The sequence below is a fragment of the Streptomyces sp. NPDC046977 genome, from assembly GCF_040644455.1.
Classification (GTDB): Bacteria; Actinomycetota; Actinomycetes; order Streptomycetales; family Streptomycetaceae; genus Actinacidiphila.
On sequence record NZ_JBEYWO010000011.1, the window covers coordinates 168830 to 224104 of the forward strand.

Here is a 55275-nt window from a genome sequence, read left to right on the forward strand (position 1 = left end):
CGGGGGCCTGGTGGGCGCGCACCAGGGCGTAGCAGAACGAGTGGAAGGTGGTCGCCACCGGAGCCGCCGCCCCGCCCATCCGGGCGGCCATGCGGTCGCGCAGTTCGCCGGCCGCCTTGCGGCTGAAGGTGAGCACGAGGACGCGCTCGGGGTCGGTGCCGCGCCGCACCCGTTCGGCGACGGACTCCACCAGGGTGGTCGTCTTGCCGGTGCCCGGTCCGGCGAGGACGAGCAGCGGTCCGCCGGAGTGCTCAACCACCGCACGCTGCGAGGCGTCCAGTTCAGGGGACGTCACCGGTTGCGGCGGGGTCCGTAGCAGTCGGTAGCCGCCCGACGGCCCGACCGTCCCCCCGGAGCGCCGCGCGGCGGCGTCCGTCTGCCGAGTGGAGGAGGAGGTCACGTGGTTCGCCGGTTCCGTGTGCGTTCATGTGCTGTTGATGTACCGGGCCGGGGACGGCCGGGTGCCGACGCTACGCCACCGGCCGGCGGCGCCGTGACGCGTCCCGCCCTTCCGGTACCGATGCGGGAGCCGCGGCGCGCCGCCCGCCGTACTCCTTACGGACGGCCGATGGCATCTTCGGCGCCCGGATGGCGGAAGCTGGAGGGTGTGAGCGCGCGCTGTTCAGTCCGTACCACCGGGGCCGTCCGGGGCCGCCGTCCCGTCCCAGCGGGCCCGGCGCATGTCGAGGCGGGGTATGTGCCCCTTCGCGGCGTGCGGGGCCGGGCGCAGCGGCGTGCCCTCCTGGCGGTAGTGGGCCAGGGCGTCGAGCTCGTGGCCCGGCAGCAGGCCGCCGTCCGAGCGCACCACGCGCCACCACGGAACGGCACCCCCGTACAGCGCCATCACGCGGCCGACCTGCCGGGGGCCGCCCTCCCCCAGCCACTCGGCGACATCGCCGTAGGTCATGACCTTCCCGCGCGGAATCCGCTCGGTCACGTCCAGGACACGCTCCGCGTAGGCGGGCAGCTCCGGGGCGCCGTCGGCCGTCTCCTCCTCGCTCATACGTCACATCGTGCCCGAGGGCACCGACAGTCGGGGCGGACGGGAGCGCGTGCGGGGGCGGCGACGGCGGCGAATTGCCCCCTCCTGCGCCCATGCGCGGGCGGCTCGTGCCACCATCATCCGGGCGGTGACTGGTGATACGAGATCAAAAAGAGACAGACGGCAAGCACGACGTGAGCGGGAACGAAGCCGCTGGCGCGGTCGGCGCTGCCTCTGACGCGCGCCTGACCAGCGAGAACGCCGCCCCTGTGGCATCCGCGACCGCCGACGCGGTCGCCGTCGTCCCGGGCGCGGCGGCCGCCGAGGGCACCGCGGCCGGGCCGGCCGCCGTCGCCAGCGCGGCCGGCACCCCCCAGGGCCAGGACGACGGCGACCGGCCCGAGGAAAAGCCCTCGACCCGCCCCGCTGAGCCCGTTGAGCCCGCGGAGCCCGCCCGCGGCGGGCCGGACGGGGCGCCGGCCGCCGGGAACGTCCCCGGGACTGCCGGCGGGAACGAGGCGAAGGTCACACCCCCCACCAGTGACGGCGACGCCTCCCCGGACGCGGACGCGGACTCGGACGCGGGCGCCGACGACCCCCGCCACGCCGAGGACTGCCCGCACACCGACCCGGTGGCCCGCGACGAGCCGCTGCTGCCCGCGCGCGTGCACCGGCCCGTCGACCTCATGAGCTTCCTGTTCGGCGTCCTCGGCATCGCGCTGGTGCTGGGCATCGCCGGCTTCGCCCACGCGACGACCTCCGGCGTGGAGCAGGACATCGCCCAGGGCGCCACGCACGCGCCCGAGCCGCTGATCACCATCGCCGGGCTGCTGGCGACGGTGGCGGTGCTCATCGTGCCCGTGGCGTTCGCCGTGGAACGGCTGATCAAGCGGGACGGGCTGCGCATCGCCGACGGTGTGCTCGCGGCCGTCCTCGCGCACGGCGTCTCCCTCGCCACCGACCTGTGGGTCTCGGACGCGGCGCCGGCCGCGATCCGGGACGCGCTGACCCGGGACGCGCCGGGCGGCGGTCTGACCGACCCGGTCCACGGCTATCTCGCGCCGGTCATCGCCTACATGACCGCGGTCGGCATGGCGCGCCGCCCACGCTGGCGGGTGGCGCTGTGGTCGGTGCTGTTCCTGGACTCCTTCGCCGTACTGATGGGCGGCTACACCACGCCGTTCTCGATCGTCGTCACCGTGCTGATCGGCTGGACGGTGGCCTACGGCACGCTCTACGGCGTCGGCTCGCCCAATGTGCGTCCGACGGGCCAGAACCTGCTGGCGGGCCTGCGCCGGGTCGGTTTCGCGCCGCAGACGGCGGTGCGGGCGGAGGACGAGTTCCCGGACTCCCCGGAGTCGGAGCGCGGCCGCCGCTACCTGGTGACGCTGGAGGACGGCCCGCTGCTGGACGTCACCGTGGTGGACCGCGAGCAGCAGGCGCACGGCTTCTTCTACCGCATGTGGCGCCGGCTCCAGCTGCGCGGCATCACCCAGCGCCGCAGCCTCCAGTCGCTGCGCCAGGCGCTGGAGCAGGAGGCGCTGCTCGCCTACGCCGCCATCTCCGCCGGGGCGAACGCCCCCCGGCTGATCGCCACGTCGGAGCTCGGCCCGGACGCGGTGATGCTGGTCTACGAGCACATGGGCGGCCGCTCGCTGGACGCCCTGCCCGACGCGGAGATCACCGACGGGCTGCTGCGCGGCGCGTGGGAGCAGGTGCGGTCGCTCCAGTCGCGGCGTATCGCGCACCGCAGGCTGGTCGGCGAGTCCTTGCAGATGGATCGTTCCGGCAAGGTCTTCCTGACCGATCTGCGCGGCGGGGAGATCGCGGCCGGCGACCTCGTGCTCCGCATGGACGTGGCGCAGTTGCTGACCACCTTGGCGCTGCGCGTCGGCCCGGAGCGCTCGGTGGCCTCCGCCGTGGCCGTCCTGGGCCCCGACGCGGTCGCCGACTCGCTGCCCCTGCTGCAGCCCATCGCGCTGAGCCGCACCACCCGTGCGACGCTCAAGCAGCTCGCCCGGGAGCGGGCGCAGCGCGAGCGCGATGCGGTGCTCGCCGCCTCCAGGGCGCGGCGGATGGCCACCGGGGAAGCGGGAGCCGAATCCGACCAGGCCGATCAGGCCGGTCGGGCCAAGGAGACCGCCAAGGAGACCAAGGCGGCGCGGCGGGCCGAGAAGAAGGCCCTGGAGGACGCGCTGGAAGAGGCCCGCGAGGAAGACCTGCTCACGCGTATCCGGCACCAGGTGCTGCTGATCCGTCCGCAGGCCCCGGTGGAGCCGGTGCGGCTGGAGCGGGTGCGGCCGCGCACCCTGGTGAGCATCATCGCCGGCGCCTTCGCCGCGTACTTCCTGCTCTCCCAGATCAGCAGCATCGACCCGGCGACCCTGCTGGCCGAGGCGAACTGGGGCTGGATCATCGTCGCGGTGCTCGCGTCCGCGGCGAGCTATGTCGCGGCGGCGATGGCGCTGTCCGGCTTCGTGCCGGAGAAACTGTCGTTCCTGCGGACGACGCTGGCCCAGATCGCGGGATCGTTCGTGAAGCTGGTCGCGCCCGCCGCCATCGGCGGTGTGGCGCTCAACACCCGCTACCTGCAGAAGTCCGGGGTGCGGCCGGGGCTGGCGGTGGCCAGTGTCGGCGCCTCGCAGCTGATCGGCCTCGGCTCGCACATCATGCTGCTGGCGGTCTTCGGCTACATCACCGGCACCGAGAAGACCCCGTCCCTGTCACCGTCCCGGACGGTGATGGCCGGCGTGCTGACCGTCGGGGTGCTCTTCCTGATCGTCACCGCGGTCCCGTCGCTGCGGCGCTTCGCGTCCACACGGATCAGGGCGCTGTTCGCCGGTGTGGTGCCGCGCATGCTGGACGTCCTCCAGCAGCCGCTGAAGCTCACCACGGGCATCGGCGGCACGCTGCTGCTGACGCTCTTCTTCGTGCTGTGCCTGGACGCCAGCGTCCGGACCTTCCACGGCGAGGTGAACTTCGCGGCGGTCGCCGTGATCTTCCTGGCCGGCAACGCACTGGGCTCGGCCGCGCCGACCCCCGGCGGCCTCGGGGCGGTCGAGGGCGCGCTGATCGCGGGCCTGACGACCATCGGGCGGCTGGACTCCGCGACGGCGACCTCGGCGGTCCTGCTGTTCCGCGTGCTGACCTTCTGGCTGCCGGTGCTGCCCGGCTGGCTGGCGTTCACGCAGCTCACCCGACGGCAGGCGTTGTGAACCCGGCCCACTGACAGAAAGTGTCAGTGGGCCGCCCCTACGGTGCCGCCATGGAGATCTCGCACATCGTCGAACTGCGCCAGTACACGCTGCACCCGGGCGGACTCGGCACCCTTCTCCCGCTCTTCGAGCGGGAGTTCGTCACCGGCCAGGAGGCCGCGGGCATCCGCGTCGGCGGGCGCTTCCGCGACCTGGACGCCCCGGACCGCTTCGTGTGGATGCGCGCCTTCCCGGACATGGCGGCCAGGACCCGGGCCCTCCAGGCCTTCTACGGCGGCCCGGTCTGGCGGGCGCACCGCACCGAGGCCAACGCCACCATGGTCGACTCGGACGACGTCCTGCTGCTGCGCGGCCCCGGCTACCGCGTACCGGACGACGCGGGGCTGGTCGTCGCGACGATCTGCCACCCGGCCGATCCGGCCGGGTTCACGGCCCCGCCGTCCGCCCTCGCGGTGCACCGCACCGAGCACGCCGAGAACGGCTTCCCCGCGCTGCCCGTGCGCACCGGCGAGGACGTCGTCGTGTGGTTCTCCGCCCACGCCGACGCAGACGCCCACCGGGCGGCCCCGCCCGCGCCGCTGCCGGCCGGCGCCCTGCTGCGGCCGCCGACGGAGCTGCGGCTGGTCCCGGTGCGCGGCCCCCTGGGCTGACCGGGCCCCACCGCCCGGCGCGTTAGCCGAGGATGTCCGCCAGGTCGTAGCCCACCGGTTCCTCCAGTTGTGCGTACGTGCAGTCGGCCGGGTCGCGGTCCGGGCGCCAGCGGCGGAACTGGGCGGTGTGCCGGAAGCGGTCGCCCTGCATGTGGTCGTAGGCGACCTCCAGGACGCGTTCGGGGCGCAGCGGGACCCAGGAGAGGTTCTTGCCCGCGCTCCAGCGGCTCTGGGCGCCGGGCATCCGGCCGCCCGGCTCGGCCTCCGCCCACTCGGCCCACGGATGCCCCTCGACGCCCGTCATGCGCAGCGGCTCCAGTTCCACCGCCAGTTCCTCGCGGCGGCGCATCGGGAAGGACGCGCTGACACCGACGTGCTGGAGCCGCCCGGCGGCGTCGTACAGGCCGAGCAGCAGGGAGCCGACGACGGGGCCGGACTTGTGCCAGCGGAAGCCCGCCAGGACGCAGTCCGCGGTGCGCTCGTGCTTGACCTTGATCATGACGCGTTCGTCCGGACGGTAGCCGACGTCCGGGGGCTTGGCGACGACACCGTCCAGCCCGGCGCCCTCGAACTGCTCGAACCACTGCCGGGCCAGGTCGATGTCGGTCGTGGAGGGCGCCACGTGCACCGGCGGCCGCACCGGGCCGAGCGCGTCCACAAGCGCCTGGCGGCGCCAGCTCTGCGGGTCCGTCATCAGCGAGCGGTCGCCGAGCGCCAGCAGGTCGAAGGCGACGAGGGAGGCCGGGGTGCGCTCGGCGAGCTGCCGCACCCGGGAGTCCGCGGGGTGGATGCGCTCCAGCAGCGCGTCGAAGTCCAGCCGGCCGTCCCGGGCGATGACGATCTCCCCGTCGACGACGCAGCGCGCCGGCAGCGCGGCCCGCACCGCCTCGACGACCTCGGGGAAGTAGCGGGTCAGGGGTTTGCCGGTGCGGCTGCCGATCTCGACCTCGGCGCCGTCGCGGAAGACGATGGCACGGAAGCCGTCCCACTTGCCCTCGTAGAGCATGCCGGGCGGGATCGCGGGCGCCGATTTGGCGAGCATCGGCTTCACGGGCGGCATCACCGGGAGGTCCATGCCGCGATTGTCCGCCCGACAGGCGGTGCACGCCCGTCGGGCCTACGGTGTGCGCATGGGAGAGGCGGTGGCGGCATGGGCGAGGCTGTCGAGCTGACCGTCGGCGAACGGACGGTCCGGCTCTCGAACCCGGGCAAGGTGTACTTCCCCGAATCCGGGTTCACCAAATTGGACGTGGCCCGCTACTACCTCACCGTCGGCGACGGCATCCTGCGCGCGCTGCGCGACCGGCCGACGACCATGGAGCGCTACCCGGACGGCATCGGCGGCGAGTCGTTCTTCCAGAAGCGCGCGCCCAAGAACACGCCCGACTGGATCCCCACGGGCCGCATCCGCTTCCCCTCCGGCCGGTACGCGGACGAGATCTGCCCCACCGAGGCCGCCGCCGTCCTGTGGGCCGCCAACCTCGGCTGCCTCACCTTCCACCCGTGGCCGGTCCGCCGCGGCGATCTCGACCACCCCGACGAGCTGCGCATCGACCTCGACCCGCAGCCCGGCACGGACTTCGCCGACGCGGTCCGGGTCGCCCGCGAGCTGCGCGGGCTGCTGGAGGAGCTGGGGCTGCGCGGCTGGCCCAAGACCTCCGGCGGGCGCGGGGTGCACGTCTTCGTGCCGATCGCGCCGGAGTGGACGTTCACCGGGGTGCGGCGGGCGGCGATCGCCATCGCGCGGGAGATGGAACGCCGGATGCCCGAGCAGGTGACGAGCGCGTGGTGGAAGGAGGAGCGCGGCGAGAAGATCTTCGTCGACTACAACCAGACCGCGCGCGACCGCACCATCGCCTCCGCGTACTCCGTCCGGCCCCGGCCCGGCGCCCCGGTCTCCGCGCCGCTGCGCTGGGACGAGCTGCCCGACGCCCACCCCCGCGACTTCGACCTGGCCAGCATGCCGGTGCGGTACGCCGAGGAGGGCGACGTCCACGCGGACATGGAGGGGCAGGCCTTCCGCCTGGACGCGGTGCTGGAACTGGCCGATCGCGACGAGAGCGACCGCGGGCTCGGGGACATGCCGTACCCGCCGGACCACCCGAAGATGCCGGGCGAGCCGCTGCGCGTGCAGCCGAGCCGGGCCCGCAGCAAGCCCGGTGACGCCACGTCCGACACATCCGGGACCTGACGGCCCTCTTCCCGTCACGGGAACTCTGACGCATCATCAGTCAGCTGCCTGCGCACAACCCGCACAACCCACCGGCGCGCGAACCGGCCGGGCCGGCCGTCGTGCGTCCGACCGGGGAGGGAGTCACCGATCATGCCGCGCGTTGCGCCCGGGACGGCCGGGTCGGCTACGGCATCTTTGAGCTCGGCAGCATCGGCCGCCACACCCCCAGCGGTTCCACCGGCAAGGAGGCCCTGTGACCACGGTGCGCACGACCACCCGTGACCCCGAACTGCTGTGCCGCCAACTCGATCACTGGCTGAACGCCAAGCACCCCGGCGCCCGCTGCCGGAACGTGCGCGTGCCCGCCGCCGTCGGCCCGTCGGGCGAGACCGTCCTGTTCGACCTCGCCGTCCCGCACCCCGCCGGCACCGCTCGGCAGCGGGTCCGGCCCTGCGTGCTGCGGCTGGCGGCGGACCCCGAGGCGTCCGCGGCCCTGCCGTCGTACGACATGGCCGCCCAGTACCGCACCCTCCAGACCGTCGCGGCACGCACCCGCGTCCCCGTCCCCGAGCTGCTCTGGCTGGAGCCCGACCCGGAGCCCCTGGGCGCGCCGTTCTTCGTCATGGAGCGGGTCGACGGGCGCGTCCCGCCGGACGTCATGCCCTACACCTACGGCTCCAACTGGCTCTTCGACGCCACGGAGGAGGAACGGGCACGGCTGGAACGCGCCACGGTGGACGTGCTCGCGCAGATCCACTCGGTGCCGGCGGAGGGCGGGCTGCGGGAGCACGTCGAGGCGCAACGCGCCTTCTACGCCCGGGTCGTCGAGGGACGGGCCCCCTCCCCCGTGATCGAGCGGGCCTTCGCCCGGCTGGCGGACATCTGGCCCGCCGACCCCGGGCCGTCCGTGCTGAGCTGGGGCGACGCCCACATCGGCAACATCGTCTACGACGCCGACTTCGCGCCCGCGGCCGTACTGGACTGGCAGATGAGCGGCGCCGGGCCCCGCGAACTGGACCTGGCCTGGCTGGTGCACCGGCACCGCTGCTTCCAGGAACTCGCGACCGCCTCCGGCTTCCCCGGTCTGCCCGGCTTCCTGGACGGCGGCCGGATCGCGGGGATCTACGCGGAACTGACCGGGCACACCCCCCGCGACCCGGAGTTCCACACGCTGTACGCGGCCGTGCGGCACGCCGTGCTGATGCTGGACGAGGGCTACCGGCAGGTGGCCGCCGGGGAACGCGAGCTGCCGGCCGACCCGGACGAGCTCGTCCTGCACCGCGGATCGCTGGAGGCGCTGACCGCGGGCCGCTGACGCGGGCGCGGGATCGGGATCGGGCCGCGACGGTGTGGGCCGTCGCGGCCCGAGCGGATAGGGTGACGCGTCCATGAACAGGGTTGGGGAGAAGACCTGGTGAAGCGGCATCCGACGTCCGTGCCCGCCGCAGTGGGCGCGACCGTGCTCCTGACACTGGCTCTGCTGACGGGGTGCAGCGGCCGACCCGTCGACCGGGCGGCCACGCCGAGTGCCTCCCCGTCGGCGCCGGGGACGGCGATCACCGCTGAGCGCGTGAAGTCGGCACTGGAGGCCCGCCTCGGCGCGAACGAGGCCCGGTTCGGCTCCGGCACGGGATCGCCCTGCTCGACCTCCTCGGCCCGGATGTTCGCCGCCGACTGCGGCCTCGCGGCGCGGGCCGCGGGAGCCGACGCGTCGTTCGCCCTGGAGCAGATCGAGGGGCAGCGCGGTTTCGCCACGCTGCGCACGGTGGCGCAGAAGCTCCGTACCGCCGTCGCCTCGTACGAACGGCTCGGCTGCGCCGGCGACCCGGCCCCGGCCGCCACCCGTCATGCCTGCCTCGCCCCCGCGGCCGTCATCGCCCAGGGCTTCCCCGACCTCCGCGACGGCGCCAACCTGGGCCTGCGCGGGGCGTAGGGCCGAGGCTCCGCGGTCCCGCGGTGAACCGGTCAGCGTCCCGCCAGGTCGGACGGCATCCGGCTACGCGATCTTCCCCACGGACGCTCTTGTAGTCTCTGCGAAGGTCGCACGGGACTCATGGGGATGGTGGGGGCTTTGACGGGGTGGGGGCGCGGCACAAGGGTGTTGTGCGGGCTCGGATTCGGGCTGGCCGCCCTCGCGATGGCGGCCGGCTGCTCGTCGCACGGCGACAGCCCGAGCGCTGAGCCCAACGGTATCGAGGGGCAGTCGGTGGACCGCATCCTCACCCGCGTGGACAGCGCGCTGGACGCGACGTCGGTGCACTTCGTGCAGGCGCTGGGCGGTCGCCGGATCAGCGACGTCCAGGCGCTGCACGGCGGCGACAACTGCACGGGCCTGCTCACCGACGAGGACGGCTTCGCCTGGCACTTCACCACTCTCGGCGCACAGACCTGGATCACCCCCCAGCGGCGCAGCGCGAAGCTGGCCGACCGCACGGGCACCCCGGTGGAGCCGGGGCGATACCTGCCGGTGGAGCTGGACTCGCCCGGATACGCCGGAAAACTGGCCCGGTACACCAGCGGAGCATGCCATCCGCGCTTCTTCGCCATGAAGCAGCAGCACTTCACCCTGATCAAGGGTGCCGAGACCCGCGTGAACGGGCGGCCGGTCCTGGCACTGAAAGCCACGCAGGGCAGTGCGAGGAGCACCGTGTATCTCGCCACCACCGGTGAGCCGGTGCCGCTGCGGACCGAAAGCCACGTCGGGAAGGACGACTTCACCACGACGTGGGAGGACTACGGCGTCAGACCCCGGATCACCAAGCCTGCGACGGCGAAGATCCTTCCCCCCTTGTCCTGAGCCCGCCCGGCACTCCTCATCGACCCTCCCGCCGGATCCGCCTAGCATCGCGGCAGTCTCTGGGGAGGAAACATGGGTTACTCGGGCGATTTCGTTCTGGCGCGCAGCGATTCCTCGTTGCGGGACCTGCCGGTATTCGATGACCCGGAGTGGTGCATCGAGGAGCAGGCCGATTACTTCCACGAGTGCCGGCCGCGCCCCGGTGGCTGGCAGACACTGCAGGTGAACGACTGTCTGCCGGAGAACGACGACGACCGGTGGCTGCACCGGCTGGTCGCGGCGACCGGCTCGCCGGTCATGATCGCAAGCGTCATGGACAGCGATGTCTGCTACGTCCGCGGTCTCACCCCGTCCGGGGTGGCCTGGGCGACCTTCCTTGATCCGGTCATGGCTGCCGACTACGAGGTGACGGTGCCGCCGCATTCGGAGGATGAGGCACCACGGGGGGAGACCGACCAGGGCAGGAGGGTCCGCTTGTTGCTCGCGAACGTGCCCAAGGCAGCCGAGCAGATAGCCCTTTGGGCGGCCGAGGGCGGGTTCACCGCGGATCGGGAAGCACTGCGTGCGGTCTTGGCCAAGAGGGCGGACCCGTTCGTGGAAGACGTTTTCTTCGAGCTGGTCGATGCCTGCGGACTGCCGCTCGCCGCGCCCGTCGGGGAGGATCCCCCAGCCACAGACCTCCCCGTGCACCCGGGCCACCGCCCCGAGCAGCACTGCCCACGCGGCGCGAGACTGGAAGCCGCGGTGTTGAGCCTTCCCCGTGACGGCGTCATCGTGTTGGGGTGTGCCGTGGAGGCGGACTGCTTCGCCCAGGTCTGGCTTCGGCCCGACGGCACCTACGAACTCGAATACCGTGATCGCAGTCCTGCCGAGCACTACCAGACACGGACAGTCTCAGCGGACAAGGTCGTCGCGGCTCTGGCGGGCTGGGAGGCGGGCGGGATCGCCTGGCGGGATGCCTTCCAGTGGAACTCGATCGGCTCCTGGTTCAGCGACTCCTAGCCACGCGCGGGTTCACCGGGAGTGCGGCATTCACTGCTGCGGACCTCGTATGGAGACCGCACCGAGGCTGCGCCGATGCCATGGGCCAATGATCCAGCGGCTGCCGTCGAGGCGGCGGCCGCGGCCGCTACGATCTTGCCCAGACGATTGGGGAGGAAAATCTTCGTGGCTATGGGACTCGCAGGGCTGCCCGACAGAGAGTGGATGATCAAGGACGCGAAGGGCCGGAAGTACAACTACGACTCGGAAGAAGAAGCGTTCGAGGAACTCCCCGAGTACGGTGAGGGCGCCACGGTGTGGACCCGCGAGGTCTATCGAGCGTTGTTCGTGACCAAGTCGATCGACGGCTGGAAGCAAGTCCCCAACTCCCGCGTATAGCCTGCCCCTTGCCTCCCCGAGCGATCAGGACGAGCTGATGTCGCTGATGACGGCGGACTTCTGCAGGCGGAACGAGACCGCGATCGAACTTGTGAAGCGTGTGTCGCCACGTTGAGCGCAACGGCGGGGCCGTCTCCGGGCCGTGGAAGGTAAACCTGCGCTGACCAGCGTTGACCACCAGTGAGGGCGTCAACGCTGGTCAGCCGGCTATTCGGGTCGTGAGCCCCACTTCAGCGAAGTGGGGCTTAATAGACGGGCTTCTCCGGCTCGATCGTGTTGACCCAGCCGATGACGCCGCCGCCGACGTGGACCGCGTCGGCGAAGCCCGCGGACTTCAGGACGGCGAGGACCTCGGCGGAGCGGACGCCGGTCTTGCAGTGCAGGACGATCTTCTTGTCCTGGGGCAGGTCCTGGAGGGCGTTGCCCATCAGGAACTCGTTCTTGGGGATCAGACGGGCGCCCGGGATGGAGACGATCTCGTACTCGTTCGGCTCGCGGACGTCGATGATGTCGATGTTCTCGCCGTCGTCGATCCACTCCTTGAGCTGCTTGGGAGTGATCGTGGACCCCATGGCCGCCGCCTGTGCCTCCTCGGAGACGACGCCGCAGAAGGCCTCGTAGTCGATGAGTTCGGTGACGGTGGGGTTCTCGCCGCAGACCGCGCAGTCGGGGTCCTTGCGGACCTTGACCTGGCGGTACTGCATCTCCAGGGCGTCGTAGATCATCAGCCGGCCGACCAGGGGCTCGCCGGTGCCGGTGAGGACCTTGATGGCCTCGGTGACCTGGATGGAGCCGATGGACGCGCACAGCACGCCCAGCACGCCGCCCTCGGCGCAGGAGGGGACCATGCCCGGCGGCGGGGGCTCCGGGTAGAGGCAGCGGTAGCAGGGGCCGTGCTCGGACCAGAAGACCGAGGCCTGGCCGTCGAAGCGGTAGATGGAGCCCCAGACGTACGGCTTGTTCAGCAGCACGCAGGCGTCGTTGACCAGGTAGCGGGTCGCGAAGTTGTCCGTGCCGTCGACGATCAGGTCGTACTGGCTGAAGATCTCCATCACGTTGTCGGCCTCGAGCCGCTCCTCGTGAAGGATCACGTCGACGTACGGGTTGATGCCCTTGACGCTGTCGCGGGCGGACTCCGCCTTGGAGCGGCCGATGTCGGCCTGGCTGTGGATGATCTGGCGCTGCAGGTTGGACTCGTCGACCTCGTCGAACTCCACGATGCCGAGCGTGCCGACACCGGCGGCGGCGAGGTACATCAGGGCCGGCGAGCCGAGCCCGCCGGCGCCGACGCAGAGCACCTTGGCGTTCTTCAGCCGCTTCTGCCCGTCCATCCCGACGTCGGGGATGATCAGGTGGCGGGAGTACCTGCGGACCTCGTCGACGGTGAGCTCGGCGGCCGGCTCGACCAGGGGTGGCAGCGACACGGGGACTCCGTTTGTCGATCGATCACTACGGGTGGTTCTACCCGTAACACTGCCACGCCCGTCTTCATTCCAAGACCGCCGTCCCGAGGACCGAGACGCGATCCGGTCACATACTGGGCGGCGGCTGGCTCTGCAGCAGCCGCGACGCCTCGGCCCAGTACGCGGGCAGCCCCTCCCAGGCCGCGTGGTCGGTGCGGTCGGTGAAGTAGACGGTGGCGGCGCCCTGCCAGCGGGCGATCCGCATGGCGTTCTCCAGGTGCGGGGCGGGGACGCCGTGCACGAGGTGGCAGAAGCGCTCGGGCGGGTGGGCCGCGGTCCACTCCGGTGCCTCAGACCAGCGGTACTGGGTCCAGGGCCCGGCGAACGTGACGAGCTGGTCGGCGATCTCGGCGTAGCCCTCGTAGGGGTGGCTGCCGTGGCCGAGGACCACATGGCCGCGGCTGCCGCCCTCGACCGCGAGCAGGGCGCGCAGCGTGGTGATCAGCCGCCGGCAGTCCTGGAGCTCGGCGGAGGTCGTCGGGGCCCGGTCGACGTAGAAGCCCTCGACCCGGTACCAGTCCAGGAAGCGGTGCGCGTCGGCGACGAGCTGCCCGAAGGGGCGGGCCCCGTGCCGTGCGTCCAGGTAGCCGAGGACGGGTACGGCCGCGTCCCGCAGCCGCACGGCCGCGTCGGTGTACAGGGGGTCCACGCGGCTGCCGGGCCCCCGGGAGACGTTGACGACCACCCAGTGCAGCGGTGCCTCGGGGCGGGCCAGTTCGGCCCACTCCGTGGGCGCGACCAGCGGGTGCGCGTACGCGGGCACGCCGAAGCCGAGCCCGTCGCAGCGGCCGATCGGCCGGCGAGTTCCGGCCGAGGTCAGACCCGGCATGCCGCCTCCATCCAGACGTCGGCGAGTGATTCCTCGAGGGCGATCCTGGGCCGCCAGCCCAGGCGGTCGCGCGCGGTGCGGACGTCGGCCTGCTGCCAGGCCCCGCAGCCGTCGGGGTAGTGCGGCGGGCCGCCGCCGGCGATCTGCGGCTCCTCGACCTCGTGCAGCGCGCCGGTGTAGCCCGCCGCGGCCGCCAGGCCCGCGGCGACGTCGCGCAGCGGGACCGCGCGGCCGGTGCCGATGTTGACCATGCCCTGCGCGGCGGACAGCGAGGCGGCGTGCACGGCACGGGCCACGTCGCGGACGTCCACGAAGTCGCGCTGCACGCCCAGCCCGGTGAGCTTGAGCTCCCCGTCGCCGGTCTGCATCGCCCGGCGCAGCGCCTCCGCGAGGCGGCCGATGGGCGACGCGGCGGGGGTGCCCGGGCCCACGGGGGTGAACACCCGCAGGACGACGGCGTCCAGACCGGACCCCAGCACCAGTTCGGACGCGGCGAGTTTGCTGACCCCGTACGGGCCGCCCGGCCGGGGCACCGCGTCCTCGGCGGTGGAGCTGCCGGCGGGCGAGGGCCCGTACTCGGCGGCGCACCCGACCTGCACCAGCCGCGCCGAGGTGGCGCTGCGGCGCATGGCCTCGCAGACCGTGGCCACCGCGATCGTGTTGTGCCGGGTCAGTTCGCGGGCGCCGCCCCGGATCGCGCCCGCGCAGTTGACGACGACGCCGGGGTGCACCGCGTCCATGAAGCGGGCGAGCGCCCCCGGGCTCCCCGACGACAGGTCGAAGCGCACGTCCGCGTCGTCGCTGCGGCCCAGCGCGGTGAGCTGCACGGCGGGGTCGGCGAGCAGCCGTTCCGCCACATGACGGCCGACGAATCCGTCGGCCCCGAGCAGGAGGACTCTCATCGCGCGTGCCTCCGCCGGGCGTGCGCTGGGATCGGGGGTCGGTGGTTCATCGTCAGTTGCTCCTTGACTGCTTCTTCGTGCCTCGCGGGGCGGGGCGGGTCATCGCGGGTGCCGCCGCGAAGGTGTGGGCCGAGGCCCGGGACAGCGCGGACAGCGCGTAGGCCGCCAGCGCCGGGGCCGCCGCGGCGCACGCGACGGCGGCGACCGCGGCGGGGGCCAGGGACAGCCGGCCGAGCGGGACCGCGGCCAGGCCCACGGCCTCGGCGGCGCAGGCCAGGCCGGTGGCGACCGCGCCGGCGTCGGGGTAGCCGTGGATCGCCAGCAGGCGGCCGGTGAACAGCAGCAGGGCCAGCGCCGCGGGCCCGGCGAGGGCGGCGGGGGTGAAGGGGGCGCCGACGACGGCGCGGGCGGCGCACAGCAGGGCCGTGACCGCGGTCAGGTGGAGTGCCAGGGTGCCGAGGAGCAGCGGGCGCACCGCGGCCCCGAACTCCTCCAGGCTGCGGCTGCGCAGCAGATGGCCCCGGGCGCGTACGGCGAAGCGGTGCGCGCACCAGGCGGCGGGGGCGAGCGACAGCGCCAGCGCGGTCGTGACGGCCCCCGCGGCCGGCTGCCGGACGCCCTCGGCGAAGGCGGCGAACCCCAGCAGCCAGCAGGCCCACAGGGTGCCGCCGGCGCCGTTGCCGTAGGGGGTGCGCAGCGGCCCGGTGCGCAGCGCGGCGAAGAGCGCGGCCAGCAGCAGCGGGCCCGCGACGGCGACGACCGCGAGCGAGTGCAGGGCGTGCAGCGCCCAGGTGGTCGCCGCGCACACCAGGCCGGGGGCGAGGGTCAGCAGCACCGGGGGCCGTACGGGTGGCTCGGCGGCCGGTTCCGGCTGATCGGCCCGGGGCACCCGGGCGTACAGCTCCTCGGCGAGGGTGAAGACGTCACGATGGCGGAACGAGCCCGCGACCCGGTCGGTGACGCCCTGCGCCTCCAGTCCGGCGACGATCTCCAGCGGGTCCACCGCTTCGGCGCACAGTCGGTGGTGACGGTGCATCAGTCCGCGGACGGGGTCGGCGGGTCCGTGCTTGCGCGGCGGGGTGCCGCCCTTGCGGGCGGCCGGATCGGCGGGGGCCGGGGGCGGCGGCTCGCCCCAGGACGCGCCGGCCGCCGGGGCGGCGGGCCGGTCGTGCCACTGCTCCTGCGGCGCGCGGCTCATGCCTGGTCCTGCCTCTCGGTGCCGGCGAACGCGGGCTCGCGCCGGCGCGCCCAGGTGGGGGTGGCCGTCCAGCGGCCGGGGACGTGCGCCTCGGCGGGCCGGCCGAAGGGCACGGGCGCGCCGTCCTCGTCCCGCAGGGGCCCGTCGCGGCCGGGGGCGTGGGCGACGAGGTCGAGGTAGATCTCCCGGAAGGCGGCGATGTTCTGCTCGACGGTGAAGAGTTCCAGGGCGCGTTCGCGGGCCGCCGCGCCGAGCCGCCGGCGTCGTTCGGGGTCGCGCAGCAGGGTGACGCACGCCTCGGCGAGTGCCCGGGGGTTGCGGGGCGGGACGACCAGGCCGGTGCCGCCGATGACCTCGCGGACGGCGCCGACGTCGGTGGAGACGGTGGCCCGGCCGCAGAACATGGCCTCGACGAGGGAGAGCGGGAAGCCCTCCACGATGCTGGAGAGCACCACCACGTCGCCGGCCGCGTAGGCGTCCGCGAGCCCGGGGGTGCCCGGCGCGCCGAGTTCCTCGAAGGTCACGGGGCTCTCGCCGACGGTCACCGCGTTCGCGGCCTCGTCGGGGAAGAGCTGGGCGGCCAGGGCGCGGCAGTGGTGCAGGTAGCCGGGATCGGCGTCGGCGGCCCGGATGATGCGCAGCCGGGCGCCGGGTTCGGCGCGGCGGACCTCGCCGAAGGCGTGCAGCAGGGCGATCAGGTCCTTGCCGGGCTCGATCCGGCCCACCCACACCAGCGCGGGATCGCCGCCGCCGGTGTCCACGGGGCCGGGAACGGCGCCCTGGTAGCCGGGGTGGACGGTGCGGACGCGCTCGCGGTCGGCGCCGCAGTGCTCCTGCCAGCGCCGGGCGTGGGCGTTGCCGGGGGTGACGAGGGCGGCCTTGCGGTAGGCCTCGCCGGCCAGGCGGCGGTGGAAGGCGGCGAGCAGGGCCCGTACGGGGGCGGGGAGTCCGGCGGCGCGGTGGGCGAGCAGTGTCTCGCGCAGGCGGACGCCGTACTCGGTGATCAGCAGGGGCGTTCCGAAGAACCGTTTGGCCACGAGGGCGGGCAGCAGCGCGGTGCCGCCGGTCACGGCGTGGGCGAGGTCGGCGGCGGCCAGGGCGTCGCCGAACTCGTCGTACCAGGGGGCACTCAGCGGGCGCAACGCGCGCTCCAGCTGGTCGGCGACGGCCATCAGGTCGCCCACGCCCGCGTCGGCCACCAGGGGGCGTGCACCGGGCGCGCGGCAGGCGTCCTCCAGGACGCGCAGGGCGAGTTCGGAGCGGAGCAGCGCGGGGACGCCGCCGTCCTCACGGGCGAGGTCGGCCAGTCCGTAGAGGGCGGAGGCGAAACGGTCCGCCACGCCGTTGGCGCCGACGTCGCCGGCGAGCGTCCCGGCCAGGTCCCGGTAGTGCTCAAGCACCAGGGAGCGGCGCCTGCGCGCCTTCGTCCCGGCGGTCTCGGGCCGGGGGGCGGGGCCCCACAGCGGCAGGGTGCGCACGGCGGTCACCTGCGGCGGCAGCTCCAGCAGCCCGGAGGCGTCGGCGCGTTCGCTGCGGCCGAGCGTGTACACCGCGAACTCGTGGGCGTCGAGCCCGCGCACGAGGCGGTCGACCCAGGCACTCCCCTCGCCCCGCGCATACGGATAACCACCCTCGGTGAGTAATGCGATCCGCACGTCTGCCCCCTCTCGGCACCGGTCTTCTCGGGCGCGATGACCGTATGCCGGTGATGTGCCGGCACGACGGACGGTTGTCCGCCGTGCCACCGAAAGGGGTGAAGAGGCGTAACTTTCGCAAGCGTTACGCGTTTTTACCGAGTAGGCGTTCGCCGACGAAGCGGAGTGCGTCGGGCGCGACCCGGCGCCAGTAGCCGTCGTCGTGTGCGCCGTGGTCGAAGGCGGCCACCGCCGGGTGCACGGCGTCCGCGAACTCCCGTGCGGCGTCGTGGAACGGGTCCTCGCGGCCGCACCACACTCCGACGCGGTCGCCCTTGACCTTCAACTGCCCGGTGTGGCGCAGTGGTTCGTCCGCCTGCCAGTCGATCTGCCCGCGGAACACCCCGACCGTCCGGGCGTCGGTCCAGGTGCGGAACAGCGCCGGGCTCAGCACCGCCACGGCGTCGACGGCGCGGGAGCGGGCGTAGCGCAGCGCGCCGAAGCCGCCCATGGATATGCCGAGCACGGCGCGCGGGGCCCGGCCGCCGAGCCATCCGGGCAGTTCCCGCAGCAGCATGCGCTGCGGGTCCACGCCGCCCGATCCCTGCCAGTACGAGGCCTGGCCCCCGTCGACGGCGACCAGGCGGCAGGGCGGGACGCCGTCCTGCACCGCCTGCGTCAGGAAGCGGGCCATCCCCAGCTCCACCAGGCCGTACGCCGACGAGCCCCGGCCGTGCAGCAGCAGGCAGACCGGCAGCCGGTCCGCCTGGCCGGCGGGGATGCCGTGCGGGTCGACGGTCACCAGCTCCGGACGGCTGCGGGTGGCCCGCGAGGTCACCCGGCGCCGGGTGACCCGCCCTTCCGGCACGTCGGGGACGACGCCGTCCGGGCCGGTCCAGCCCAATTGCCTGCGGAACGCGGCGCTTTCGGGCAGCGCGTCCTCGGCCACCCCCACCATGCCCCCGCCGAGCGCGGCCGCTGTCGCGACCGCGCCCCCCAACATGAACGCCCGCCGCCGCACCTGTGCGCTCCCCTCGCCCCCCGGCCCGCGCACGTCGCGCGGGCCGCGCCCATCCTGCCCCAGGGGCGCGCGGATCACGCCACGCGGGCGCGCTCCGTGCGACGCGCCGCCGCGGCGGCGGGGTCCAGCACCGGTACGGCCGCCAGCAGGCCCCGGGTGTACGGGTGCCCGGGGGCGTCGTAGACCTGGTCGGCGGGTCCGTGCTCCACGATGCGTCCGGCGTGCATGACGGCGACGCGGTCGCTGACCTGGCGCACGACGGCGAGGTCGTGGGCGATGAAGACCAGCGCGATACCCAGCTCGCGCTGCAACTCCCCGAGCAGGGCGACGACCTGGGCCTGCGTGGTGACGTCCAGCGCCGAGACGGGCTCGTCGCAGACGATCAGCCGGGGCTCGGGCGCCAGGGCCCGCGCGATGCCGACCCGCTGCCGCTGCCCGCCGCTGAACTCGTGCGGGTAGCGGTGGTACCAGGCGGGGTCGAGCCCGACCCGTTCCAGCAGTTCGCGCACCCGGGCCACCACGCCCGCGTCGTCGAGGACGCCGGCCGTGCGCAGCGGGTCGGCGATGGACTCGCCGATGCTGCGCCGCGGGTTGAGCGAGGAGACCGGGTCCTGGAAGACCATCTGCAGCCCGGTCCTGCCGCCCTCGCGCCGGATCTCGCCGCCGGTGGGCTCCAGCAGGCCGACGAGCATGCGGCCGAGGGTGGTCTTGCCGCTGCCGGACTCGCCGACGACGCCGAGGGTTTCGCCCGCGCGCACCGTGAGCGAGACGTCGTCGACGGCCGCGAAGCGGGCGCCGCGCCGGCCGAACTCCCGGCGCAGGCCGGTGGCCTCCAGCAGGATCTGCCCACCGCCCGCGTCCGGCGCGGGCGTGCGGGCGTTCTCCACCCGCGGCACCGCCGCCACCAGGTCGCGGGTGTACGCCTGTTCCGGCGCGCCCAGCACCTCGCCGACCGGGCCGCGTTCCACGGCGCGTCCGTCCTTCATGACCAGCACCTGGTCGACGCTGCCCGCGACGACCCCCAGGTCGTGCGTGACGAGCAGCAGGCCCATGCCGGTCTCGCGGCGCAGTTCGTGCAGGAGGTCGAGGATCTGCGCCTGGACGGTGACGTCGAGGGCGGTCGTGGGCTCGTCGGCGATCAGCAGCCGGGGCTCGCATGCCAGTGCCATGGCGATGAGCGCGCGCTGCCGCATGCCGCCGCTGAACTCGTGCGGGCGCGAGCGCGCGCGGCGCGGCGCGTCCGGGATGCCCACCCGGTCCAGCACCTCGACCGCCCGCTGCCGGCCCGCGCGGCGGGAGGCCTTGGGATGGTGGACGCGGTACACCTCGGCGATCTGGTCGCCGATGGCGAAGTAGGGGTCCAGCGAGGACAGCGGGTCCTGGAAGACCATCGCGGCCAGTCCGCCGCGCAGCCGCCGCAACTCGCGTTCCTCCGCGGTCTGCACGTCGACCCCGGCGACCCGCACGGAGCCGCCGATCTCCGCGCCGCTGTCCCGGTGCAGTCCGAGCAGGGCGTAGGCGGTGGCGCTCTTGCCGCTGCCGGACTCGCCGACGACGCCGAGCGCGCCGCCCGCCTCCAGGGTGAAGGAGAGCCCGTCCACGGCGCGGACCGGGCCGGCCCCGGTCGGGAAGTCGATCGTGAGGTCGGCGACCTCGATCAGCGGTGACGTCATGCCAGCACCACCCGTCGGTCGGCCACCGCGTACAGCACGTCCGCGAGGGCGTTGGCGAGTACCACGAAGAAGCCGGTGACCAGCACGAGGCCGACCACCACCGGCAGGTCCTCGGTGCTGACCGAGTCCACCAGGCTCTTGCCGAGCCCCGGGATGCCGAAGAGGGACTCGGTGAGCACCGCGCCGCCGAACATCGTCCCCAGGTCCAGCGCGGACAGCGCGATCACCGAGGGAAGGGCGCCGCGCAGCGCGTGCCGCCCGATGACGGAACGCTCGCGGACGCCGTAGGCGCGCAGTGTGCGGACATGGTCCTCGGCGAGCGTCTCCAGCATGGAACTGCGGGTCAGCCGCGCGTACTTGGCGCTCTCCAGGATGGCCAGGGAGAGCCAGGGCAGCAGCAGGTTCCACGCCCACTGCTCGGGGTCCTCGGTGAGCGGGACGTACGACGGGAAGGGCAGCCAGCCCAGCACCGAGACGAACAGCAGCATGAGCAGGATGCCGATGATGAAGACGGGCACGGCGTTGCCCGCCAGCGTCAGCGCGGTGAGCAGCCGCGCGCCGATCCCGCCGTGGCGCAGGGCGGAGAGCAGTCCGCTGCCGACGCCGATGACCAGCCACAGCACCATCGCGCCCAGCGAGAGCGAGGCGGTGGCCGGCAGGCGCTGGGCGAGCAGCGAGGTGACCTGCTCCCCGCTCTGGTAGGAGAAGCCCAGGCACGGAGCGCCGCAGTGCTCGGTCCCGACGCCGGTGCTGACGTCGGTGCCGGCCACCAGGCCGTGCAGGAAGTGCAGGTACTGCGCGTAGGCCGGGGAGTCCAGGCCGAGTTGCGTGCGGACCTGGTCGACCTGGTCGGCGGTGCACTTGGGCCCGCAGGCCAGCCGCGCCGGGTCGCCGGGCAGGAGGTAGAAGAGCGCGTAGACCGCGACGCTCAGGACGAGGAGGACCACCAGCGCCGAAAGCAGCCGCTGGAGCGCGAACCGGGTCATGGCCATCAGGAACCCGCCTTCTTCTTCCGCCGCCGCGACAGGACGCGGACCCGGCCGGCCGCCCGCGGGTCGAGCGCGGTGCGGACCCCGTCGCCGAGCGCGGTGAACGCCAGGACGGTGACGAAGATCAGCCCGGCGGGCAGCAGCACGTACGTCGGATCGGCCTGGTACCAGGTGGTGGCCGAGGAGAGCATCTGGCCCCAGGAGGGCGTGGGCGGCTTCACGCCGATGCCGAGGAAGGACAGCCCGGCCTCCGAGGCGATGTTGCTGGGCACCAGGAGCGCGGCGTACGTCACCACGGGAGCGGCCAGCGAGGGCAGCAGTTCGCGGCGGGCGACGCGCCAGCGGCCCGCCCCGCCGAGCCGGGCGGCCGCCACGTAGTCCAGGGACTTCAGGCTGAGCGTCTGGGCGCGGACGATGCGGGAGGTGCCGCCCCAGCCGAGCAGGCCGAGGACGAGGACCAGCAGCACCGGGCGCGGGAAGCCGGCGGGGACGATCGCCAGCAGCGCGATGGAGAAGACCAGGGTGGGCAGCGCGAGCATGACGTCGGTGGTCCGGCTGAGCAGTCCGTCCAGGAGGCGGTTGCCGAGTCCGGCGGCCAGGCCGACGCCGACGCCGATGACCACCTGCACGAGGGTCGCGCCGATGCCGATGCCGAGCGAGATCCGGGCGCCGTAGGCGAGCCGGGCGAACAGGTCGCGGCCGGTGCCGGGTTCGACACCGAGCCAGTGGTGGGCGTTCACGCCGCCGAAGGAGCCGAGCGGGACGCCGCCGAGGGCGGAGTCGACGGCCGAGGCGTGGTACGCGTCGGGGTCCTGCCCCTCCAGCGCGGCGAGCAGCGGCGCGGCGAGGGCCACCAGGACGAGCAGGGCGATCACGGCGGTGCCGACGAGGGCCGCGCGCTGGGCGCGCAGCCGTCGCCAGACCTGCCGGGCGCCCGGCGCCGCCCCGGAGGAATCCGGGGCGGCGCCGGGCGTCACCAGGACGTCGGTGGTGGTCACTTGACCGCGACCTGCGAGACGTCGAGGACACCGGTCCAGTCGCTGATGACGATGTTCTTGGCGTCCTTGCCGTACAGGCGCTTGTACACGGGGTACGCCAGCGGCACGGTCAGCGCCTGCTCGCCGATCTTCTTGTCGAGCGCGCCCCAGCGGGTGGCGGCGGCCTGGAGGTCGGTGAGCTTGTTGATCTCGTCGATCTCCTTGTTCACGGCCGGGTCGTCCAGCTGCGCGTTGTTGTAGTTGTAGCCGTCCTTGACGATCTGCCGGCCGTCGAAGATCGGGGCCAGGAAGGGGCCGCCGGACGGCCAGTCGGCACCCCAGCCGGCGAGGAAGAAGCCCGGCTCGGTCTTCAGGGTGTGGATCTTCTCGCTGTAGGCGCTGGACTCCAGGCCCTGGAGCTCGACGGTGATGCCGGCCTTCTTCAGCGCGTCCTGGAGGGCGGTGGCGACCTCGGGACCCTGCTCGTCGCCGCCGGTGGAGTCGTGGGTGAGGGTGACGGTCAGGCCGTTGGGGTAGCCCGCCTCCTTCAGCAGTTCCTTCGCCTTGGCGGCGTTGCCGTTCGCGCCCGCGGGGAACGGGTCGTACGGGGTGTAGCCGAAGGACTTCTGCGCCGGCAGGAAGGTGGTGGCGGGCTCGGCGAGGGAGGAACCGCCCAGGGCGTTGACGACCGTGGTGCGGTCTGTCGCGTAGGCGATGGCCTGACGCACCTTCGGGTTGTCGAAGGGCTTCACCTTCGGGTTGAAGGCGATGTAGTCGGTGTAGCCGAAGTGGCCGGTGCCGACGCGGCTCGCCAGCTCCTTGTCGCCGGTGATCTTGGCGAGCTCGGCGGCGGTGAGGTTGGTGTCGGTGGTGACGGCGGCCGCGTCCTTGCCGGCGCCGGAGGACAGCCGCTGGTTGATCACGGCGGCGGCCAGGCCGGACGTGACGTCGATGCGGTCCGGGTAGGCCTTGCGCTCCTCGTCGGTCTTCGGGTCCCAGTGGGTGTTGCGCTCCAGGACCAGGTGCTCGCCGTCGTTCTGGTTCGACACGACCTTGTAGGGGCCGGACGAGAAGGGGTGGTTCTCGTACTTGGTGCCGGTGTCCTTGGCCTGCGGCACCGGGGCGAAGGAGGTCTGGGTGGCCAGGAACGGGAAGTCGCCCTCGGGCTTGTCCAGGTGGAAGACGATGGTCTTCGCGTCCGGGGTCTCGATGGAGTCCAGGCCGCCCTTGTCCTTGTACGGGCCCTGGTAGTCCTTGCCGCCGGTCAGCCAGTCCCGCAGGTAGGGGGCGCCGCCGGACAGTTCGCCCGCGAAGGACCGCTCGATGCCGTACTTGATGTCGGCGGTGGTGATGGGCGAGCCGTCCTCGTACTTCAGGCCGTCCTTGAGGTGGTACGTCCAGACGGTGGCGTCCGCGTTCGGGGTGCCGGTGTCGGTGGCCAGGTCCGGGACGACCTTGGCGCCCGGGGCGCCGTTCTCGCGGTTGCGGGTGGTCAGGGTACGGAAGACCAGGCCGGGTATGTTGCCGCCGCCGGAGGTGTAGAGCCGGGCGGGGTCGAAGTCCTCCTGGGGCGACTGGTTGAGGACGTAGAGCGTGCCGCCCTTGGCGGGCTTGCCGCCGCCGGTTGCCTTGGCCCCGTTCTCCTCCGGGCCGCACGCGGCGGCGCCACCGGTGATCGCCAGGACGACGGCGGCCGCGGCGAGGCGGCGGGGTGTGACGGACAACTTGGACATCGAGAAGACCTTTCGCGGCTGCGAGGCAAGGGGGCGGGGCGGAAGAAGGCCCGCAGGCAGCGGCGAACGGTCCTGTCGGGAGGACCGGTGAAAGACGTGCGTCAGCACTGCGCCCACGGGCGGATGGCTCCGGGGCGGTGAAGGGGAGGATTCCCGTTACGCGTCCGGCACCGTGGAAGGGCGACACGAGACATCGGCCACACTCTGCCCGTCCACGCCGATGAGCGCCAGCTCGATGCTGGCGTCGGCGTCTGTGGCAGGGCGGTGCTGCGGCATGCCAGAAACATTGAACGATGAATCGCCCGATGTCAAAAAACCTATCCCCGGGGGTAGGGCCAGGCGTTCGGCTTGCAGGTCACTCCGTCGGCGGTCAGGAACTTCGTCTGCTGCATCATCACCGGGGCCAGAGCCCCGTTCTTCGGGCACAGCACGTGGTTGTGGCCGAGCCGGTGCCCGACCTCGTGGTTGATCAGCATCTGGCGGTAGGCGAACATCCTCGCCGGGCCGTACGTCTCCGATCCCTGCGCCCACCGAAAAGCATTGATCATTGTGCGTGGAGTCGACGCCGCGTCACATGACACATTGTCAACTGTGGTGTCCAGACCGGATTCCGCGCACACCTTCGCCGTGGTTCCTGGACTCGCCAGAGTAATGACGATGTCCGCACGGCCCGTTGAAACGCGCTCGAAAGTGCGGGCGCCGTCGTGCGCCCAACTCCGTTTGTCATTGAGCGTCGTGAAAACCGCGTCGGCGAAAAGTCGGCCGTCCAGCGGCAGGCCCTTCTCGACGTCGACCCGCACGCGCAGCAGCGTGCCCGTGCCCGGCGCCTTCTGGTGGCCGCCCACGGTCTGGAAGGCGCCGCCCAGGTGCAGGTCCTTGCCGAGCGGGTACTGCCGGGCCATCGCCTGGTCGTAGGTGAGCGGCGCGACGGCGGCGGACGGCGGGGCCGAGGGGGTCGCCCGGCCCTCGGAACGGGACGCGGAGTCCTCCGCGCCCCGGGAGGGGCCGGGGGCGCCGGCCGTCGCCGGACGCTTCGCGTCGTCGCCGCCGTACAGCTGCCCGGCCACCACAACGGCTAGGACGGTGACCACCGCGGCTGCGGCCGTTCCGGTGAACGCGCGCCCCTTGGCGCCCTTCTTCGGCGCCTCCTCGGCGGGCCCGTCCTCCTCCACCGTCCCGGGGGCCGGCGATGCGACGGCGTCGAAAGCTGCGACGAAGTCCTGCCGCGGGCCGGGTATTCGGCGGTCGGCCGGACGCGGCGCGGTGCGCTGGCGCGGCAGCAGCCCGGCCGGCCGGCGGCCGCCGGTATCGGCGGGGTCGTCGGTGTCGGCGGGGCCTTGGAGGTCCTCCGGGACCAGCCCCGAGTCGGCGAGATCCGCCGGCCGTGCGCCCCGCGGGGTGCGCGGCGGGGCCCAGGATCCGGTCCGGCCCCAGGCGGAGTGCTCCCGGTGCTCTGGGTGCCCGTGCCCCGGGCCCTCCTGCCGGTCCCGGGCGGTGTCACCGGGCCGGAAGCCGTCCCAGCCGCCGGGGGCCGGGGCGTTCGGGCCCGCCGGGCGCGGCGGGACCGTGGTGGCCGGGCCGCCGCGCCTGCGGCGCCCGTTGCCCGAGCCGCCGGGTATGCCGCCGGAGGTGTCGTCGCGGCGGCCGTCGCGGCCGCCCGGTGCGCTGTGCCTGCCCATGCCGTCAGTGATCCGTCCGCGCGTCCGTGCCCGTGGCGTCCAGCAGCTCGCGGAAGGCCCGCGACACCGCGTCCGGGTGCTCCATCATCGCGACGTGCCCGCTGTCGGGGAGCAGCAGCAGCCTCGCGTCCCGGAAGGTACGCGCGGCACGGTACGCCATCCGGGGGGCGACGAGCCTGTCCCGGCCCCCGTACACCAGCAGGGTCGGCGCCAGCACGCGCTCGGCCTGCCGCCACAGATTGTGCTGGCCGCCCAGGGTGTAGGCGTCGATGATGCCGCGCGCGGAACGCGTCAGCGCGTCCCAGAAATAGGGGAGGGCCAGCCGGCGCGCGTATTCCTGCGCGTGCTCGGCGAAGGCCTCCTCGGTCACCTTGCCGGGGTCGCCGTAGCAGAGCGACAGCAGCTGCTGGGTGCGCCGGTCCACCGTCCAGCCCCGGGTCGCCCGGGTGAAGAGCCCGGCCACGCCGGGCACCCCGAGGATGCCGGTCGGCCAGGCACTGCGCTGCGGGGGCACCTCCGGCAGTGCGGGCGAGATGAGCGTGAGGGTCCGGACCAGGTCGGGCCGGGCCGCGGCCACCTTGGTGGCGACCGCCCCGCCCAGGGAATTGCCGAAGAGGTGCACGGGACCGCGCCCGGAGGCCTCCATGAGGCGTACGACCGCGCGCGCGTGCCCCCCGATCGAGTAGTTGCCGTCGTCCGGCGGCGGCGAGTAACCGAATCCGGGCAGGTCCAGGGCCTCGCCGCGGACCCGGTCGGACACCACGCCCATCAGCATCGACCAGTTGAGGGAGGAGCCGCCCAGGCCGTGCACGAAGAGCGCGGGGGGCAGCCGCTCGTCCTCCTCGGAGCGGGCTCGGACGGTCAGCGTCAGACCGGGCAGGGACACAACGCGCACGCTCTCCCCGTCCCCGGCTCTGGGCCCCGCGGGCGGCAGAGGCACGGCGGCAAGTGCGGCTTCGCGGGACTCCGTCGAGGACATGGGGCAATGTTACGAGACGATCACGCGTACGCTTGTGTGTTCGCTCTCACACGCGCCGTCCGGATTTTTTCGTCCCTTCCGTCACTCTGCGGGGGCCGATGACGTCTCCTACGCTCGCAAGAGGGGAACAAGGGGAAACAGACGGACACAGCGCAAGCGGCCGGGCGGTCCCGTGCGAGACCGGGGACCCCCGGGTCCGGACAGGAAGGGAGGTGCCCGTGTCCGACGACATCGAGACATTCGACGGTGACCTCACCGACGTCACCGACCTCGCCGAGCTCACCGACGACCTGGAGGACACCGAGGCCGACATCGAGGCCCCCGAGAACGACATCGCCGAGCAGCACCTGGAGCTGCTCCAGCACCGCGACGTCCCGATCACCGAACGGCCCGACGACGCCGATCCGGCCGACGTCGCCGAGCAACGACGGGTGGTGGAACTCGACGAGGACGACTACAGGTGAGTTCCACTTGGTGAGAATGTGCGTTCGCACAGCGCATGGCCCCACTACCGAAAAGTACGATGGCACCCGCAGCGCAGAACGACATCACTTGGGAGGCGGCGTGACAGCCATCGAGCAGACTGAGGCGCGCCCTCGCGGAACCCGCCTGCCGCGCCGGGCCCGGCGCAACCAGCTGCTGGGCGCGGCCCAGGAGGTGTTCGTCGCCCAGGGCTACCACGCCGCCGCGATGGACGACATCGCCGAGCGCGCGGGCGTCAGCAAGCCCGTGCTCTACCAGCACTTCCCCGGCAAGCTGGACCTCTACCTGGCCCTGCTGGACCAGCACTGCGAGGCCCTGCTGGACGCGGTCCGCACCGCCCTGGCCTCCACCACGGACAACAAGCAGCGCGTGGCGGCCACCATGGACGCCTACTTCGCGTACGTGGAGGACGAGGGCGGCGCCTTCCGACTGGTCTTCGAATCGGACCTGACCAACGAGCCGGCGGTGCGCGAGCGCGTCGACAACGTCTCCCTCCAGTGCGCCGAGGCGATCAGCGAGGTGATCGCCGAGGACACCGGGCTGGCCACCGAGCAGTCCATGCTGCTGGCCGTCGGCCTCGGCGGCGTCTCCCAGGTCGTGGCCCGCTACTGGCTCTCCAGCGGCAGCTCCATGCCCCGGGAGACCGCGGTCCAACTGCTGACCTCACTGGCCTGGCGCGGCATCGCCGGCTTCCCGCTGCACGGCACCGAACACTGACTGTTCGCTGTGGGCGTGCCCGTCGGCCGATCGGCGGGCCGCGGGCGCGGCTAATGTGTCCTGCGTACGGCGCGAATCACCGCGCACACCGCAGACCGTTCGGAGGGACGAAAGCCGTGGAGGTCAAGATCGGCGTGCAGCACGCGCCGCGTGAGATCAGCATCGAGAGCGGGCAGACGGCCGAGGAAGTCGAGAAGGCCGTCGCCGACGCCCTGACGGGCACCGGCAAGCTGCTCAGCCTCACCGACGAGCAGGGCAAGCGCGTGCTCGTCCCCGCCGACCGGCTGGCCTACGTGGAGATCGGCGAGCCCACCCAGCGCCGCGTGGGCTTCGGCGCCCAGCTCTAGCCGCGACGCGGCTTCGGAGCACGACGGCGGGTCACCCTCACGAGGGGGGTGGCCCGCTGTTTCGCGTTCCCCTGCGGAGGGGTAGGACCCGGAGCGACCGTCACCTTGGGAGGGGCCGCCGCATGCTGTGGGAAACGATCGCGTTCGCCGCCGCCGGGCTCGTCGTCGCCTGTGCCGCCACCAGGCTGCTCCCCCGGCGCCGGCTCCCCGCGACACCGCTCGCCCTGATCACCGGCCCCGTGGCCGCCCTCGTCGGCGGCTCCATCGCCCGCACGGTGCTCGGCTCCGCGCTCTTCCCGGTCAACCTCACCCTGTCCGTGGCCGTGGCGGCCGCCCTGCTCTCGCTCCTCGTCCGCCACCCCCGCCCCGACCACCCCCGCCCCGCCCCGCGCCCGGCGTAGGCCCGAGGTGCCCCACTCCCCGCAAGGGAGCGGTGCTCGGCCCATCTCGCCGAAGGCGCATCGCACCCTGAGCAATGGCCCCTGCGTCCGGCGAGTGATCCGAAGGGGACGCCGACGCGGTCGGGGAACCCGGACTCGCCCCCATACCGCTGGAGGGGCCGAGCACCGCCTCACCGCGCCGAAGGCGCATCGCCCGCCCTGAACCACACGACCGACTGCCCCGGCGAGTGAGCCGAAGGGGAGCGGTCGGTGTCGAAAGAGAGTGGGGGCACCCCCAGCGGTAGCTGGGGGAGCGCGGAGGTCGCGAGGAACGAGCGACCGAGCACGGTCGACCTCCCCCAGCTACCGCTGGGAGGTGCCCCCAACACCGACTGGAGCGACCCGGAGGCGAACCGAGCCCTCAAAACTATGCAGACAGCCCCAGGGCCGCCATGCGCTTGGTGTGGGCCTCCGTGATCCGGGTGAACATACGCCCGACCTCCGCGAGATCGAAGCCGTCCGCGACGCCGCCCACCAGCATCGTGGAGAGCGCGTCCCGGTCCGCGACCACCCGCTGCGCCTGCGACAGCGCCTCGCCCATCAGCCGCCGGGCCCACAGCGCGAGCCGGCCGCCGAGCCGCGGGTCGGCCTCGATCGCCGAGCGCACCTTCTCCACGGCGAAGGAGGCGTGGCCGGTGTCGTCGAGCACGGCGAGGACGAGCTCGCGGGTGTCGGTGTCCAGCCGGGCCGCGACCTCGCGGTAGAAGTCGGAGGCGATCGAGTCGCCCACGTAGGCCTTGACCAGGCCTTCCAGCCAGTCCGAGGGCGCGGTCTGGCGGTGGAACTCGTCCAGTGCCGCCGCGAAGGGCTCCATCGCGTGGGTCGGGGCCGCCTCGATCGCCGAGAGCCGGTCGCGCAGCTGCGCGAAGTGGTGGAACTCGGCGGACGCCATCGCGGCGAGCTCGGCCTTGTCCTCCAGGGTCGGCGCGAGCTTCGCGTCCTCCGCCAGTCGCTCGAACGCGGCCAGCTCCCCGTAGGCCAGCGCCCCCAGCAGATCCACGACCGCGGCGCGGTACTGCGGATCGGCGGACGCGGCGGCCCAGTCCTGGGCGGCGATGGTGGGAGCGTCGGGGGTCTCGGCGGGGGTCTCAGGCGTCTCCATGGTGCGCACAATAGCCAACCCCACCAGCCCGGCAACCATCCCGTACGACCCCGCCACGCGGAAGTCCGCGGGGGTGTGTCCCGCATCCCGGAAATCGGACCCCCTCGGCTGTGTGATTCCGGGGTACAGTGGTATGAGCCCGCCAGGTGAACCGGCGGGTAATTTGTGAACGAGCACCAATGGATGCCCGGTCGGTGGCCCGATCGGCTCCTACCGACCGCCCTCCCCGCGTCTGGGGAGGGGCCCGCTTCGCGGCGCACGCGAGGGCAGCGGTCCCGCGCACCTCGGCCGCCCATGGCCGTACGACACCCCGCGCGGTCAGCGCAGTTCCCTGCGCTCGACCCTCCCCGCTTCACAGCACGGCGCCGCGCCCAGAAACAGAAGAGGCAGCATCCTGACCACCACCACGACCTTCCGTGACCTGGGGATCCTCCCCGAAACCGCCGAGGCGCTCGAAGCCGTCGGCATCACCACTCCCTTCCCGATCCAGGAGATGACCCTGCCGGTCGCGCTGGCGGGCAACGACGTCATCGGCCAGGCCAAGACCGGCACCGGCAAGACCCTGGGCTTCGGCCTGCCGATCCTGGAGCGCGTCGTCGTACCGGTCGACGTCGAGGCCGGGCGCGCCCGCCCCGAGGACGTCGTCGACGGCCCGCAGGCGCTGGTGATCGTCCCCACCCGTGAGCTGTGCCAGCAGGTGACCAACGACCTGCTGACCGCCGGCAAGGTGCGCAATGTGCGCGTGCTGGCCATCTACGGCGGCCGCGCGTACGAGCCGCAGGTCGAGGCCCTGAAGAAGGGCGTCGAGGTGGTCGTCGGCACCCCGGGCCGGCTGCTGGACCTGGCCGGGCAGAAGAAGCTCAGCCTCCGCAATGTGCGCGCGCTGGTCCTCGACGAGGCCGACGAGATGCTCGACCTCGGCTTCCTGCCCGACGTCGAGAAGATCATCGACATGCTGCCGGTCAAGCGGCAGACCATGCTCTTCTCCGCGACGATGCCCGGCGCCGTGATCGGCCTGGCCCGCCGCTACATGTCGCAGCCCACGCACATCCGCGCCACGTCGCCGGACGACGAGGGCGCGACCGTCGCCAACATCACGCAGCACATCTTCCGCGCGCACTCCCTGGACAAGCCGGAGCTCGTCGCCCGCGTCCTCCAGGCGGACAGCCGCGGCCTGGCGATGATCTTCTGCCGTACCAAGCGCACCGCGGCCGATCTCGCGGAGCAGCTGGAGCAGCGCGGCTTCGCCTCCGGCGCGGTCCACGGCGACCTCGGCCAGGGCGCCCGCGAGCAGGCGCTGCGCGCCTTCCGCAACGGCAAGGTCGACGTCCTGGTCTGCACCGACGTCGCCGCCCGCGGCATCGACGTCGAGGGCGTCACGCACGTGATCAACTACCAGACGCCGGAAGACGAGAAGACCTACCTCCACCGCATCGGCCGCACCGGCCGCGCGGGCGCGTCCGGTACCGCGATCACCCTGGTCGACTGGGACGACATCCCGCGCTGGCAGCTGATCAACAAGGCGCTGGACCTGCCGTTCAACGACCCGGAGGAGACCTACTCCACCTCGTCCCACCTCTACGAGCTGCTGGGCATCCCGCAGGGCACCAAGGGCGTCCTGCCGCGCGCCGAGCGCACGCGCGCCGGGCTCGACGCGGAGGAGATCGAGGACCTGGGCGAGACCGGCGGCCGCGGCCGCGGTCGCGGCGGCCGCAAGGCGGCCGGTGCCGCGGTGGAGACCGAGGAACGGCCCGCCCGCACCCGTGCCCCGCGCCAGCGTCGCCGCACCCGCGGCGGGAGCCCGGTGACGGAGGCGGCCGAGGGCGCCGAGCAGGCCGCCGAGGCCGCGCTCGACACCGCCGAGGGCGCACCCGCCGCGGAGCGCCCCGCACCGCGCCGCCGGCGCCGCACCCGTTTCGGCGCGGAGTCCGCGGCCGGAACGACGGGCACGGCCACGGGCACCGAGGAGACCGCCACCGCGGAGGCGCCCGCCGCCCCGCGTCGCCGGCGCACGCGCGCCGGTGCGGCCTCCGCCACCGCTCCCGCGCAGTCCGCGCCGACGGCCGGGGCCGAGGCCCCCGCCGCGGCGGCTGCCGCCGAGGGCGACAGCGGCGAGGCCAAGGCCCCGCGCCGCCGGCGCCGCACCCGTACGGCCAAGCCCGCGGACACCGAGGCGGCGGGCTGACGCACCCCGCCCAGCGGGCGAACGACGGCGAACGGCCGGGCACCCTCAGCGGTGTCCGGCCGTTCGCCGTCGCGCGCCACAGCCGTGGGGGGCGCGTAGCACGACGGAAACCCGCCGCGGATAGCCTCGCCGCATGAGCCGACCGCCGTTTGTGACCCTGCCCGAGAATGTGACCGCACACCCGCTGTCCACCGAACGCGGTCGCTTCGCCGTGCTGGAGGCGGTCCCGCCGGCGGGGACCGCGCGGCGCGGCACGGCGCTGCTGGTGCCCGGCTTCACCGGCAGCAAGGAGGACTTCCTGGCGCTGCTGACACCGCTGGCCGCGGCGGGCTTCCGCGCGGTCGCCGTGGACGGCCGGGGCCAGAACGAGTCGGTGGGCCCGCGGGACGAGTCGGCGTACGCGCAAGGCGAACTGGCCGCCGACGTCCTCGCGCAGACCGCCGCGCTGGGCCCGGACGCGGGCCCGGTCCATCTGCTGGGGCACTCGATGGGCGGGCTGGTCGTGCGCGCCGCGGCGATCGCGGCCGGGGCGGCGCCGGGCAGCGGCGTGCCGTGGGCGTCCCTGACGCTGATGAGCTCGGGACCCGCCGCGATCGAGGCGGCCCAGCAGGCGCGGACGAAGCTGCTGCTGGAGGCGCTGTCCTCGATGGACATGGAGAGCGTGTGGCGGGCGATGCGCGAGCTGGACGCCGAGGATCTCGAAGGCACGGCGGGCGCGACCGGCGAGGTCGAGGAGTTCCTGCACCAGCGGTGGCTGCGCACCGTGCCCGAGCAGCTGATGGCGACGGGCAAGCAGCTGATCGCGGAGCCGGACCGCGTGGCGGAGCTGGCCGCGGTACCGCTGCGCACCCTGGTGCTGTCCGGCGCGGTCGACCACGCGTGGCCGGTCCCGTGGATGGACGACATGGCGGAGCGCCTGGGTGCCCGCCGCGTGGTCGTCGAGGGCGCGGAGCACTCGCCCAACACCGAGCGCACTGCGGAGACGGCCGCCGCGCTCGTCGCTTTCTGGAACGGGAACGGCGAGGCCTAGAGCCGGGCCTGCAGGTGCTCCCAGAAGCCGTCGCGCAGGACGCGGCGCAGGTCGGCGTGGCCGCGCAGGGAGATGTTGAGCATGCCCTCCGCCTCGACGAGCAGTTCCTGGTCGTAGGCGGGCGGCAGGTAGGGGTGGCCGGGCAGCAGCTCGGCCAGGGAGTCGCGGCCGCGGGTCGCCAGCCACTGGGAGGCGACCCGGGCGCCCACGAAGTGCACGTCCTCGCGGGTGGGGATGGGGCCGGTGGGGATGGGCGCGTCGCCGTAGATGGGCGCGGTGCGCCGGGTGATGTACGGCTTGCAGAAGTCCAGGTCGAGCGTGCGCAGGCTGTCGACCTCCCACAGCAGGGGGTCGGCCTGGTTGCGTCCGTCGGCGGCCTCGATGCCCCACAGGTGGACGCGGGCGCCGTAGCCCTGGGCGGCCTCGACGGCCGAGACCAGGTCCTCGTCGCCGCCGATCAGCACGGCGTCGGAGATGGCCCGGTGGCGGGCCAGTGACTCCAGGTCGCTGCGGATGAGCGAGTCGACGCCCTTCTGCTGCCGGCTGGCGTTGAGGTTGCCGAGCCGCACCTTGACGTCGGGCAGCTCGGCGATGCGTTCCTGCTCGGCGCTGTGGATGCGGCGGCGGGCCCCGTCGTACCAGTAGACCCGCAGCAGCCGGCTGTCCGGGAAGAGCTTGCGGGCCCGGTCGATGAAGGCCTCGATGATCCCCTCGGCGTCGAGTTCGAAAGCCCTGCGGTCCTCGGTGCCCGCGACGAGCCGGCCGGCGGCGGCGTACACGTACCCGGCGTCCACGAACACGGCGTGGGTCGCCGGGGTCGTGGCGACCTCGGCGAGGACCCGCTGCAGGAGCTCGTTGGTGCGCTCGATGCCGGCGGCGATGGCGGAAAGGGCTTCGTCGTCCATAGAACTCACATTGTCCGGCGCCCCCGTCCGCACACACAACCGGAACCGGGACTACTGCGGGCCGTTGTTACCTGCGGGTAGAAGGCGGCTCGAAAATTTTCTTTAGGACAGGGAAGGTTTTCGGCGTGGCAACAGTTGTCGATACATGAATGACCCACGCAGGTAACGGCTGCGACGCAGCCCCGTACTCCAATGGAGGAGTGCCCGGACGAAGGGAGAAGCCATGAAGACCATGCGCTTCGAGATCATGCGCCTCAACGACCAGGACGGCCGCGCCGTCGACTGCATGGTCGTGGACGCCGCCTCCGTCGATCAGATCGTCCAGCAGGCCGCCGCGATCGGCCAGCGCATCTACATCCGCCCGGTCGAAACGGCCTGACGGACACAGCGGAAAGGGCCCCGTACGCCGCGGCTGCGGGGCCCTCGTCGTGCCCGCGTGCGGCGGGCGACGGACCGTCAGCCCTCGCCGCGGATGAAGCCGAAGACGCCGTTGGCGATCTGCTGCACGGCGATCGCCGAGAGCAGCATCCCGGACAGCCGGGTGACCAGGACCACACCGCCGTCCTTGATCAGACGGATGATCACCAATGAGTAACGCATCGTCAGCCAGAGCACCACGTGCATGGCGGCGATCGCGCACCACACCGACACCTGTTCCCCGAAGCCGTGTGCGCGCTGCACCGCGAGGATCACCGTCACGATGGCGCCCGGCCCGGCCAGCAGCGGCATGCCGAGCGGCACCAGCGCGACGTTGACGTCCTTGGTCTGCGTCGGCTCGTCCGCCTTGCCGGTGAGCAGGTCGAGCGCGATGAGCAGCAGGAGCAGCCCGCCGGCGATCATCAGGGCGGGCACCGAGACATGCAGGTAGTCCAGGATCTGCTGGCCGCAGACCCCGAAGACGGTGACGACGCCGAGCGCGACCGAGGCGGCCTGCCAGGCCATACGGCGCTGGACCTTGGCCGCGCGGCCGGAGGTGAGGGCGAGGAAGATCGGCGTGATGCCGGGCGGGTCCATGATCACGAAGAGCGTGACGAAGACGGACCCGAACAGGGTCAGGGAGAAGAGATCCATGGGCCTAGCGGTGTGCGGGAGGGGTGAGCGGGGCCGCGCCGGTCGCCCGGCGGACGATCTCGCGGTAGACCTCGGGATCGGTGGTGTTCTCGCCGAGCCGGCAGGTCTTGCGCGTGCCGTGGTAGTCGCTGGAGCCGGTGGCGAGCAGCCCCAGTTCGGCGGCGAGGTGGCGCAGCCGGGCGCGGGTGGACTCGTCGTGGTCCATGTGGTCGACCTCGATGCCGTCCAGTCCGGCCGCGGCCAGCTCCTGGATCATGCTCTCCGGAACGACCGCCCCGCGTTTGACGGCGGCGGGGTGGGCGAAGACGACGACTCCGCCGGCGTTCTTGACCAGGCGGATCGCCGCGAAGGGGTCCAGCTCGTGCTTCTCGACGTAGGCGCGGCCGCCGGGGCCGATCCACTCGGGGGTGAACGCCTCGGCGATGCTGTCCACCAGGCCCGCGTCGATGAGCGCCTGGGCGATGTGCGGGCGGCCCACGGCGCCGTCGCCCGCGATGCGGGCCACCTGCTCCCACGTCACCGGCACGCCGTACTCGCGGAGTTTGGCCACCATGGCCTGCGCGCGGGGCGTCCGGTCGTCGCGCACGAGTTCGCGCTCCCGGTGCAGCTCCGGCTCCAGCGGGTCGAAGAGGTAGGCGAGCATGTGCATGCTCACACCGTCGTGCCGGCAGGACAGCTCGGCGCCGGTGACCAGGGTCAGGCCGCTCCCACCGCGGGCGTGCAGGTCGTCGAGCGCCTTCCCGGCCTCGGCGTGCCCGCCCACCGTGTCGTGGTCGGTGAGGGCCACCACGTCCAGCCCCGCGGCGGCCGCGGCCCGCACCAGCTCGGCCGGGGTGTCGGTGCCGTCGGACGCCGTGGAGTGGGTGTGCAGGTCGATGCGCACGAACGTCACTCCAGGGCTCTCGGTACTCGGGGCCGGCCGCGGACGGCGGCCTTGTGATTACCAGGATAACTGCCCGGCGAGCCTGTGAATCTCAGGAGAGCAGGCGGGGGGAGAGCGCCCCGCACGGAACGAGGTCGATCTCGGCACCCGCCTCGCGGAGATCGGTCAGTATCAGCTCGTCGTAGATGAGCAGTCCGGACTCCTCCGGCCAGACGATCGCCCACAGCCACAGGCCGAACGATTCGCCCGCGAAGACGGCCCGGTCCAGCGGGACGCCCGACACATGCCACAGGGGGGTCGGCCGGCCCGCGGCGACCACCTTGGCCGCCGGCGGCTTGCCGACGCACATCTGCGGCCCCGGATCGGGCCCGGCGATGCCCGCGAACCGCGCGCCGAGGCCCACGCCCAGTTCCTCCGCGACCAGCACCATCTCCCCCGGACCGCCGAGCGGACCCGGGCCGGAGCAGGCGACCGCGGTCGCCCGGCCGCCGCTGCGGTCGTCGCCCGCCGAGGAGACACCGCTGAACAGCCAGCCGACCGGCAGCGGCCAGGGCATCCACACCGGGACGCGGGCGCGGCTGACGACAACGCCGAGCGCCTCGACACTGGGCGGCACGACGGGCTGCATCGGGTACACGGCGCCGTGCTCGTCGCACTGCCAGGAGTCGGCGAAGAGGCCGGGCGCGCGGACCCGTCCACCGCACTTCGGGCAACTGGGTTCGCCCCTCATACCGCCCCACGGTCCTACCACGGCGTGCCCGCGTCAAGGACGATCACCCGTCCGGGTCCGGAGCGGGCGACGCGGGCCCCGGTGCAACGCCCCGGCGCGGTGCGGCCGTCAGCCGGACAGCGGCACCGACGCGCGCATCGGGTCGCGCAGATCGGTGCCGGCCTCCAGCCACCGCTCCTGCAGCGGCCCCGCCCCCCGCACGCGCTTCCAGGCGGCCTCGTTGGCCGTCATGGGCAGCAGCGGGAAGAAGCGGACCGGGTCCATCGGCGGGTCGAGGTCGAGATCCTCGACCAGGCCGCCGGGCTCGGCGACCAGGACGGCGGAGAACGCGGCGCCGGGCCACAGGGGTTCGCCGACGTCCAGCGAGTTGCCGGGGGCCACGACCACCCCCTCGACCTGGGGCGAGGCGGCCAGCACGGCGAGCGGGCGCAGCACCTTGTCGATGTCGGCGCCGCTTCCGGGGCGCAGGGTGAGCACGAGTTCGGCCCGCGGGCCGCGCACGGGGTCGGCGACGGTGACCGACAGGGGCGCCGCGAAGGTCGACGGGGCCGTGCCGGCGGGGTCGTTCATGGGGGCGCGGGACATGCCGAGCGTCGCGTAGCGCACCAGTCCGCCGTCGCGGACGTCGCGGAACCGCAGCACCTCGATGCGCTCGGTGCCGAGGAAGGTGACCGCCGCGCGCGCGTCCGGTTCCCCGAAGGACAGGCGCAGACGCGCCTCGACGAGCCCCAGTACATCGACCATGAGCCGAGCATAGAGCGCGTATGAAATGGGCAAAGGAGCGCTGTGGGGCTTTGGGTGCCTGGTAGGGTGGGCCGTCGGCCACGCCGGTAGAGGCGTGCTCGATTTCCCCCAGCGGGGACAGGCCGGAGGAGGTGGGGCTGCGATGGATCCTAGTCGACCGTGCAGTACCGGCAGCTCTTCCGCCCGGCAACTCTCCTGATCCCCAGCGTTCCGTACCCGGCCACCCGGCCGTGAAACCAAGAAATTCACGGAACCTCAGGGGATTTTCGGAACCCCCCGCGAGCGCCCGCGTGCCCCGTCGCCGCCCCGCCCGCACTCCTGGTCTGCCCGGGCCGCCTGCCGCCTCCGGAAGAGCTCGCTGAACTGCGCAGTGATCAACGGTGATCACCCCTGCCCTGATCCGCATTTCAGTCCGGCCAGTCCGTGAAGGAGCTTGCCATGTCGATGATCCGCGACCTCCGCGCAGTCGTCCGTCCCGCCCTGCGCAAGAGCAGCACTTCGTACGACTACGGCCCGGACCGCTCCCGCACCGCCGGCACGCCCAGCGCCGTCGTGGACTGCGCCGTCTACCGCGACGGCCGCCGCAGCAGCGACCACATCACCCCGCGCGAGGCACTGGAGAAGGTGAGCGGCGGCGACGAGGGCTTTGTGTGGATCGGGCTGCACGAGCCGTCCGAGCGCGAGTTCTCCGAGATCGCGGATGTCTTCGGGCTGCACCCGCTGGCCGTGGAGGACGCCGTCCACGCCCACCAGCGGCCCAAGCTGGAGCGGTACGACGACACGCTCTTCATGGTCTTCAAGACCATCCGCTACGTCGAGCACGCCGAACTCACCGCCACCAGCGAGGTGGTGGAGAGCGGCGAGGTGATGGTCTTCACCGGCCGGCAGTTCGTCATCACCGTCCGGCACGGCGGCCACGGCTCGCTGCGCGCGCTGCGCCACCGTCTCGAGGACGACCCCGAGCTGCTGGCCAAGGGCCCGTCCGCGGTGCTGCACGCCATCGCCGACCAGGTCGTCGACGACTACCTGGCGGTCTCCGAGGCCGTCCAGGACGACATCGACGAGGTGGAGATCGACGTCTTCTCCGCGCAGGGCAAGTCCCCGCGCGCCACGGACGCCGGGCGGATCTACCAACTCAAGCGCGAGGTACTGGAGTTCAAGCGCGCGGTCTCCCCGCTGCTGCGGCCGATGCAGATGCTCAGCGAGCGGCCGATGCGGGTCGTGGACCCGGAGATCCAGAAGTACTTCCGGGACGTCGCCGACCACGTCGCCCGCGTCCACGAAATGGTCGTCGGCTTCGACGACCTGCTGAACTCCATCCTCCAGGCCAACCTCGCCCAGGCGGCGGTCGCGCAGAACGAGGACATGCGCAAGATCACCTCCTGGGCGGCCATCATCGCCGTCCCGACCATGATCTGCGGTGTGTACGGCATGAACTTCGAGCACATGCCGGAACTGCACTGGCGCTACGGCTATCCGATGGTGCTGGTCGCCATCGGCGGCATCTGCCTCGCCATCCACCGCATCCTGCGCCGCAACGGCTGGCTGTAGGGCCGGGGCGCGGCGGCTCAGCCCTTCCTGCGGTCGGCGAGGACGACCAGGGCCAGCCCGGCGAGGATCACCACCAGCGCCGGGTAGGCCCCCACGGGCGGGGTCTGGCCCAGCCAGAGGGCCGCGACCAGCGCGGCTCCCGGCGTCTCCAGCAGGATCGCCGTGGAGGTCGTCGAGGCGCCGAGGCCGCGCACCACGCGGTTGAGGATGGTGTGCCCGAGCAGCTGCGCGGCGACGGTCAGCGCGGCGAGCTTCAGCCAGGTCGTGCCCGAGTAGCCGGCGAGCGCGGAGCCGGAGACCAGGCAGGCCACGAGCAGCGCCACCGCCGTGGTGGTGTAGCAGACGAGGCTGTACGCGGTGGTGCTGACGGTCCGTCGGACCTCCGCGCCCAGCAGGACGTAGCCGGCCGCCGCGATGCCGCCGGCCAGCGCCAGCCCGTCCCCGGCCAGGGCGCGCGGCGACAGCGACAGGTCGACGCCGGTCAGGATGACCACGCCGAGGACGGCGAGGCCGGTGCCCGCCCACACCAGCGCGGGCTGCCGCTGGCCGCGCAGGCGCAGCAGCAGGGTGGTCCACACCGGCGTCGTGGTGACCATCGCCGTCGAGGAGGCCACCGAGGTCATCGACAGACTGGGCAGCCAGAGCCCGAAGTGCAGGGCCAGCACCGCGCCCGCGGCGAGCGACAGCCACAGGGCCCGCCGGCCCATGCCGCGCAGTTCCGCGCGGTGCCGCAGCAGCGCGAACGGGCTCAGCACGCCCACCGCCATGGCGTTGCGCCAGAACGCGATGGCGAGCGCGGGCGCGGCCGTCGCGGCGATGAGCGGGGCCGACAGCGACACCCCGGCGATGGCCACCGCCAGCAGCGCGAAGTCCAGGGGCGCCTTGGCGTGCGGGACGGCGTCCGGGGCCTCGGCAGCCTTCGTCAGAGCGGAGCTGCGGCTGGTGGGCGGCGCGGCGGACACGCGGGTTCTCCTCGGGGCGGCGGGACGACGACCCCCATAGCGTAAGGCCCGTACACCGCCCGCGCTCCTGTCGTCTCACGATGCGTGCGGCCGACGGCCCCGGGAGGCCAGGCCATAGTCTTGGCACATGACGGAAACCGTGGAGCAGCCCCTGCTGGACCAGGCCCTCATCGAGGAGGCCGCGAAGAAGTCGGGCCTGCTGTGGGCCGACGGTCAGGCGCTGTGGCACGCGTGGGTGGACGGCGCGGTCGTGGTCGTCGGCGGCGGCCCCGGCGAGCAGCCGCTGCCCGGGCTCTCCCCCGGCGGCACGGCGCTGGTCACCCTCCGCAGCAAGGACAAGGGCGGCCGGCTGGTCGCCTTCCCGGCCCGGGTCGAGGAGCTGCCCCCGCACGAGGAGGCGTGGACCGCCGCCGTCGCGGAGCTCAAGGGCAAGCGGCTCAACGCGCCCGACGCCGAGACGATGACCGAGCGCTGGGCGCGCGAATGCCGCGTGCTGCGCCTGGAGCCGGCCGGGGCGCCCACCGAGCGGCCCGGCCTGATGCCGGAGCACAGCGGCGCCGCGGCCCCGGTGCCCACCACCGCCACCACCCGCCGCCCGGTCCCGGCCGGCCTGCCCAAGCTGCTGTTCCGGCGGCGCGGCCGCGGGTGAGGAAAGCCGGCCCGCGTGGTCGCATCGTCCGCGCAGCCCGGCCACGCCCCGGCCGGCCTCCGAACGACCGGCAAGCTCACCCGCGCGTACCGGCCGCAGACCGACGGCAGGGCCGAACGCTTCCACCGCACCCGGAGGCAAGCCGGCCATCAGCCGCGCGGGCTAGGACGTGACGGACCGGCCGTAGTCGACGACCTCGTCCCTGTCGGGCGCGCGCAGTGCGAAGTCCTTGCCCCAGTCGGCCATGGTCAGCGTGCCCGCGCCGCCGGCCCGCTCGTAGCGCAGCGGGTAGGGCGTGCCCTCCAGGGAGACGTCGATCGTGCCGCCGCTGCCGCCGTCAGCGGTGACCGCGATCGTGCGGGCGGAGCCGACCTTGCGGTGGTCGCCGACCGCGAGGTCGCCGTGCAGCACGAAGAAGTCGTCCAGCAGCACCTTCTTGTCGGTGAAGCCGCTGAACTGGCCGTAGGCGGGATCGCCGGTCGGCACCTTGACGTACTTGTCCTTGAGCTTGGCGCCGACCTCGTCGCCGTAGAAGCCCGCGCCCGCCTTCAGATACAGGTCCTTGCCGACCCGCAGCAGTTCGAAGGTGCTGCCCCGGGTGCTGACCTCGCCGAAGCCGCCATTGGCACGCAGCCGCATGTCCAGGGTGTAGGTGCGGCCCTTGCTGACGACCGTGCCGGACAGCCGCACGGTGTCGGCGGCCTCCGCCGCCGCGCGGGCGCGCTGCTCGATGGTGGTGGGCGGCAGCTTGCCGACGCCGTTGGTGCCCGCGTCCGGATCACCCGCGCACCCCGTCAGGAGGGGGAGCGCGAGCAGTGCGCACACGAGGCCGGGGAGGGCGGCTGAACGGCGGCCGGGGATCACGGGGTTCTTTTCCTCCTGCGGTCGTCGCCACCGGACCGAACGGCGGGGCGGAGCCGAAGCTACCGAAGCGTACCCCCGGCCGGACGACCGGCTGTGAACACGATGCGAAGCCCCCGTGGAGCATCCCCGCGCGCCCGGTGCGACCTGCGGCGTTAGCCTGACCGCATGGCAGCCGGAACCTCCCGGGTCTTTCTCTCGCACCTGTCCGGAGTGCGGGTCTTCGACCCCAACGGGGACCAGGTCGGCCGGGTCCGGGACGTGATCGTGATGCTGCGGGTCGGCGGCCGCCCGCCGCGCGTGCCCGGGCTGGTGGTCGAGGTGGCGAGCCGGCGCCGGATCTTCCTGCCGATCACGCGGGTGACGGGCGTGGAGTCCGGCCAGGTCATCACGACCGGTGTGGTCAACATGCAGCGCTTCGAGCAGCGCCCCACCGAGACCCTGGTCATCGGCGAGCTGCTGGACCGGCGGGTCACCCTGGTCGACACCGGCGAGGAGGTGACCGTGCTGGACGTGTCGATGGTGCGGCTCCCGGCCCGCCGCGACTGGGAGATCGACAAGGTCTTCGTCCGCCGCGGCAAGGGGCGCGTCGGGCTGCCGTGGCGGGGCGCCGGCGGACGGCGGGCGGGCGAGACCCTGACCGTGGAGTGGTCCGCGGTCACCGGCTTCTCGCTGGACGAGCACGCGCAGGGCGCGGAGGCGCTGCTCGCCACCTTCGACCAGTTGCGCCCGGCGGACCTCGCCGGCGTGCTGCACCACCTGTCGCCCAAGCGCCGTGCCGAGGTCGCGGCCGCGCTCGACGACGACCGGCTGGCCGACGTCCTGGAGGAGCTGCCCGACGACGACCAGGTGGAGATCCTCGGCAAGCTGAAGGAGGAGCGGGCGGCCGACGTCCTGGAGGCGATGGACCCCGACGACGCGGCCGACCTGCTCGCCGAGCTGCCCGAGCGGGTGCAGGAGCGGCTGCTCGGGCTGATGGAGCCCCACGAGGCCGCCGACATGCGGCGGTTGATGTCGTACGAGGAGCGCACCGCGGGCGGTCTGATGACAACCGAGCCCATCGTGCTGCGCCCGGACGCCACCGTCGCCGACGCCCTCGCGCGGGTCCGCAACCCCGATCTGTCCGCCGCGCTCGCCGCCCAGGTGTACGTCTGCCGGCCGCCGGACGAGACCCCCACCGGCAAGTACCTGGGCACGGTGCACTTCCAGCGGCTGCTGCGCGACCCGCCGTTCACGCTGGTGAGCTCGCTGCTCGACAGCGACCTGGAGCCGCTGCGCCCGGACACCCCGCTGCCGGCCGTCACCAGCTTCCTGGCGACCTACAACATGGTGGCCGTGCCGGTCGTGGACGAGGGCGGCTCGCTGCTGGGCGCGGTGACCGTGGACGACGTACTGGACCACCTGCTGCCGGAGGACTGGCGCGAGACCGAACTGCACGGGGCGGCGGGCGATGAGTGACGAGCGCCCCCGCGTCCGGCTCGACCAGCCGCTCGCCCGCCGGGTCAGCCTGCTGCCCGCCTACGACCCCGAGGCCTTCGGACGGCTGTCGGAGAGGATCGCCCGCTTCCTGGGGACGGGCCGCTTCATCGTCTGGATGACCGTGGTCATCGTGGCGTGGGTGGCGTGGAACGCGCTCGCGCCGCCCGGCATGCGGTGGGACCCGTACCCGTTCATCTTCCTCACCCTCATGCTCTCCCTCCAGGCCTCCTACGCCGCCCCGCTCATCCTCCTGGCCCAGAACCGGCAGGACGACCGGGACCGGGTCAACCTGGAGCAGGACCGCAAGGCCAACGAGCGGAGCATCGCCGACACCGAGTACCTCACCCGCGAGATCGCGGCGCTGCGCCTGGGACTCGGCGAGGTCGCCACCCGCGACTGGATCCGCTCGGAGCTCCAGGAACTGCTGAGGGAGATGCACGAGCCCACGCGCGCCGACGCGGACTGAGGGCCCGCGGGCCCGTGTGAACCCGACCACCGCGGGTCATGGGCCGTTCACGGCGACGTACCATCGAGCCATGGCTGACGACACTCCCGCAGGCGCTGTCTCGCTCGACGCGGTGCGCGCCGCCCTCGCGACGGTGAACGATCCCGAGATCCACAAGCCGATCACCGACCTGGGCATGGTCAAGTCCGTCGACATCGCCGACGGCGGAGCGGTGCGGGTCGGTGTGTACCTGACGGTGTCGGGCTGCCCGATGCGGGACACCATCACCAGTCTGGTGACGGCGGCGGTCGCCAAGGTCGCGGGCGTCACCGGGGTCAGCGTCGAACTGGACGTCATGAGCGACGAGCAGCGCCGCGAACTGGCCTCCTCGCTGCGCGGCGGCCAGGCCGAACGCGAGATCCCCTTCGCCCAGCCGGGCTCACTGACGCGCGTGTACGCGGTGGCCTCCGGCAAGGGCGGCGTCGGCAAGTCCTCGGTGACGGTGAACCTCGCCGCCTCGATGGCCGCCGACGGCCTCAAGGTCGGTGTGGTCGACGCCGACATCTACGGCCACAGCGTGCCCCGCATGCTGGGCGCCGACGGCCGCCCCACGCAGGTCGAGAACATGATCATGCCGCCCTCGGCGCACGGCGTGAAGGTCATCTCCATCGGCATGTTCACCCCGGGCAACGCCCCCGTGGTGTGGCGCGGCCCGATGCTGCACCGCGCGCTCCAGCAGTTCCTCGCCGACGTGTACTGGGGCGACCTGGACGTGCTGCTGCTCGACCTGCCGCCCGGCACCGGCGACATCGCCATCTCGGTCGCCCAGCTGGTCCCGAACGCCGAGATCCTCGTCGTGACGACGCCCCAGCAGGCGGCCGCCGAGGTCGCCGAGCGCGCCGGCACCATCGCCGTGCAGACCCACCAGAAGATCGTCGGCGTCATCGAGAACATGTCCGGGCTGCCCTGCCCGCACTGCGGCGAGATGGTCGACGTCTTCGGCAGCGGCGGCGGCGAGCGCGTCGCGGAGGGCCTGACCCGCACCACCGGCGCCAACGTGCCGGTGCTGGGCCAGATCCCGATCGACGTCCGGCTGCGCGAGGGCGGCGACGACGGCCGCCCGGTCGTGCTCACCGACCCGCAGTCCCCCGCGGGCTCCGCGCTCCGCGACATCGCCGGCAAGCTCGGCGGGCGGCAGCGCGGTCTGGCCGGGATGTCCCTGGGCATCACGCCGCGCAACAAGTTCTGAGCGGCACCTGCCGCCGTGTCAGGGGCGTCCTCCGCGCGAGGGCGCCCCTGCCGTGCGTCCGGGGGTCAGCGCCGGTAGGCGTGGATGTCCTTGACCCGCGACAGCCCGAGACCGTACGCGCTCATGCCGCGCCCGAACGCGCCCAGGTGCACCCCGCGCGCCGAACCGGCCATCACCCAGCCGTACTCGGACTCGCGGTAGTGGAAGGGCGTCGGCTCGCCGTCCACCGGCAGGGTGAGCGCGGACCAGCCGGCGCCGTCGAGGTTGTCGGCGAGATCCCAGGCGATGGCCGTCTGCTGGTCCAGCCAGTCCTCGCGCAGATGACGGTCCATCTGGGTGGGCCAGGTGCACGACAGCAGCCCGGAGCCGGCCAGCCACGCCGCGGAGGACACCGAGGTCTCCTCCAGGACGCCCGTGCCGTCGGCGCTGCGCCGTACCGGCCGCTCCGCGACCGTCACGACCACCACGAAGCGTCGTTCGTCCGGGGTGGGTTCGACCTTGACGGAGGGCTCGTCCCCGTGGCCCGTCGAGCCGTGCTCCACGGTGCCGTCCGCGCTCCTGCCGACGGGTGCGAGCCAGCGGTGCCCGGTGAAGGCCTCGTCGAGCCCGTACCAGGCGAAGTCGGCCCTGAGATAGCCGTCGATCGTACGATCCGCTGGATCAGCTGTGGTCTCCATACGCGCGGCGCCTCCTCCATAAGGGCAAACAAAGGGAGAATAGCCACTCGCGCGACCTGAACGGGGCAGGGGCCCCGGTTCAGGTGGCGTCGGAGTCGAACGGCGGAGCCTCGCCCGGCTCCAGCCCGTCGCGCTTCTTCAGCCGGTCCGGCGTGCCGGAGGACCCGGAGGAACCGCTGGAACCGGCGGACGAACCGCTGTCCCGGCCGTGGACCGCGTCGGTGACCGCGGACATCTCCTCCTTGAAGTCGAATCCGTTGCGGATCTCCTTCAGGCCGAGTTCGTCGTTGTCCAGCAGCTGTTTGCGGACGAAGTTGCGCGGGTTGAGGTCCTCGAACTCGAAGTCCTTGAACTCCGGGCCCAGCTCCTTGCGGATGTCCGCCTTGGCGCTGTCGGAGAACTCACGCACCTTGCGGATGAACTGCGTGACGTCCCTGATGACCTTGGGCAGCTTGTCGGGCCCGAACACGAGCACGGCAAGGATCACGAGCGCGACGACCTCCAGCGCGCCTATGTCTGAAAACACCGTGCAGCTCCTCGTGGTCCTCGGCCGCGGACGGAATCCGCCGGATCTCACCGTACCTGCCCGAACCGGGAGGACGGGAGTGGGCGGGGGTCAACACTAGGCCGCGCCGGGGTAAACCCGGGGCCGGGTCAGCCGGTGGCCGAGCCGAGGACCAGCTGGACGCTGCGCTCCTTGCCGCCCCGCTTCAGCGTGAGCGCCAGCTTGTCGCCGGGACGGTGGCTGCGGATGCGCACGATCAGTTCCTCGCCGCTGTGCACCCGCTTGCCGTCGATGGCGGTGATCACGTCGCCGGGCTCGATGCCGGCCTTGGCGCCGGGGCCGTTCGGGGTGATGGAGTCCCCGTCGCCCTCGCCCTCCGGGCTCACCTGGGCGCCGTCGCCGTCGTACTGCAGGTTGATGCTGACACCGATCACCGGATGGGTGGCCTTGCCGTTGTTGATCAGCTGCTCGGCGACCCGCTTCGCCTGGTTGACGGGGATCGCGAAGCCCAGGCCGATGCTGCCGCCCTGGCTGCCGTTGCCGAAGGGGTCGGAGTTGCTGTCGGCCGAGCGGATGGCGCTGTTGATGCCGATGACCAGGCCCCGGGAGTCCACCAGCGGGCCGCCGGAGTTGCCCGGGTTGATCGGGGCGTCGGTCTGGATGGCGTCGACGTAGCTGACGTCGCTGCCCTCGGTCTCGCCGCCCGCGGTGATCGGGCGCTGGGTGGCGCTGATGATGCCCGAGGTCACGGTGCCCTCCAGGCCGTACGGGGCACCGATGGCGACCACCGGGTCGCCCACCTGGGCCGCGTCGGAGTCGCCGAGGGTGACCGGGCGCAGGCCCTTGACGCCGGTGACCTGGATGACTGCCAGGTCGTAGCCGGTGTCGCGGCCGACGATCTTCGCGGTCCGGATCTGGCCGCCGTTGAAGGTCACCGAGATGGTGCCGCTCTTGGCGACGGTCTCCACGACGTGGTTGTTGGTGAGGATGTGGCCGTCGTCGTCCAGCACGAAACCGGTGCCGGTGCCCTCTCCGCTGTCGCCCTTGACGTGGATGTAGACCACGCCCGGCAGGACCTTGGCGGCGATGCCCGCGACGCTGTCCGGGGCGCGTTTGCCGGCCTCGCCGGGTGCGGAGGCCTGGGGCAGGGTCACCCGCTCCGATCCGCCGTCCCGCGCCGCATAGGCGCCCAGGACGCCGCCGAGGCCGCCCGCGGCCAGCGTGAGGGCGATCAGGACGGCGGCCAGCGGGCCGCGGCGGCGCCCGGTCGCGGGGGCGGCGGGCAGGGGCCCCGGGGCCGCCCAGGGGTCGTAGCGGTGCCACTGGCCGACCGAGAGCGGCGGCGGGACCGGTCCCGCGCCCGGCGCCGAGGTGGGCGGCGGCCCGGGAGGCAGCGGAGGCACGGCGGGCGGCGCGGTGTCCGCCGGACGGGTGACGGGAGGGGCGGGCGCCCAGGGCCCGGGCTCACCGTAGGGCGGGGTGTCGTACGGGTCGGAGCCGTGCCGCGGCACAGCGTCCTCCGGGGCCTGCGGGGAGGGCGTGGCAGGCGCGGCGTGCGCCTCCGGCGGAGCCGGTGTCACCGGCTCCGGGCGGCTCCACCACTTCGGCCCGGCGGCCTTCCCCTGGTCCACAGTGCTCCCCTACGACGACCTGTCCTCCCTGGATTGAACCAGGAGTCGGCGCCGCCCGCAGCCGCCCGCTCAGCGGCTGACGGGGAAGGTGCCCAGGAGGGGGGTGGCCGTGCCGGCGGGAACAGGCGCGACCGACGCGTCCGGCGAGGCCGGCGTCCCGGTGGCGGACGCGGGCGGCGGGGCGGACGACCGGCGTTCCGATGCCGGCAGGGAACGCGCGACGGCCGCGGGGTCGATCCGGCCCATGGACGACGGCGAGGTCAGCGCGAAGGGCCGTGCGCCGTTGACGGGGTGCAGGAGGTCGTCGGTGGGCCTGGCCCACACGTCGGCGGCCGGGCGGGCGGACTGCTGCGAGCTCAGCGGGGTCACCGCGGCGCCCGTCTCGTCCATGCCGGGATCCGCGGCGCCGTCCAGCGGGAGCGCGCCGCCGAGGGCGATGGCCGCCATGGAGAACGCGCCGGCCGCGGCCGCGAAGGCGAATCGCCGCCGGCCGCGGGCCGCGGAGCCCGTCGGGCCCGGCGCACCGGGGGTGGCGGGGCGCGCCGTCTCGTGGATCCGGAAGCCCCGGGACGCCGACGCCGACAGCGGCAGCGCGAACTCCTCGCGGGCCTTGCCGAACAGGTCGCCGTTCAGCCGTTCGCCGCCGAGGCTGGCAGCCTGCATCAACCCGCCGTCGAAGGGCCCGCTGGTGCCGTCGCCGTCACCCGCGGGCAGTTCCTGGAGGCGGGCCAGCAGGCCCGCCGAGAGGGCGGGTGGTGCGGAGGCGGCGATCGCGTCCTTCATACGGCGCTGCTCGTCCGCGGCGTCCTTGCACTCGGTGCAGGTCGCCAGGTGCGCCAGCACCCGGTCGCGGGCGTCGTCCTGGAGCTCGCCGTCGACGAAGGCGGCGAGATGGTCCCCGAGGTGCTGCTCGGCGCAGAGCAGATGCCGGCTGCGGGTATTGCTCACGTGCCCCCGCCCTCCAGGGCCGCCCGGCCCGTGGTCAGGACGGGTGCCCGGCCCGGACGGGCGGCGGGCGCCCGGTGCTCCAGCGCCTTGCGCAGGTGGGACCGGCCGCGGTGGATACGGCTGCGCACGGTGCCGAGCTTGACGCCGAGCGTCGCCGCGATCTCCTCGTAGGACAGGCCCTCGATGTCGCAGAGCACGACCGCGGCGCGGAACTCCGGCGCCAGGGTGTCCAGCGCCTGCTGGATGTCGGCGTCGAAGTGCGTGTCCGCGAAGTGCTGCGCGGGGGACGGCTCACGGCTGGGCAGGCGCTCGGCCGCGTCGTCGCCCAGGGCGTCGAAGCGGATGCGCTGGCGGCGCCGGACCATGTCCAGGAAGAGGTTGGTGGTGATGCGGTGCAGCCAGCCCTCGAAGGTGCCGGGCGTGTACGTCGACAGCGAACGGAAGACCCTGACGAAGACCTCCTGCGTGAGGTCCTCGGCGTCGTGCTGGTTGCCCGTCAGGCGGTAGGCGAGACGGTAGACCCGCGCGCTGTGGGTACTGACGATCTCCTCCCATGAGGGAGGGGTCCACGTCTGAGCACCCCCGTCGGTGGCGAAGGTCGCGTTGGCGGCCACTGTCGAGGACTCGTCTGATCGCGGACGGTCGTCAGCTGTATCGGTCACGGATTTCGGCTCGCCGGCCGACCTGCGAAAGCGCGAAAGCACTCCCCGGTGACCCGCCGCAGCCGCACCTCCCCTGTCGGCTCTGGTGGTGTCCAGTAGAGCCCCTACCATATCCACCTCGCCCGTTAGCTCCGGATAAGTGCCGAGCTCATCGCCGCGGCCCTCGTTCCCCACCATCTGTCGAACCTCCCAACGACTGGTCCCATCTCCGGGTTCCCGACCGCAACGGATACAGTCGCCGGGCGGGCTGCAACCGTCACGCGGACAGGAGAGGGCAATTACCGGGAATCGGCAGGCGAGCTGGGCGTTCGCGGACGCCTTCGTCGCCGAGGACGACGCGCTGATACGGGCCCGCGCGCGAGCCCGTGAGGCAGGGGTGCGCCCGGTCTCCCCGGGCACCGGCGCGACGCTGCGCCTGCTCGCCGCCGCCACCGACGCCAAGGCGGTCGTGGAGATCGGCACCGGCACCGGGGTCTCCGGCATCCACCTGCTGCACGGCATGCGCGCCGACGGGGTGCTGACCACCGTCGACACCGAGCCGGACCGCCAGCAACTGGCCCGCGGCGCCTACCGCGAGGCCGGCTTCGCCACCAACCGCGCCCGCTGCATCTCCGGCCGGGCGCTGGACGTGCTCCCCCGCCTCGCCGACGGCGGCTACGACCTGGTCTTCTGCGACGGCGACCGGCTGGAGTACCCGGACTACCTCGCGGAATCGCTGCGTCTGCTCAGGCCCGGCGGCCTGGTCTGCTTCGAGGGCGCCTTCGCCCAGGGCCGCGCGATGGACGCCGCCCACCAGGAGTCCGAGGTGATCCGGCTGCGCGAGCTGATGCGGACGGTCCGCGACAACCCCGCGCTCGCCCCCGTCCTGCTGCCGACGGACGACGGCCTGCTCTGCGCGGTACGGCGCGGCTGACAATTCCGGCATCCGCCCCCGCCGCCGAGCGCCCGCATTCCCGTGCGACGTGAAGCGTCCGGCCGTTCCGAAAAGAAAAACAAGCGGCCCCCGGCGCATGCGTGCTGCCGGGGGCCCAAGGCTTGGATTGGCCGGTTCAGGCGATGGCCTTCTTCAATGCCTCGCCGAGTGCATCCGCCTCGTCCGGGGTCAGCTCGACGACAAGCCGTCCGCCGCCCTCGAGCGGAACGCGCATGATGATGCTCCGCCCCTCCTTGGTCACCTCGAGCGGGCCATCACCCGTCCGCGGCTTCATGGCCGCCATGCTCGTTCCCCTTCCTGAAACCAGCTCTTCGCACACGGTGGCCCAGGCGCCACCGGACTCGAACACATTGGTTCTCGGCCATTATCCCGCATCGGGTGACCCGATGACCAACATCGGTTCCCATCCGTTCGAGAACGCGGTCCCGCAAAACCGTCCATTTCGGTGATCGCCCACTCGCGTGCGTTTGATGGACGTCACATGTTCGTGTGCGGTGATCTCCGGCATGCTGACCCCGAACGCGAGCCGCGACGAAGGGGATCACATGACGGACACCGTGCTGTACGAGGTGGGCGACGGGCTCGCCACCATCACCTTGAACCGCCCCGACGCGATGAACGCGCTGAACGTCGGGACCAAGGTCGCCCTGCGCGACGCCCTGCAGACCGCGGGCGCCGACCGGGCCGTGCGGGCGGTGCTCCTGACGGCGACCGGCAAGGCCTTCTGCGTGGGCCAGGACCTCAAGGAGCACATCTCGATCATCGAGGCGGGCGGCGGTTCCTCGATGTCCACGGTTCGCGAGCACTACAACCCGATCGTCACGGCCATCGCGACGATGCCCAAGCCCGTCGTCGCCGGGATCAACGGCGTCGCGGCGGGCGCGGGGGCGGGCTTCGCCTTCGCCTGCGACTACCGCGTGGCCGCGGACACCGCGAAGTTCAACACCTCCTTCGTCGGCGTCGCGCTGACCGCCGACTCCGGCGCCTCCTGGACGCTGCCCCGGCTCGTCGGCCGCAGCCGCGCCGCCGACCTGCTGCTCTTCCCGCGGATCGTGCCCGCGCAGGAGGCGTACGAGCTCGGCATCGTCAACCGGCTCGTCCCGGCGGCCGACCTGGCCGCCGTCGCCGCGGAGGTGGCCCGCGGCCTCGCCGAGGGCCCCACGGTCGCCTACGCCGCGGTCAAGGCGTCCCTGGCGTACGGCGAGGACCACTCGCTGATCGAGAGCCTGGCCAAGGAGGACGAGCTGCAGACCCTGGCGGGCGCCTCCGAGGACCACCGGATCGCGGTCGAGGCGTTCCTCAAGAAGGACAAGCCCCACTACCTGGGGCGCTGAGGCCTCCGGCGGCCTGCTGCCGCGCGCCCTCAGGGGCGCGCGAAGCAGCCGGCCAGATGGTCGTCCACCAGCCCGCAGGCCTGCATCAGCGCGTAGGCGGTGGTGGGGCCGACGAAGCGGAAACCGCGCTTCTTGAGGTCCTTGGCCAGGGCGGTGGACTCCGCCGTGACGGCCGGTACGTCCGCGGTGGTGCGGGGCGCGGGCCGCGTGGCGGGATCGGGCGCGTACGACCACACGAGGGCGTCCAGGCCGCCCTCGTACGCCGTGCGCAGTTCGAGCGTGGCCCGGGCGTTGGAGATCGCCGCGTCGATCTTGGCGCGGTTGCGGATGATGCCGGTGTCGGCGAGCAGCCGCTCGCGGTCCTCGTCGGTGAACGCGGCCACGGCGTCCGGCGAGAAGCCCGCGAACGCCTTCCGGAAGCCCTCGCGGCGGCGCAGGATCGTGATCCACGACAGCCCCGACTGGAAGGCCTCCAGGCACACCCGCTCGAAGAGCGGGGCCTCGCCGTGCACCGGGCGGCCCCACTCGGTGTCGTGGTACTCCCGGTAGTCCGCGAAGGCCTCGGTCTCCAGTCCCCAGGGGCAGCGCGCCTTGCCGTCCGCCCCGACGACCGCACCGCTCATCGCTCTCCCCCGGGCCCGCTGGGCTCGCGGGCGGCCTCCTCCGCGTCCTGCGCGGCGTCCTTGACCAGCGAGGGGCCGCCGAACGCGGTGGCGTGCGCCCCGGCGAGCGCGGCCTCCAGGTCGGCGATGTGCGCGTCGCGCTGGGCGAGTTCCGCGGCCAGCCGGTCCAGCACGTCGTCGACGTCGAGCATGCGGTAGCCGCGCACGGCCACCGGCAGCCGCAGCTGCTCTATGTCGGCGCGCCCCACCGGGCGCTCCTGGGGCAGCCGGTCGTCCAACCGGTCCGGCTCCACGTCACGAAGCCCCCCGCCGTCGCCGAGCACCGCGAGGGCCACCGCGGCGACCACCGCGACCAGCGCGATGAGCAAGAACCAGAACAAGACCTCTCCCGGGGTCGGCCCGACCTGTACGGCACGATCGTGCCACGCCGCGCCGTGCGCGCGGCGCGCGGTCGGCGACTATCTTCGGTCGGCGGATCACATTTCGAGGAGACGGGCACGACATGCTGAGGCTGGGCACACGGGAATTCGGCGAGCACGAGCCCGTGATCATGGCGATCGTGAACCGGACGCCGGACTCGTTCTACGACCAGGGCGCCACTTTCAGCGACGAGCCCGCCCTGGCGCGCGTGGCGCAGGCCGTGGCCGAGGGCGCCGCGATCATCGACATCGGCGGCGTCAAGGCGGGCCCGGGCGCGGAGGTGTCTGCGCAGGAGGAGATCCGGCGCACGGCCGACTTCGTCGCCGAGGTGCGGCGGCGCCACCCCGACGTCGTCATCAGCGTGGACACCTGGCGGCACGAGGTCGGCGAGGCCGTCTGCGCGGCCGGCGCGGACCTGCTGAACGACGCGTGGGGCGGGGTCGACCCCCGCCTCGCCGAGGTCGCGGCCGCGCACGGCGCCGGCCTGGTGTGCACGCACGCGGGCGGCGCCCGGCCGCGCACCCGGCCGCACCGCGTGGGCTACGACGACGTGATGGCGGACATCCTGAAGGTCACCGTGGGGCTCGCGGAACGCGCGGTCGCCCTCGGGGTGCGGCGGGACGCCGTCCTCATCGACCCCGGGCACGACTTCGGCAAGAACACCCGGCACTCACTGGAGGCGACCCGGCGCCTGCCGGAGATGACGGCGACGGGGTGGCCGGTGCTGGTCTCGCTGTCCAACAAGGACTTCGTCGGCGAGACGCTGGACCGGCCGGTCAAGGAACGGCTGCTGGGCACCTTGGCGACGACGGCGGTGTCGGCGTGGCTGGGCGCGCAGGTGTACCGCGTGCACGAGGTCGCCGAGACCCGGCAGGTGCTCGACATGGTCGCCTCCATCGCCGGCCGCCGCCCGCCGGCGGTCGCCCGCCGCGGACTGGCCTGACGGGGCCGCCCGCGCCGCGCCGTGCCGCGGGCACGCGCCCGACGCCAGGACGCCCTGGAGCGGGCCCGTGCCGCGGGTCGCCGCACACGCAACGGCCCGGGGTGAGGCGGCTGCCGCGGCTGAGCGGGTGCGGCGGCGGCACCACGGGGAGGGCCTCCCGCACAGCGGCCTCCTCCCCCGGTCCCGGGACGCCGGGGCCGGAGGTCGACACCGGCGCGCGGCCGTCCGTTCGGGAGCGGGGCGTCCGGCTAGTCCCCGCTCTCCTTCGTCACCAGGGCGACGGCCTCGTCCACGTCGTCGGTCAGGTGCAGCAGCTCCAGGTCCACCGGGGACGCCTTGCCCTGGTGGACGACGGTCTCCCGGACCCAGTCGACCAGGCCCCGCCAGTACGCGGTGCCGAACAGGACGATGGGGAACTGCGTGACCTTGCGGGTCTGCACGAGGGTGAGGGCCTCGAAGAGCTCGTCGAGCGTGCCGAAGCCGCCGGGCAGCACGATGAAGCCGGAGGCGTACTTCACGAACATCGTCTTGCGGACGAAGAAGTAGCGGAAGTTCACGCCGATGTCGACGTAGGGGTTGAGCCCCTGCTCGAAGGGCAGCTCGATGCCGAGCCCCACCGAGACGCCGCCGGCCTCGCACGCGCCGCGGTTGGCCGCCTCCATGGCGCCGGGGCCGCCTCCGGTGATGACGGCGAAGCCGGCCTCCGCCAGGGCGCGGCCGATGCGGACGCCGGTCTCGTACTCCGGTGCGCCCTCGGGTGTGCGGGCGGAGCCGAAGACGCTGACGGCACGGCCGAGTTCGGCCAGGGCGCCGAAGCCCTCGACGAACTCGGACTGGATGCGCATCACGCGCCAGGGATCGCCGTGCACCCAGTCCGACGGGCCGCGGGTGTCCAGCAGCCGCTGGTCGGTGGTGGACTTCTGCACCTGGCCCCGGCGGCGCACCACCGGGCCGGTGTGGCGCTCGGGCCAGTCACGGCCCGTGGAGCTGCCCTCCGCCGCCGCCGTCTCGGCCGCCGCCGCCTCCTCCGCGTCACGGTCCATGTCGCGCTCCTTTCGCTGCGTCCCCCCGGTCCGGTCAGGGTACGCACGCGCCCACCGCAGGGATCAAGAACGCGCCGCTTAACAGCTCGTTACACCAGCCAGGCGCGCAGTTTCCGTTCCGCCTCCAGGACGGCCGCGACGGCGACGTGCTCCTCGCGGGTGTGGGCGAGCCGGGGGTCGCCGGGGCCGTAGTTCACGGCGGGGACGCCGAGCGCGGAGAAGCGGGCGACGTCGGTCCAGGCGTCCTTGGGGGCGGGTTCGGTGCCGATGGCCGCCACGAAGGCCGCCGCGGCGGGGTGGGACAGGCCCGGCAGGGCGCCCGGGGCGCTGTCGGTGAGCAGCACGTCGAAGCCCTCGAAGACCTCGCGGACGTGGGCGAATGCCTCGGCCTCCGAACGGTCGGGGGCGAAGCGGAAGTTGACGATCACCGCGCAGAAGTCGGGGATGACGTTGCCGGCGTGGCCGCCCTCGATCATGACGGCGTTGAGGCCCTCGTGGTAGGTCAGTCCGTCGATGACGGCCCGCCGGGGCTCGTACGCGGCGAGCCGGGCGAGGATCGGCGCGGCCTTGTGGATGGCGTTCTCGCCGAGCCAGCTGCGGGCGGAGTGGGCGCGGCGGCCGGTGGTCTCGACGCGGACCCGCAAGGTGCCCTGGCAGCCGCCCTCGACCTTGGCGTCGGTGGGCTCCAGCAGGACCGCGAAGTCGCCCTCGAGCCAGTCGGGGTGGTGCTCGGCCAGCCGCCGCAGCCCGTTGCGCTCCGCCTCGATCTCCTCGGCGTCGTAGAAGACGAAGGTGAGGTCGCGGTTGGGCTCGGGGAGGGTGGCGGCGAGGCGCAGCTGGACGGCGACGCCGGACTTCATGTCGGAGGTGCCGCAGCCCCACAGGATGCCGTCGTCGTCCAGCCGGGAGGGCACGTTGTCGGCGATGGGCACGGTGTCCAGGTGCCCCGCGAGCACGACCCGCTCGGCGCGCCCCAGGCGGGTGCGGGCGACCACCGCGTCGCGGTCGCGGTCGACGGTGAGGTGCGGCAGGGCGCGCAGTGCCGCCTCGACGGCGTCGGCCAGCGGCTTCTCCTGGAGGCTGACGGAGGGGATGTCGACGAGCTGCGCCGTCACCGCGGCGGCGTCCTGACTGAGATCGAGCACGGGCCGTTCCATGGCGCCGACCTTACCGGGGGACGAATGCCGGGGGCGGCACAGCCGCCTTCGGTACGGTGTGCGCGTGCCGAAGCCGACGTCGTCGTCCCGCCCCGCCGTGCGCGCCCCCAAAAAGCGCCGGCGGGCCCCGCGCCTGGTCACCTCCTCGCTGGTGCTGCTGGGGGTCGCGGGCTACGCGGCCTACCACTTCGGGGTGATCGGCGGTCCCGGGGCTGTGGAGTGCACGGTGACCGCCGAGGGCGGCACCCTGCGGCTGGAGCCGCAGCAGGCCGCCAACGCGTCCACGATCGC

56 protein-coding genes and 1 pseudogene (2 of these 57 only partly in view) are annotated in these 55275 nt (G+C 73.2%); 24 read left to right on the forward strand and 33 right to left on the reverse strand.

Annotation, left to right across the window (positions count from 1 at the left end; genetic code table 11):
• Positions 1-295, reverse strand: partial view of an ATP-dependent DNA helicase gene (locus tag ABZ883_RS19060; protein WP_360907284.1) — the start only. 2900 nt of this gene lie to the left of the window's left edge; 295 of the gene's 3195 nt are visible here — the first part of the coding sequence; its start codon is at positions 293-295; the stop codon falls past the left edge of the window.
• A gap of 327 nt (positions 296-622) precedes the next feature.
• Complete coding sequence (locus tag ABZ883_RS19065; protein ID WP_360907286.1) at positions 623-1003, reverse strand: MGMT family protein; 381 nt, start codon at positions 1001-1003, stop codon at positions 623-625.
• Positions 1004-1176: 173 nt separating this feature from the next.
• Between ABZ883_RS19065 and ABZ883_RS19070 the strand changes: the two genes are divergently transcribed.
• Together ABZ883_RS19070 and ABZ883_RS19075 are read left to right on the forward strand one after the other, a co-directional pair.
• Positions 1177-4197 carry a lysylphosphatidylglycerol synthase domain-containing protein gene (locus tag ABZ883_RS19070; protein WP_360907288.1) on the forward strand — a complete coding sequence of 1007 codons (3021 nt, stop codon included), beginning with the start codon at positions 1177-1179 and terminating at the stop codon, positions 4195-4197.
• A 50-nt stretch (positions 4198-4247) separates the two neighbouring features.
• Positions 4248-4847, forward strand: a complete 600-nt coding sequence (locus tag ABZ883_RS19075; protein ID WP_360907290.1) for an NIPSNAP family protein — start codon at positions 4248-4250, stop codon at positions 4845-4847.
• A gap of 22 nt (positions 4848-4869) precedes the next feature.
• On the opposite strand, the gene ABZ883_RS19080 is transcribed toward ABZ883_RS19075, so the two are convergent.
• Positions 4870-5922: an ATP-dependent DNA ligase gene (locus ABZ883_RS19080; protein ID WP_360907292.1), complete on the reverse strand. Its 1053-nt coding sequence runs from the start codon at positions 5920-5922 to the stop codon at positions 4870-4872.
• A gap of 75 nt (positions 5923-5997) precedes the next feature.
• On the opposite strand from ABZ883_RS19080, the gene ligD reads away from it, so the two are divergent.
• The 6 genes from ligD to ABZ883_RS19110 all read left to right on the forward strand — a co-directional run bounded on the left by ligD (position 5998) and on the right by ABZ883_RS19110 (position 11197).
• Positions 5998-7038 carry a non-homologous end-joining DNA ligase gene (gene ligD, locus ABZ883_RS19085; protein WP_360907294.1) on the forward strand — a complete coding sequence of 347 codons (1041 nt, stop codon included), beginning with the start codon at positions 5998-6000 and terminating at the stop codon, positions 7036-7038.
• A 235-nt stretch (positions 7039-7273) separates the two neighbouring features.
• A complete protein-coding gene (locus tag ABZ883_RS19090; protein ID WP_360907296.1) occupies positions 7274-8335 on the forward strand; it encodes a phosphotransferase family protein in 1062 nt (353 codons plus the stop codon).
• Between the two features lie 99 nt (positions 8336-8434).
• Positions 8435-8953: a hypothetical protein gene (locus ABZ883_RS19095; RefSeq protein ID WP_360907298.1), complete on the forward strand. Its 519-nt coding sequence runs from the start codon at positions 8435-8437 to the stop codon at positions 8951-8953.
• A 168-nt stretch (positions 8954-9121) separates the two neighbouring features.
• On the forward strand, positions 9122-9817 hold the full coding sequence (locus tag ABZ883_RS19100; RefSeq protein ID WP_360907300.1) for a hypothetical protein: 696 nt from the start codon (positions 9122-9124) through the stop codon (positions 9815-9817).
• A gap of 72 nt (positions 9818-9889) precedes the next feature.
• A complete protein-coding gene (locus ABZ883_RS19105; RefSeq protein WP_360907302.1) occupies positions 9890-10819 on the forward strand; it encodes a hypothetical protein in 930 nt (309 codons plus the stop codon).
• A 165-nt stretch (positions 10820-10984) separates the two neighbouring features.
• Positions 10985-11197, forward strand: coding sequence for a hypothetical protein (locus tag ABZ883_RS19110; RefSeq protein WP_360907304.1), 213 nt, complete (start codon positions 10985-10987; stop codon positions 11195-11197).
• A gap of 245 nt (positions 11198-11442) precedes the next feature.
• Here ABZ883_RS19110 and moeZ read toward each other — a convergent pair whose 3' ends face one another.
• From moeZ to ABZ883_RS19170, 12 genes are all read right to left on the reverse strand, one after another.
• Positions 11443-12621 carry an adenylyltransferase/sulfurtransferase MoeZ gene (gene moeZ / locus ABZ883_RS19115; protein ID WP_360907306.1) on the reverse strand — a complete coding sequence of 393 codons (1179 nt, stop codon included), beginning with the start codon at positions 12619-12621 and terminating at the stop codon, positions 11443-11445.
• Between the two features lie 106 nt (positions 12622-12727).
• Positions 12728-13489: a spherulation-specific family 4 protein gene (locus ABZ883_RS19120; protein ID WP_360907308.1), complete on the reverse strand. Its 762-nt coding sequence runs from the start codon at positions 13487-13489 to the stop codon at positions 12728-12730.
• Positions 13477-14391, reverse strand: coding sequence for an NAD-dependent epimerase/dehydratase family protein (locus ABZ883_RS19125; RefSeq protein ID WP_360907310.1), 915 nt, complete (start codon positions 14389-14391; stop codon positions 13477-13479). The genes ABZ883_RS19120 and ABZ883_RS19125 overlap by 13 nt, the downstream gene beginning before the upstream one ends.
• A gap of 52 nt (positions 14392-14443) precedes the next feature.
• On the reverse strand, positions 14444-15589 hold the full coding sequence (locus ABZ883_RS19130; protein ID WP_360907312.1) for a hypothetical protein: 1146 nt from the start codon (positions 15587-15589) through the stop codon (positions 14444-14446).
• Complete coding sequence (pelF, locus tag ABZ883_RS19135; protein ID WP_360907314.1) at positions 15586-17244, reverse strand: GT4 family glycosyltransferase PelF; 1659 nt, start codon at positions 17242-17244, stop codon at positions 15586-15588. The genes ABZ883_RS19130 and pelF overlap by 4 nt, the downstream gene beginning before the upstream one ends.
• Positions 17245-17368: 124 nt before the next feature.
• A complete protein-coding gene (locus ABZ883_RS19140; RefSeq protein ID WP_360907316.1) occupies positions 17369-18226 on the reverse strand; it encodes an alpha/beta hydrolase-fold protein in 858 nt (285 codons plus the stop codon).
• Between the two features lie 92 nt (positions 18227-18318).
• Complete coding sequence (locus tag ABZ883_RS19145; RefSeq protein WP_360907318.1) at positions 18319-19917, reverse strand: ABC transporter ATP-binding protein; 1599 nt, start codon at positions 19915-19917, stop codon at positions 18319-18321.
• A complete protein-coding gene (locus ABZ883_RS19150) occupies positions 19914-20903 on the reverse strand; it encodes an ABC transporter permease (RefSeq protein ID WP_360907442.1) in 990 nt (329 codons plus the stop codon). The genes ABZ883_RS19145 and ABZ883_RS19150 overlap by 4 nt, the downstream gene beginning before the upstream one ends.
• 5 nt (positions 20904-20908) lie before the next feature.
• Positions 20909-21904, reverse strand: a complete 996-nt coding sequence (locus ABZ883_RS19155; RefSeq protein WP_360907320.1) for an ABC transporter permease — start codon at positions 21902-21904, stop codon at positions 20909-20911.
• A complete protein-coding gene (locus ABZ883_RS19160; protein ID WP_360907322.1) occupies positions 21901-23616 on the reverse strand; it encodes an ABC transporter substrate-binding protein in 1716 nt (571 codons plus the stop codon). The genes ABZ883_RS19155 and ABZ883_RS19160 overlap by 4 nt, the downstream gene beginning before the upstream one ends.
• Positions 23617-23933: 317 nt before the next feature.
• Entirely contained in the window at positions 23934-25295 is a 1362-nt protein-coding gene (locus ABZ883_RS19165) for a DUF3152 domain-containing protein (RefSeq protein WP_360907324.1), read from the reverse strand.
• Positions 25296-25299: 4 nt separating this feature from the next.
• Entirely contained in the window at positions 25300-26274 is a 975-nt protein-coding gene (locus tag ABZ883_RS19170; RefSeq protein WP_360907326.1) for an alpha/beta hydrolase, read from the reverse strand.
• Positions 26275-26492: 218 nt separating this feature from the next.
• Here ABZ883_RS19170 and ABZ883_RS19175 point away from each other — a divergent pair, with 218 nt between their 5' ends.
• From ABZ883_RS19175 to ABZ883_RS19190, 4 genes are all read left to right on the forward strand, one after another.
• Positions 26493-26738 (forward strand): hypothetical protein, encoded by a 246-nt coding sequence (locus ABZ883_RS19175; RefSeq protein WP_360907328.1) that lies wholly within the window; start codon positions 26493-26495, stop codon positions 26736-26738.
• 100 nt (positions 26739-26838) lie between these two features.
• Positions 26839-27474, forward strand: coding sequence for a TetR/AcrR family transcriptional regulator (locus ABZ883_RS19180; RefSeq protein ID WP_360907330.1), 636 nt, complete (start codon positions 26839-26841; stop codon positions 27472-27474).
• A 116-nt stretch (positions 27475-27590) separates the two neighbouring features.
• Complete coding sequence (locus tag ABZ883_RS19185; protein ID WP_360907332.1) at positions 27591-27821, forward strand: DUF3107 domain-containing protein; 231 nt, start codon at positions 27591-27593, stop codon at positions 27819-27821.
• Between the two features lie 122 nt (positions 27822-27943).
• Positions 27944-28222, forward strand: a complete 279-nt coding sequence (locus ABZ883_RS19190) for a hypothetical protein (protein ID WP_360907334.1) — start codon at positions 27944-27946, stop codon at positions 28220-28222.
• Between the two features lie 406 nt (positions 28223-28628).
• Here the strand turns inward: ABZ883_RS19190 and ABZ883_RS19195 are convergent, their stop codons facing one another.
• Positions 28629-29363, reverse strand: coding sequence for a ferritin-like fold-containing protein (locus ABZ883_RS19195; protein WP_360907336.1), 735 nt, complete (start codon positions 29361-29363; stop codon positions 28629-28631).
• A gap of 331 nt (positions 29364-29694) precedes the next feature.
• Between ABZ883_RS19195 and ABZ883_RS19200 the strand changes: the two are divergent.
• Together ABZ883_RS19200 and ABZ883_RS19205 are read left to right on the forward strand one after the other, a co-directional pair.
• A pseudogene (locus ABZ883_RS19200) lies at positions 29695-31524 on the forward strand (DEAD/DEAH box helicase); the annotation flags it as partial.
• Between the two features lie 157 nt (positions 31525-31681).
• Positions 31682-32578 (forward strand): alpha/beta hydrolase, encoded by an 897-nt coding sequence (locus ABZ883_RS19205; protein ID WP_360907338.1) that lies wholly within the window; start codon positions 31682-31684, stop codon positions 32576-32578.
• On the opposite strand, the gene ABZ883_RS19210 is transcribed toward ABZ883_RS19205, so the two are convergent.
• Complete coding sequence (locus ABZ883_RS19210; RefSeq protein WP_360907340.1) at positions 32575-33483, reverse strand: NYN domain-containing protein; 909 nt, start codon at positions 33481-33483, stop codon at positions 32575-32577. The genes ABZ883_RS19205 and ABZ883_RS19210 overlap by 4 nt on opposite strands.
• 223 nt (positions 33484-33706) lie before the next feature.
• On the opposite strand from ABZ883_RS19210, the gene ABZ883_RS19215 reads away from it, so the two are divergent.
• Positions 33707-33862 (forward strand): hypothetical protein, encoded by a 156-nt coding sequence (locus tag ABZ883_RS19215; protein WP_360907450.1) that lies wholly within the window; start codon positions 33707-33709, stop codon positions 33860-33862.
• 77 nt (positions 33863-33939) lie between these two features.
• Here ABZ883_RS19215 and ABZ883_RS19220 read toward each other — a convergent pair whose 3' ends face one another.
• The 4 genes from ABZ883_RS19220 to ABZ883_RS19235 form a co-directional block, all read right to left on the reverse strand.
• On the reverse strand, positions 33940-34554 hold the full coding sequence (locus ABZ883_RS19220) for a MarC family protein (protein ID WP_360907342.1): 615 nt from the start codon (positions 34552-34554) through the stop codon (positions 33940-33942).
• Positions 34555-34558: 4 nt separating this feature from the next.
• Positions 34559-35437 (reverse strand): PHP domain-containing protein, encoded by an 879-nt coding sequence (locus ABZ883_RS19225; RefSeq protein WP_360907344.1) that lies wholly within the window; start codon positions 35435-35437, stop codon positions 34559-34561.
• 91 nt (positions 35438-35528) lie between these two features.
• On the reverse strand, positions 35529-36167 hold the full coding sequence (locus ABZ883_RS19230; RefSeq protein ID WP_360907346.1) for a DUF6758 family protein: 639 nt from the start codon (positions 36165-36167) through the stop codon (positions 35529-35531).
• A 108-nt stretch (positions 36168-36275) separates the two neighbouring features.
• Positions 36276-36911 (reverse strand): suppressor of fused domain protein, encoded by a 636-nt coding sequence (locus ABZ883_RS19235; RefSeq protein WP_360907348.1) that lies wholly within the window; start codon positions 36909-36911, stop codon positions 36276-36278.
• Positions 36912-37349: 438 nt separating this feature from the next.
• Here ABZ883_RS19235 and ABZ883_RS19240 point away from each other — a divergent pair, with 438 nt between their 5' ends.
• Positions 37350-38462, forward strand: coding sequence for a magnesium and cobalt transport protein CorA (locus tag ABZ883_RS19240; RefSeq protein WP_360907350.1), 1113 nt, complete (start codon positions 37350-37352; stop codon positions 38460-38462).
• A 17-nt stretch (positions 38463-38479) separates the two neighbouring features.
• On the opposite strand, the gene ABZ883_RS19245 is transcribed toward ABZ883_RS19240, so the two are convergent.
• Entirely contained in the window at positions 38480-39337 is an 858-nt protein-coding gene (locus tag ABZ883_RS19245) for a DMT family transporter (RefSeq protein ID WP_360907444.1), read from the reverse strand.
• Between the two features lie 214 nt (positions 39338-39551).
• On the opposite strand from ABZ883_RS19245, the gene ABZ883_RS19250 reads away from it, so the two are divergent.
• On the forward strand, positions 39552-40073 hold the full coding sequence (locus tag ABZ883_RS19250) for a hypothetical protein (protein ID WP_360907352.1): 522 nt from the start codon (positions 39552-39554) through the stop codon (positions 40071-40073).
• A 162-nt stretch (positions 40074-40235) separates the two neighbouring features.
• Here the strand turns inward: ABZ883_RS19250 and ABZ883_RS19255 are convergent, their stop codons facing one another.
• Complete coding sequence (locus tag ABZ883_RS19255; RefSeq protein WP_360907354.1) at positions 40236-40937, reverse strand: hypothetical protein; 702 nt, start codon at positions 40935-40937, stop codon at positions 40236-40238.
• 165 nt (positions 40938-41102) lie between these two features.
• Between ABZ883_RS19255 and ABZ883_RS19260 the strand changes: the two genes are divergently transcribed.
• The 3 genes from ABZ883_RS19260 (at position 41103) to ABZ883_RS19270 (ending at position 44107) form a co-directional block, all read left to right on the forward strand.
• A complete protein-coding gene (locus tag ABZ883_RS19260; protein WP_360907356.1) occupies positions 41103-42392 on the forward strand; it encodes a CBS domain-containing protein in 1290 nt (429 codons plus the stop codon).
• Entirely contained in the window at positions 42385-42879 is a 495-nt protein-coding gene (locus ABZ883_RS19265; protein ID WP_360907358.1) for a DUF1003 domain-containing protein, read from the forward strand. Before ABZ883_RS19260 ends, ABZ883_RS19265 begins: the two co-directional genes overlap by 8 nt.
• A 70-nt stretch (positions 42880-42949) precedes the next feature.
• Entirely contained in the window at positions 42950-44107 is a 1158-nt protein-coding gene (locus ABZ883_RS19270) for an Mrp/NBP35 family ATP-binding protein (RefSeq protein WP_360907360.1), read from the forward strand.
• A gap of 65 nt (positions 44108-44172) precedes the next feature.
• On the opposite strand, the gene ABZ883_RS19275 is transcribed toward ABZ883_RS19270, so the two are convergent.
• The 5 genes from ABZ883_RS19275 to sigE form a co-directional block, all read right to left on the reverse strand.
• Positions 44173-44784, reverse strand: a complete 612-nt coding sequence (locus tag ABZ883_RS19275; RefSeq protein ID WP_360907362.1) for a hypothetical protein — start codon at positions 44782-44784, stop codon at positions 44173-44175.
• Between the two features lie 79 nt (positions 44785-44863).
• The gene (locus ABZ883_RS19280) at positions 44864-45310 is read right to left on the reverse strand and encodes a sec-independent translocase (protein ID WP_360907364.1); all 447 of its coding nucleotides are present in this window, start codon (positions 45308-45310) and stop codon (positions 44864-44866) included.
• A 128-nt stretch (positions 45311-45438) separates the two neighbouring features.
• Positions 45439-46920, reverse strand: a complete 1482-nt coding sequence (locus tag ABZ883_RS19285) for a trypsin-like peptidase domain-containing protein (RefSeq protein ID WP_360907366.1) — start codon at positions 46918-46920, stop codon at positions 45439-45441.
• 69 nt (positions 46921-46989) lie between these two features.
• Positions 46990-47868 carry a zf-HC2 domain-containing protein gene (locus tag ABZ883_RS19290; protein WP_360907368.1) on the reverse strand — a complete coding sequence of 293 codons (879 nt, stop codon included), beginning with the start codon at positions 47866-47868 and terminating at the stop codon, positions 46990-46992.
• Positions 47865-48641 carry an RNA polymerase sigma factor SigE gene (sigE, locus tag ABZ883_RS19295; RefSeq protein WP_360907370.1) on the reverse strand — a complete coding sequence of 259 codons (777 nt, stop codon included), beginning with the start codon at positions 48639-48641 and terminating at the stop codon, positions 47865-47867. The genes ABZ883_RS19290 and sigE overlap by 4 nt, the downstream gene beginning before the upstream one ends.
• A gap of 136 nt (positions 48642-48777) precedes the next feature.
• Here sigE and ABZ883_RS19300 point away from each other — a divergent pair, with 136 nt between their 5' ends.
• Positions 48778-49443, forward strand: a complete 666-nt coding sequence (locus ABZ883_RS19300) for an O-methyltransferase (protein ID WP_360907446.1) — start codon at positions 48778-48780, stop codon at positions 49441-49443.
• Between the two features lie 136 nt (positions 49444-49579).
• Here the strand turns inward: ABZ883_RS19300 and ABZ883_RS19305 are convergent, their stop codons facing one another.
• Entirely contained in the window at positions 49580-49747 is a 168-nt protein-coding gene (locus tag ABZ883_RS19305) for a DUF3117 domain-containing protein (protein ID WP_018561471.1), read from the reverse strand.
• A 262-nt stretch (positions 49748-50009) separates the two neighbouring features.
• Between ABZ883_RS19305 and ABZ883_RS19310 the strand changes: the two genes are divergently transcribed.
• The gene (locus tag ABZ883_RS19310) at positions 50010-50798 is read left to right on the forward strand and encodes an enoyl-CoA hydratase-related protein (protein WP_360907372.1); all 789 of its coding nucleotides are present in this window, start codon (positions 50010-50012) and stop codon (positions 50796-50798) included.
• Between the two features lie 29 nt (positions 50799-50827).
• Here the strand turns inward: ABZ883_RS19310 and ABZ883_RS19315 are convergent, their stop codons facing one another.
• Together ABZ883_RS19315 and ABZ883_RS19320 are read right to left on the reverse strand one after the other, a co-directional pair.
• A complete protein-coding gene (locus tag ABZ883_RS19315) occupies positions 50828-51421 on the reverse strand; it encodes a DNA-3-methyladenine glycosylase I (RefSeq protein ID WP_360907374.1) in 594 nt (197 codons plus the stop codon).
• Positions 51418-51801, reverse strand: a complete 384-nt coding sequence (locus tag ABZ883_RS19320) for a DivIVA domain-containing protein (protein ID WP_360907376.1) — start codon at positions 51799-51801, stop codon at positions 51418-51420. The genes ABZ883_RS19315 and ABZ883_RS19320 overlap by 4 nt, the downstream gene beginning before the upstream one ends.
• Positions 51802-51923: 122 nt before the next feature.
• On the opposite strand from ABZ883_RS19320, the gene folP reads away from it, so the two are divergent.
• Positions 51924-52784, forward strand: coding sequence for a dihydropteroate synthase (folP, locus tag ABZ883_RS19325; protein ID WP_360907378.1), 861 nt, complete (start codon positions 51924-51926; stop codon positions 52782-52784).
• A gap of 248 nt (positions 52785-53032) precedes the next feature.
• Here folP and ABZ883_RS19330 read toward each other — a convergent pair whose 3' ends face one another.
• The gene (locus tag ABZ883_RS19330) at positions 53033-53827 is read right to left on the reverse strand and encodes a TIGR00730 family Rossman fold protein (protein ID WP_360907380.1); all 795 of its coding nucleotides are present in this window, start codon (positions 53825-53827) and stop codon (positions 53033-53035) included.
• Between the two features lie 89 nt (positions 53828-53916).
• Positions 53917-54984 carry a succinyl-diaminopimelate desuccinylase gene (dapE, locus tag ABZ883_RS19335; RefSeq protein ID WP_360907382.1) on the reverse strand — a complete coding sequence of 356 codons (1068 nt, stop codon included), beginning with the start codon at positions 54982-54984 and terminating at the stop codon, positions 53917-53919.
• Between the two features lie 64 nt (positions 54985-55048).
• Here dapE and ABZ883_RS19340 point away from each other — a divergent pair, with 64 nt between their 5' ends.
• Positions 55049-55275, forward strand: the 5' end (the start) of a protein-coding gene (locus tag ABZ883_RS19340; RefSeq protein ID WP_360907384.1) for a heavy metal transporter. It continues 781 nt past the right edge of the window; only the first 227 of its 1008 coding nucleotides appear in the window; the start codon lies at positions 55049-55051; the stop codon falls past the right edge of the window.

What these genes read in the sequence shown, in the direction of transcription:
- ABZ883_RS19065 (WP_360907286.1), bottom strand. Translation starts at nt 1,003, where the DNA reads ATGAGCGAGGAGGAGACGGCCGACGGCGCCCCGGAGCTGCCCGCCTAC.
- ABZ883_RS19075 (WP_360907290.1), top strand. Translation starts at nt 4,248, where the DNA reads ATGGAGATCTCGCACATCGTCGAACTGCGCCAGTACACGCTGCACCCG.
- ABZ883_RS19080 (WP_360907292.1), bottom strand. Translation starts at nt 5,922, where the DNA reads ATGGACCTCCCGGTGATGCCGCCCGTGAAGCCGATGCTCGCCAAATCG.
- ligD (WP_360907294.1), top strand. Translation starts at nt 5,998, where the DNA reads ATGGGCGAGGCTGTCGAGCTGACCGTCGGCGAACGGACGGTCCGGCTC.
- ABZ883_RS19105 (WP_360907302.1), top strand. Translation starts at nt 9,890, where the DNA reads ATGGGTTACTCGGGCGATTTCGTTCTGGCGCGCAGCGATTCCTCGTTG.
- ABZ883_RS19120 (WP_360907308.1), bottom strand. Translation starts at nt 13,489, where the DNA reads ATGCCGGGTCTGACCTCGGCCGGAACTCGCCGGCCGATCGGCCGCTGC.
- ABZ883_RS19125 (WP_360907310.1), bottom strand. Translation starts at nt 14,391, where the DNA reads ATGAGAGTCCTCCTGCTCGGGGCCGACGGATTCGTCGGCCGTCATGTG.
- ABZ883_RS19130 (WP_360907312.1), bottom strand. Translation starts at nt 15,589, where the DNA reads ATGAGCCGCGCGCCGCAGGAGCAGTGGCACGACCGGCCCGCCGCCCCG.
- ABZ883_RS19140 (WP_360907316.1), bottom strand. Translation starts at nt 18,226, where the DNA reads ATGTTGGGGGGCGCGGTCGCGACAGCGGCCGCGCTCGGCGGGGGCATG.
- ABZ883_RS19145 (WP_360907318.1), bottom strand. Translation starts at nt 19,917, where the DNA reads ATGACGTCACCGCTGATCGAGGTCGCCGACCTCACGATCGACTTCCCG.
- ABZ883_RS19150 (WP_360907442.1), bottom strand. Translation starts at nt 20,903, where the DNA reads ATGACCCGGTTCGCGCTCCAGCGGCTGCTTTCGGCGCTGGTGGTCCTC.
- ABZ883_RS19160 (WP_360907322.1), bottom strand. Translation starts at nt 23,616, where the DNA reads ATGTCCAAGTTGTCCGTCACACCCCGCCGCCTCGCCGCGGCCGCCGTC.
- ABZ883_RS19165 (WP_360907324.1), bottom strand. Translation starts at nt 25,295, where the DNA reads ATGGGCAGGCACAGCGCACCGGGCGGCCGCGACGGCCGCCGCGACGAC.
- ABZ883_RS19170 (WP_360907326.1), bottom strand. Translation starts at nt 26,274, where the DNA reads ATGTCCTCGACGGAGTCCCGCGAAGCCGCACTTGCCGCCGTGCCTCTG.
- ABZ883_RS19190 (WP_360907334.1), top strand. Translation starts at nt 27,944, where the DNA reads ATGCTGTGGGAAACGATCGCGTTCGCCGCCGCCGGGCTCGTCGTCGCC.
- ABZ883_RS19195 (WP_360907336.1), bottom strand. Translation starts at nt 29,363, where the DNA reads ATGGAGACGCCTGAGACCCCCGCCGAGACCCCCGACGCTCCCACCATC.
- ABZ883_RS19205 (WP_360907338.1), top strand. Translation starts at nt 31,682, where the DNA reads ATGAGCCGACCGCCGTTTGTGACCCTGCCCGAGAATGTGACCGCACAC.
- ABZ883_RS19210 (WP_360907340.1), bottom strand. Translation starts at nt 33,483, where the DNA reads ATGGACGACGAAGCCCTTTCCGCCATCGCCGCCGGCATCGAGCGCACC.
- ABZ883_RS19215 (WP_360907450.1), top strand. Translation starts at nt 33,707, where the DNA reads ATGAAGACCATGCGCTTCGAGATCATGCGCCTCAACGACCAGGACGGC.
- ABZ883_RS19220 (WP_360907342.1), bottom strand. Translation starts at nt 34,554, where the DNA reads ATGGATCTCTTCTCCCTGACCCTGTTCGGGTCCGTCTTCGTCACGCTC.
- ABZ883_RS19230 (WP_360907346.1), bottom strand. Translation starts at nt 36,167, where the DNA reads ATGAGGGGCGAACCCAGTTGCCCGAAGTGCGGTGGACGGGTCCGCGCG.
- ABZ883_RS19235 (WP_360907348.1), bottom strand. Translation starts at nt 36,911, where the DNA reads ATGGTCGATGTACTGGGGCTCGTCGAGGCGCGTCTGCGCCTGTCCTTC.
- ABZ883_RS19240 (WP_360907350.1), top strand. Translation starts at nt 37,350, where the DNA reads ATGTCGATGATCCGCGACCTCCGCGCAGTCGTCCGTCCCGCCCTGCGC.
- ABZ883_RS19250 (WP_360907352.1), top strand. Translation starts at nt 39,552, where the DNA reads ATGACGGAAACCGTGGAGCAGCCCCTGCTGGACCAGGCCCTCATCGAG.
- ABZ883_RS19260 (WP_360907356.1), top strand. Translation starts at nt 41,103, where the DNA reads ATGGCAGCCGGAACCTCCCGGGTCTTTCTCTCGCACCTGTCCGGAGTG.
- ABZ883_RS19265 (WP_360907358.1), top strand. Translation starts at nt 42,385, where the DNA reads ATGAGTGACGAGCGCCCCCGCGTCCGGCTCGACCAGCCGCTCGCCCGC.
- ABZ883_RS19270 (WP_360907360.1), top strand. Translation starts at nt 42,950, where the DNA reads ATGGCTGACGACACTCCCGCAGGCGCTGTCTCGCTCGACGCGGTGCGC.
- ABZ883_RS19275 (WP_360907362.1), bottom strand. Translation starts at nt 44,784, where the DNA reads ATGGAGACCACAGCTGATCCAGCGGATCGTACGATCGACGGCTATCTC.
- sigE (WP_360907370.1), bottom strand. Translation starts at nt 48,641, where the DNA reads ATGGTAGGGGCTCTACTGGACACCACCAGAGCCGACAGGGGAGGTGCG.
- ABZ883_RS19305 (WP_018561471.1), bottom strand. Translation starts at nt 49,747, where the DNA reads ATGGCGGCCATGAAGCCGCGGACGGGTGATGGCCCGCTCGAGGTGACC.
- ABZ883_RS19310 (WP_360907372.1), top strand. Translation starts at nt 50,010, where the DNA reads ATGACGGACACCGTGCTGTACGAGGTGGGCGACGGGCTCGCCACCATC.
- ABZ883_RS19315 (WP_360907374.1), bottom strand. Translation starts at nt 51,421, where the DNA reads ATGAGCGGTGCGGTCGTCGGGGCGGACGGCAAGGCGCGCTGCCCCTGG.
- folP (WP_360907378.1), top strand. Translation starts at nt 51,924, where the DNA reads ATGCTGAGGCTGGGCACACGGGAATTCGGCGAGCACGAGCCCGTGATC.
- ABZ883_RS19330 (WP_360907380.1), bottom strand. Translation starts at nt 53,827, where the DNA reads ATGGACCGTGACGCGGAGGAGGCGGCGGCGGCCGAGACGGCGGCGGCG.
- dapE (WP_360907382.1), bottom strand. Translation starts at nt 54,984, where the DNA reads ATGGAACGGCCCGTGCTCGATCTCAGTCAGGACGCCGCCGCGGTGACG.